Annotated in this window: 49 protein-coding genes and 1 tRNA gene (1 of these 50 running past the window's edge); 31 read left to right on the forward strand and 19 right to left on the reverse strand. The window is 66.6% G+C overall.

The window, feature by feature from the left end; all coding sequences use genetic code 11:
* Positions 1-51: 51 nt before the first annotated feature.
* From FHR04_RS12560 to FHR04_RS12580, 5 genes are all read left to right on the forward strand, one after another.
* Positions 52-127 (forward strand) — tRNA-Gly (locus FHR04_RS12560).
* Between the two features lie 136 nt (positions 128-263).
* Positions 264-1,445 (forward strand): tRNA guanosine(34) transglycosylase Tgt, encoded by a 1,182-nt coding sequence (gene tgt, locus FHR04_RS12565; RefSeq protein WP_170213948.1) that lies wholly within the window; start codon positions 264-266, stop codon positions 1,443-1,445.
* A 302-nt stretch (positions 1,446-1,747) separates the two neighbouring features.
* Positions 1,748-5,146: an S-layer homology domain-containing protein gene (locus FHR04_RS12570; RefSeq protein WP_139403758.1), complete on the forward strand. Its 3,399-nt coding sequence runs from the start codon at positions 1,748-1,750 to the stop codon at positions 5,144-5,146.
* Between the two features lie 127 nt (positions 5,147-5,273).
* Entirely contained in the window at positions 5,274-6,218 is a 945-nt protein-coding gene (locus tag FHR04_RS12575; protein ID WP_139403759.1) for a manganese-dependent inorganic pyrophosphatase, read from the forward strand.
* A gap of 6 nt (positions 6,219-6,224) precedes the next feature.
* The gene (locus FHR04_RS12580; RefSeq protein WP_139403760.1) at positions 6,225-7,481 is read left to right on the forward strand and encodes a bifunctional folylpolyglutamate synthase/dihydrofolate synthase; all 1,257 of its coding nucleotides are present in this window, start codon (positions 6,225-6,227) and stop codon (positions 7,479-7,481) included.
* A gap of 24 nt (positions 7,482-7,505) precedes the next feature.
* Here the strand turns inward: FHR04_RS12580 and FHR04_RS12585 are convergent, their stop codons facing one another.
* Entirely contained in the window at positions 7,506-7,895 is a 390-nt protein-coding gene (locus tag FHR04_RS12585) for an SCP2 sterol-binding domain-containing protein (protein WP_169745380.1), read from the reverse strand.
* Positions 7,896-8,059: 164 nt separating this feature from the next.
* On the opposite strand from FHR04_RS12585, the gene FHR04_RS12590 reads away from it, so the two are divergent.
* The 8 genes from FHR04_RS12590 (at position 8,060) to FHR04_RS12625 (ending at position 26,017) form a co-directional block, all read left to right on the forward strand.
* Positions 8,060-8,359, forward strand: coding sequence for a hypothetical protein (locus tag FHR04_RS12590; protein WP_039681558.1), 300 nt, complete (start codon positions 8,060-8,062; stop codon positions 8,357-8,359).
* A gap of 172 nt (positions 8,360-8,531) precedes the next feature.
* Positions 8,532-9,473, forward strand: coding sequence for a methyltransferase (locus FHR04_RS12595; protein ID WP_139403761.1), 942 nt, complete (start codon positions 8,532-8,534; stop codon positions 9,471-9,473).
* Between the two features lie 316 nt (positions 9,474-9,789).
* On the forward strand, positions 9,790-10,296 hold the full coding sequence (locus FHR04_RS12600; RefSeq protein WP_139403762.1) for a hypothetical protein: 507 nt from the start codon (positions 9,790-9,792) through the stop codon (positions 10,294-10,296).
* Positions 10,297-10,377: 81 nt separating this feature from the next.
* Complete coding sequence (locus FHR04_RS12605; protein WP_139403763.1) at positions 10,378-12,528, forward strand: hypothetical protein; 2,151 nt, start codon at positions 10,378-10,380, stop codon at positions 12,526-12,528.
* 164 nt (positions 12,529-12,692) lie between these two features.
* Positions 12,693-15,491 carry a DUF11 domain-containing protein gene (locus tag FHR04_RS12610; RefSeq protein ID WP_139403764.1) on the forward strand — a complete coding sequence of 933 codons (2,799 nt, stop codon included), beginning with the start codon at positions 12,693-12,695 and terminating at the stop codon, positions 15,489-15,491.
* 5 nt (positions 15,492-15,496) lie between these two features.
* Entirely contained in the window at positions 15,497-20,329 is a 4,833-nt protein-coding gene (locus FHR04_RS12615; protein WP_139403765.1) for a COG1470 family protein, read from the forward strand.
* Between the two features lie 50 nt (positions 20,330-20,379).
* Entirely contained in the window at positions 20,380-24,996 is a 4,617-nt protein-coding gene (locus FHR04_RS12620; protein ID WP_170213949.1) for a beta strand repeat-containing protein, read from the forward strand.
* A gap of 85 nt (positions 24,997-25,081) precedes the next feature.
* Positions 25,082-26,017, forward strand: a complete 936-nt coding sequence (locus FHR04_RS12625) for a DMT family transporter (protein ID WP_139403767.1) — start codon at positions 25,082-25,084, stop codon at positions 26,015-26,017.
* A gap of 43 nt (positions 26,018-26,060) precedes the next feature.
* On the opposite strand, the gene FHR04_RS12630 is transcribed toward FHR04_RS12625, so the two are convergent.
* Genes FHR04_RS12630 through FHR04_RS12640 form a run of 3 tightly spaced genes read right to left on the reverse strand, consistent with a single transcriptional unit; the run spans position 26,061 to position 28,989 of the window.
* Positions 26,061-27,407 (reverse strand): DUF2254 domain-containing protein, encoded by a 1,347-nt coding sequence (locus FHR04_RS12630; protein ID WP_139403768.1) that lies wholly within the window; start codon positions 27,405-27,407, stop codon positions 26,061-26,063.
* Positions 27,404-28,387: a mechanosensitive ion channel family protein gene (locus FHR04_RS12635; RefSeq protein WP_139403769.1), complete on the reverse strand. Its 984-nt coding sequence runs from the start codon at positions 28,385-28,387 to the stop codon at positions 27,404-27,406. The genes FHR04_RS12630 and FHR04_RS12635 overlap by 4 nt, the downstream gene beginning before the upstream one ends.
* A gap of 50 nt (positions 28,388-28,437) precedes the next feature.
* A complete protein-coding gene (locus FHR04_RS12640; protein WP_139403770.1) occupies positions 28,438-28,989 on the reverse strand; it encodes a DUF421 domain-containing protein in 552 nt (183 codons plus the stop codon).
* A gap of 111 nt (positions 28,990-29,100) precedes the next feature.
* On the opposite strand from FHR04_RS12640, the gene FHR04_RS12645 reads away from it, so the two are divergent.
* Positions 29,101-31,533 carry a glutamine--tRNA ligase/YqeY domain fusion protein gene (locus tag FHR04_RS12645; protein ID WP_139403771.1) on the forward strand — a complete coding sequence of 811 codons (2,433 nt, stop codon included), beginning with the start codon at positions 29,101-29,103 and terminating at the stop codon, positions 31,531-31,533.
* Positions 31,534-31,583: 50 nt separating this feature from the next.
* Here the strand turns inward: FHR04_RS12645 and FHR04_RS12650 are convergent, their stop codons facing one another.
* Entirely contained in the window at positions 31,584-33,041 is a 1,458-nt protein-coding gene (locus FHR04_RS12650) for a tetratricopeptide repeat protein (protein ID WP_139403772.1), read from the reverse strand.
* 68 nt (positions 33,042-33,109) lie between these two features.
* Between FHR04_RS12650 and FHR04_RS12655 the strand changes: the two genes are divergently transcribed.
* Positions 33,110-33,583: an ATP-dependent metallopeptidase FtsH/Yme1/Tma family protein gene (locus FHR04_RS12655; protein ID WP_139403773.1), complete on the forward strand. Its 474-nt coding sequence runs from the start codon at positions 33,110-33,112 to the stop codon at positions 33,581-33,583.
* Between the two features lie 122 nt (positions 33,584-33,705).
* The gene (ftsH, locus tag FHR04_RS12660) at positions 33,706-35,574 is read left to right on the forward strand and encodes an ATP-dependent zinc metalloprotease FtsH (protein ID WP_139403774.1); all 1,869 of its coding nucleotides are present in this window, start codon (positions 33,706-33,708) and stop codon (positions 35,572-35,574) included.
* Positions 35,575-35,641: 67 nt separating this feature from the next.
* Here ftsH and FHR04_RS12665 read toward each other — a convergent pair whose 3' ends face one another.
* Genes FHR04_RS12665 through FHR04_RS12695 form a run of 7 tightly spaced genes read right to left on the reverse strand, consistent with a single transcriptional unit; the run spans position 35,642 to position 38,631 of the window.
* Positions 35,642-36,157 (reverse strand): DinB family protein, encoded by a 516-nt coding sequence (locus FHR04_RS12665; protein WP_139403775.1) that lies wholly within the window; start codon positions 36,155-36,157, stop codon positions 35,642-35,644.
* The gene (locus FHR04_RS12670; protein ID WP_139403776.1) at positions 36,157-36,678 is read right to left on the reverse strand and encodes a DinB family protein; all 522 of its coding nucleotides are present in this window, start codon (positions 36,676-36,678) and stop codon (positions 36,157-36,159) included. The genes FHR04_RS12665 and FHR04_RS12670 overlap by 1 nt, the downstream gene beginning before the upstream one ends.
* 43 nt (positions 36,679-36,721) lie before the next feature.
* Entirely contained in the window at positions 36,722-37,231 is a 510-nt protein-coding gene (locus tag FHR04_RS12675; RefSeq protein ID WP_139403777.1) for a DinB family protein, read from the reverse strand.
* Between the two features lie 31 nt (positions 37,232-37,262).
* The gene (locus FHR04_RS12680; RefSeq protein ID WP_139403778.1) at positions 37,263-37,553 is read right to left on the reverse strand and encodes a DUF1905 domain-containing protein; all 291 of its coding nucleotides are present in this window, start codon (positions 37,551-37,553) and stop codon (positions 37,263-37,265) included.
* Between the two features lie 18 nt (positions 37,554-37,571).
* The gene (locus FHR04_RS12685; RefSeq protein ID WP_139403779.1) at positions 37,572-37,754 is read right to left on the reverse strand and encodes a hypothetical protein; all 183 of its coding nucleotides are present in this window, start codon (positions 37,752-37,754) and stop codon (positions 37,572-37,574) included.
* Positions 37,755-37,763: 9 nt separating this feature from the next.
* Positions 37,764-38,153: a DUF3224 domain-containing protein gene (locus tag FHR04_RS12690; protein ID WP_139403780.1), complete on the reverse strand. Its 390-nt coding sequence runs from the start codon at positions 38,151-38,153 to the stop codon at positions 37,764-37,766.
* A complete protein-coding gene (locus FHR04_RS12695; protein WP_139403781.1) occupies positions 38,143-38,631 on the reverse strand; it encodes a DinB family protein in 489 nt (162 codons plus the stop codon). Before FHR04_RS12695 ends, FHR04_RS12690 begins: the two co-directional genes overlap by 11 nt.
* A 71-nt stretch (positions 38,632-38,702) precedes the next feature.
* Here FHR04_RS12695 and FHR04_RS12700 point away from each other — a divergent pair, with 71 nt between their 5' ends.
* A complete protein-coding gene (locus tag FHR04_RS12700; protein WP_139403782.1) occupies positions 38,703-39,713 on the forward strand; it encodes a helix-turn-helix transcriptional regulator in 1,011 nt (336 codons plus the stop codon).
* Positions 39,714-39,721: 8 nt separating this feature from the next.
* Complete coding sequence (locus FHR04_RS12705; RefSeq protein WP_139403783.1) at positions 39,722-41,035, forward strand: thymidine phosphorylase; 1,314 nt, start codon at positions 39,722-39,724, stop codon at positions 41,033-41,035.
* Between the two features lie 43 nt (positions 41,036-41,078).
* Here FHR04_RS12705 and FHR04_RS12710 read toward each other — a convergent pair whose 3' ends face one another.
* Entirely contained in the window at positions 41,079-41,477 is a 399-nt protein-coding gene (locus tag FHR04_RS12710; RefSeq protein WP_249039109.1) for a cell division protein FtsB, read from the reverse strand.
* A 135-nt stretch (positions 41,478-41,612) separates the two neighbouring features.
* On the opposite strand from FHR04_RS12710, the gene FHR04_RS12715 reads away from it, so the two are divergent.
* The 4 genes from FHR04_RS12715 to FHR04_RS12730 all read left to right on the forward strand — a co-directional run bounded on the left by FHR04_RS12715 (position 41,613) and on the right by FHR04_RS12730 (position 43,900).
* Entirely contained in the window at positions 41,613-42,074 is a 462-nt protein-coding gene (locus tag FHR04_RS12715; RefSeq protein ID WP_039681579.1) for an acyl-CoA thioesterase, read from the forward strand.
* A complete protein-coding gene (locus FHR04_RS12720; RefSeq protein WP_039681580.1) occupies positions 42,071-42,367 on the forward strand; it encodes a hypothetical protein in 297 nt (98 codons plus the stop codon). Before FHR04_RS12715 ends, FHR04_RS12720 begins: the two co-directional genes overlap by 4 nt.
* A gap of 68 nt (positions 42,368-42,435) precedes the next feature.
* Positions 42,436-43,344, forward strand: a complete 909-nt coding sequence (locus tag FHR04_RS12725) for an ROK family protein (RefSeq protein ID WP_139403784.1) — start codon at positions 42,436-42,438, stop codon at positions 43,342-43,344.
* Positions 43,345-43,435: 91 nt separating this feature from the next.
* Entirely contained in the window at positions 43,436-43,900 is a 465-nt protein-coding gene (locus tag FHR04_RS12730; RefSeq protein ID WP_249039110.1) for an HD domain-containing protein, read from the forward strand.
* Positions 43,901-43,985: 85 nt separating this feature from the next.
* Here FHR04_RS12730 and groL read toward each other — a convergent pair whose 3' ends face one another.
* Positions 43,986-45,629 carry a chaperonin GroEL gene (gene groL, locus FHR04_RS12735; RefSeq protein WP_039681583.1) on the reverse strand — a complete coding sequence of 548 codons (1,644 nt, stop codon included), beginning with the start codon at positions 45,627-45,629 and terminating at the stop codon, positions 43,986-43,988.
* Between the two features lie 127 nt (positions 45,630-45,756).
* Complete coding sequence (gene groES, locus FHR04_RS12740; protein ID WP_039681584.1) at positions 45,757-46,044, reverse strand: co-chaperone GroES; 288 nt, start codon at positions 46,042-46,044, stop codon at positions 45,757-45,759.
* A 261-nt stretch (positions 46,045-46,305) separates the two neighbouring features.
* On the opposite strand from groES, the gene FHR04_RS12745 reads away from it, so the two are divergent.
* Genes FHR04_RS12745 through FHR04_RS21195 form a run of 3 tightly spaced genes read left to right on the forward strand, consistent with a single transcriptional unit; the run spans position 46,306 to position 48,049 of the window.
* Positions 46,306-46,911, forward strand: a complete 606-nt coding sequence (locus tag FHR04_RS12745) for a GGDEF domain-containing protein (protein ID WP_139403786.1) — start codon at positions 46,306-46,308, stop codon at positions 46,909-46,911.
* On the forward strand, positions 46,908-47,576 hold the full coding sequence (locus FHR04_RS21190) for a nucleoside deaminase (RefSeq protein ID WP_249039111.1): 669 nt from the start codon (positions 46,908-46,910) through the stop codon (positions 47,574-47,576). The genes FHR04_RS12745 and FHR04_RS21190 overlap by 4 nt, the downstream gene beginning before the upstream one ends.
* On the forward strand, positions 47,573-48,049 hold the full coding sequence (locus FHR04_RS21195) for an NUDIX hydrolase (RefSeq protein WP_183944800.1): 477 nt from the start codon (positions 47,573-47,575) through the stop codon (positions 48,047-48,049). Before FHR04_RS21190 ends, FHR04_RS21195 begins: the two co-directional genes overlap by 4 nt.
* A 46-nt stretch (positions 48,050-48,095) precedes the next feature.
* Here FHR04_RS21195 and FHR04_RS12755 read toward each other — a convergent pair whose 3' ends face one another.
* The gene (locus FHR04_RS12755; RefSeq protein ID WP_139403787.1) at positions 48,096-48,374 is read right to left on the reverse strand and encodes a hypothetical protein; all 279 of its coding nucleotides are present in this window, start codon (positions 48,372-48,374) and stop codon (positions 48,096-48,098) included.
* 39 nt (positions 48,375-48,413) lie between these two features.
* Between FHR04_RS12755 and FHR04_RS12760 the strand changes: the two genes are divergently transcribed.
* Positions 48,414-49,019 (forward strand): histidine phosphatase family protein, encoded by a 606-nt coding sequence (locus FHR04_RS12760; RefSeq protein ID WP_139403788.1) that lies wholly within the window; start codon positions 48,414-48,416, stop codon positions 49,017-49,019.
* Between the two features lie 8 nt (positions 49,020-49,027).
* Positions 49,028-49,576, forward strand: coding sequence for a GNAT family N-acetyltransferase (locus tag FHR04_RS12765; protein WP_139403789.1), 549 nt, complete (start codon positions 49,028-49,030; stop codon positions 49,574-49,576).
* Here the strand turns inward: FHR04_RS12765 and FHR04_RS12770 are convergent.
* Positions 49,566-50,078 carry a M23 family metallopeptidase gene (locus FHR04_RS12770; protein ID WP_039681588.1) on the reverse strand — a complete coding sequence of 171 codons (513 nt, stop codon included), beginning with the start codon at positions 50,076-50,078 and terminating at the stop codon, positions 49,566-49,568. The two genes, FHR04_RS12765 and FHR04_RS12770, sit on opposite strands and share 11 nt — an antisense overlap.
* Positions 50,079-50,214: 136 nt before the next feature.
* Here FHR04_RS12770 and FHR04_RS12775 point away from each other — a divergent pair, with 136 nt between their 5' ends.
* Positions 50,215-51,477 carry a M16 family metallopeptidase gene (locus tag FHR04_RS12775; RefSeq protein ID WP_139403790.1) on the forward strand — a complete coding sequence of 421 codons (1,263 nt, stop codon included), beginning with the start codon at positions 50,215-50,217 and terminating at the stop codon, positions 51,475-51,477.
* Positions 51,470-52,729: a M16 family metallopeptidase gene (locus FHR04_RS12780; RefSeq protein ID WP_139403791.1), complete on the forward strand. Its 1,260-nt coding sequence runs from the start codon at positions 51,470-51,472 to the stop codon at positions 52,727-52,729. Before FHR04_RS12775 ends, FHR04_RS12780 begins: the two co-directional genes overlap by 8 nt.
* 27 nt (positions 52,730-52,756) lie before the next feature.
* Here FHR04_RS12780 and FHR04_RS12785 read toward each other — a convergent pair whose 3' ends face one another.
* Positions 52,757-53,929 carry a CaiB/BaiF CoA transferase family protein gene (locus FHR04_RS12785; protein ID WP_249039112.1) on the reverse strand — a complete coding sequence of 391 codons (1,173 nt, stop codon included), beginning with the start codon at positions 53,927-53,929 and terminating at the stop codon, positions 52,757-52,759.
* Positions 53,930-54,108: 179 nt separating this feature from the next.
* Here FHR04_RS12785 and FHR04_RS12790 point away from each other — a divergent pair, with 179 nt between their 5' ends.
* Together FHR04_RS12790 and FHR04_RS12795 are read left to right on the forward strand one after the other, a co-directional pair.
* Positions 54,109-56,364 (forward strand): xanthine dehydrogenase family protein molybdopterin-binding subunit, encoded by a 2,256-nt coding sequence (locus tag FHR04_RS12790; RefSeq protein ID WP_139403792.1) that lies wholly within the window; start codon positions 54,109-54,111, stop codon positions 56,362-56,364.
* Between the two features lie 23 nt (positions 56,365-56,387).
* Positions 56,388-57,005 (forward strand): GNAT family N-acetyltransferase, encoded by a 618-nt coding sequence (locus FHR04_RS12795; protein WP_211344196.1) that lies wholly within the window; start codon positions 56,388-56,390, stop codon positions 57,003-57,005.
* A 44-nt stretch (positions 57,006-57,049) separates the two neighbouring features.
* On the opposite strand, the gene FHR04_RS12800 is transcribed toward FHR04_RS12795, so the two are convergent.
* Positions 57,050-57,671 carry the 3' portion of a V-type ATP synthase subunit D gene (locus tag FHR04_RS12800; RefSeq protein WP_039681591.1) on the reverse strand. It continues 53 nt past the right edge of the window, so only the last 622 of its 675 coding nucleotides appear in the window; its start codon lies beyond the right edge, outside the window; its stop codon occupies positions 57,050-57,052.

Below are 57,671 nucleotides of genomic sequence, written 5' to 3' on the forward strand. Positions count from 1 at the left end.
GTGCGGGGGTTTTTTCTTTTCCCTTCCCATGCGCCCCTCGGCGCATGTTTTGCGGGAGTAGCTCAGCTGGTAGAGCACTACCTTGCCAAGGTAGATGTCGCGAGTTCGAATCTCGTCTCCCGCTCCATCCCACCCCCTCCTCCTCGGAGGGGGCTTTTTTTGTGTGTTGTGAGCCTTGGCACACGCCTGAAATGAGGTCGAAAACCAGCTGGTTCCAGTCTCAGGCTGGGATTGCGGGTAGACGGATGCGCCACAATACATGTATGTTCGAGTTTCAAGTTCAGTACCAGGATGGACGTGCGCGGGTGGCAAGCTTTACAACTCCTCACGGTTCAGTGACGACCCCGATGTTCATGCCTGTAGGCACCCAGGGTACGGTCAAGGGCATTAGTCCGCAGGAACTGTTAGATATCGGCTCTCAGATGATTCTGGGCAATACCTACCATCTGATGTTGCGGCCGGGTGAGGCCCTGGTGGCGGCCCACGGTGGCCTGCCGGGCTTCACTGCATACCCTGGTCCCTTCCTGACCGATTCGGGGGGGTTTCAGGTGATGAGCCTGGGGCATCTGCGCAAGATCAGCGAACAGGGCGTGATCTTCAAGAGCCATCTGGACGGCAGTCTGGTGGAGTTGACCCCAGAACGCAGCATCGAGGTGCAGCAGGAACTGGGGGCGGACGTGATCATGGCCTTCGACGAATGCCCACCTTTCCCGGCCGAGCGGGAGTACATTACCCAAAGTTTGGAGCGCACTGTGCGCTGGCTGGAACGCTGCCTGGCCTTCAAATCGCGGGAGGATCAGGCACTGTTCGCCATCGTGCAGGGGGGCATTCATCCGGACTTGCGGCAGCAGAGCCTGGACCTGACCCTGCCCTTTCAGACCCCTGGCTTTGCCATTGGTGGACTGGCCGTGGGGGAGAGCAAGGCCGAGATGTACCCGGCAGTGGAGTTCACCACCGCCCGTTTGCCCGCTGACAAGCCCCGGTACCTGATGGGCGTGGGGCACCCTGAAGATCTGGTGGCCGGTATCGCGCTGGGGGTCGACATGTTCGACTGCGTGTATCCCACCCGCACTGGCCGCTTCGGCTATGCGCTGACCGATGACGGACGCCTGAACCTGAATTCCAGCGCGCCGCGCCGGGATCTGCGCCCAATTGATGACGATTGCGATTGCTATGCCTGCCGTCATTACACTCGCGCCTACCTGGCTCACCTGGTGCGGGCTGAGGAGTTGCTGGCCCCGCGCATGCTCTCGCTGCACAATCTGCGCTATCTGCATCGGCTGGTCGAGCGGGCCAGGGCCGCCATTGCCACGCAAACCTTCGATACCTGGGCCAGAGCCTGGGGCCGCCAGTACTTCGGCGGTGAGCTGCCCGCATGGTTTGCCGCCAGTCTAGATGCCTCAGGACGCGAGGCAACTGGGGTGCCGCAGCCGTCGCCAAAATGAGCCACATGAGTTGTTCATCTCTTCACACCTTGATCAGAAAGGAGGGGTGAGAGGCGGAATGTCGAATTTATCGGGTTCTCAGGGTTGACCCCCCTGTCTTCATGCTTGTATCATCCGTTCTGATCTGACACCTGCACACCCATCTCGGGGGAGGCGCTCAGATTGCACCACACAGTTGCGCATGCGGGAGAGAACGACGCGGTGAACTACTCCGGGAGAGGAAACTCGGTAACTCGCCCCATCGTCACCTTCAGAAGCCGTTTTTCGTTGCTTCCGACGCGCGACAACCTTTGGGGGTTCGTATGAAGAAAAGCTTGCTCGTTCTCACCGCCGCTCTGGCATTCGGCATGGCCGCTGCCCAGACGGAGGCACCCGCCAGCGCACCTCAGGTGCCTGCGCTGACCGACGTTCCTGCCGGTCACTGGGCCAAGGACGCTATTGACCGTCTGGTTGGTCAGGGCATCATCCTGGGCTACCCCGACGGCACCTACCGTGGCACGCAGAACCTGACGCGATACGAGGCCGCCGTGATCATCGCGCGCCTGCTCGACCAGGTCCGTACCGGTGAAGTGCCTGCTGGCAGCATCGACGCCGACACCCTGACCGCGCTGCAGAACGCGATTCAGGAACTGGCCGCCGATCTGGCTGCCCTGGGCGTGCGCGTCAGCGACCTGGAAGAAAACGCGGTCAGCCGCGACGACTTCACCCGTCTGGAAAGCCGCGTTGAGGAACTGGCGTCCGCCGGAACCGCGACCGCGCCCGCCGGCGACGCCGAAGCGATTGCCAACATCCAGGCCCAGATCGACGACCTGACGGCCCGCGCCGACGACTACGACACCCTGCGTGCCGATGTCGACGACAACGCCAGCAGCATCGCCGCGCTGAACGACCTGACCGTGCTGCTGAACCAGGACATCCTGAACCTGCAGGACCGCACCAGCGCCATCGAAGCCGCCCAGGCCGATCTGGTCCAGAAGGCCGACTTCGACACCCTGTCGGGCCGCGTGGGCACCGTCGAAGGCCGCGTTACCAAGGTGGAGACCTCGGTGGGCGACCTGGACAACCGCGTCAAGCAGCTGGAGAAGTACGCTTTCAGCCTGCGCCCCAGCCTGAGCGCTACCTACTACGTGGCCCGTGGCACGCGCGACATGGACTTTGACCGCCTGCTCCCCGGCACCGTCTTCAGCACCGGCGACGATGGCGACGGCGATACCGCCGATACCGCCGTGGACTGGGCGGACCTGAGCGGCAGCCGCTCCAAGGTAGTCAATTCGGAAGCGGGCTTCTACGGCTTCAGCAATGCGGGCGGCGCGGTCAGCAAGGAAGGCAATACCACCCTGTCTTTCGGCATCACCTTCGACAACGCTGGCAAGATCGACACCGCGACCAGCGCAACCACTGGCAAGTTCACCCCCAGTGCAGGCAAGCTGAACGTTAACAAGGTTGATGTGAATTTTGGTGTGCGTGCTGGTCTGCCCACCGCTGACAGCCGTTACCCCGATGTGGTTCAGGATGACGTGACCTATCGTCCCTTGTTCTTCTACTTCAAGCAGGGAACGGCAGCCTTTACCGTAGGCAATTCTCCTGTTACGGTGACTTTCGGCAAGGCGCTGAAGTTCAAGTTCGGGGATTATCTGTTCGACAATGACGCCACGGGTCGCGGTGACGGCTTCATCGTCAATGTGGACGGCAGCAACGTTCCTGTGATTGGGGCCTACAAGCCCAACATCACGGTGGTCTACGGCAGCCGTGGGGGTGCGGATGCCGCCTTCAACACTATTCCTCAGTACATTGTCAACCCGGCCGATCCGACTGGGAAGCTGATCGCCAACCCCGACGGCACCCGTGAGCTTGATTTCGTCAGCGCCGGCGCGTACAAGTATTACCGTGGCGTGCGTGCGGAAATCACGCCTATCGGCACCCTGAAGGCGGGCATCAACTATGCCCAGGAGTCGCTGGATGAAACTGGCGTCAATGCCGTCACGAACTTCGCCAAGGGTGTCGGCGCCACTGTGCCTTCCCCTGCAACTCCGGTTACGTTGCCCGGTGTTCTCAGTGGCCCCACCAATGTCGTGGCTTTCGGTGCAGACCTGCACGGCGCAGTGGCTGGCTGGCAGATCGACAGCGAATACGCCCAGAGCAGTGTGACGCGGACCACCTTCACTCCCAACACCGTTGCTACGGCCCCCGCTACCAGCGTGACTTTGAGCACCGCAACCACCACCGAGCGTGCGTTCTACGGTAAGGTGGCCGGCACCCTGGGACCAGTTAAGGTCTATGATCTGAACTATCGCAACATCACCGCCGGTTATGACGCGACGGCTGGCATCATGGAAGCCGATCCGACCGACGATGACAGCACCGCCCCTTACCACAACAACCAGAACGGCTTCGGCGTCAAGGTCGGCGGCGCGCTCGGCCCCGTGGCCCTGGGTGCGTACTACGACCGCGAAACCAACCACGCCGGTACGACCAGCTCGCTGATCACCGATCTGGGTGTGGCGGCCAAGGCCAACCTGTTCAATCTGGTGACGGTACGCGGCGGCTACTACCAGCTCAATAAGGGTGCGGACGCATACGAGAAGGTCAATGGACAGTCCGGTAACGGCACCCGCTACAGCGTGCGCGCCGATGTCACTCCTGGCTTCGGTCTGGCCATCGGTGGGTACTACAACTACTTCGCTCTGAACGGCAACCGTCAGCAGAGTGACAACTCCCTGTTCCGCAACAGCAAGTACAACAGCTACTTCGGTCTGGCGAACAACGAGTTCCTGGATTCGAACGGCTGCGGCGCCGATCACCCCGGCATCGCTGGCTCCGATACCGACGCTGTGGGCGGCGCGCTGAGCTTCTCGCTGGCCAACTTCACCGACAAGAACTGCTACACCGAGTACGGCGCGGAACTGACCCATAACGGCAAGGACGCCAGCGCGCTGGTCAAGGACCTGACCTTCCGCATCGGTTACGCTCAGCGTTACCGGAACTTCACCAACAGCTACAGCAACGCCTTCACCTACGGTGACGTGCTGTACGGCAAGAAGATTGGGATTGCTCAGGTGGACGTCAAGGCAGCCTTCGGGATTGACCGTTACACCGACGCCGAGCGCGATGCCAGCAACCTGACGGGTCTGTCTAACGTCAAGGACAACAGCAACGCTGCGGCCATTGGCGTCAAGGTGAGCACCGATCCGCTGAACGTGATCTTCAAGCCCAGCTTCGAGGGTCAGGTCGGCTACTACACCCGCAGCCACGATTACGGCAGCGGTCAGTACAACGTGGTCACCCCTGCTCAGGATGCTCAGCCTGCGACGCCGACCTCGGCGGCTACGCCTGCCACGCCTGAAGTCATTACCCCCACCAACAAGCCCGCGGACTACACCTCCAACGCGTTCAAGTACTCGGTGGGCGTGAAGCTCAATGAGTTCCTGCTGCCCAACACCAAACTGGCGGTGTACTACGCCGGCTACCAGGGCACCAACCGCGCCTACACCCCCTTCGTGAACGACACGGCTGGCAAGTACAGCGACGTCAACACCGGCGGCGCGACCGTCAAGCAGGACCTGCTGTACGTCGAAGGCAACTACTACGATCTGTCCTTCGGTTACGGCGTGGGCAACCTGCGTCTGCGCGGCGGAAGCAACGCTGCCCCTGCTGACGCACGCGGCCAGGTCTTCAAGATCAGCTACAAGGTCAACTTCTAAGCCCCAACGGGTTAGAGCTGCACCTTCCTCTTCCGTCCTGTTTCCTGAAAGCCCCCGCCAAGTGCGGGGGTTTTTCGTGTGTCGGGTCCAGGCATCTTCGGCCCAGCTCAGCCGCTAGACTGCCTGCATGCTTCCCGTGTTCGGACACCTCAATCCAGATACCGACGCCATCGCCTCCGCGCTGGTCTACGCCCGCCTGCTGTCGCGGCAGGGCCTTGCGGCTCAGGCCTACCGCCTGGGCGATCTCAATTTCGAGACGCCGTTCGTGCTGGAGCGGGCTGGGGTAGAAGCCCCGCCGCTGCTGCCCGCGCTGGAGGCCGGCATGGCGGTGGCCCTGGTGGACCACAACGAGAGTGCCCAGTCCGCGCCCAATCTGACGGACCTGAAGGTCACGCACGTCGTCGACCATCACAAGCTGGGCAACCTGACCACCATGCAGCCCGCCTTCCTGCGCTTCGAGCCGGTGGGCTGCACCGCCACGCTGCTGCTGAAGTTGCACCGCGAGGCCCGCCTGAGCGTGGAACAGCCCGATGCCATGCTGATGCTGAGCGCAGTCCTCAGCGACACCCTGCACTTTCGCAGCCCCACCACCACCCCCGATGACCGCGAGGCGGTGGCGTTCCTGGCCCCGATTGCCGGGGTGCGCGACGTGACGGCCTACGCGCTGGAGATGTTCGCGGCCAAGAGCGATCTGGGCGACACGCCCGCCGCCGAGCTGCTGAAGATGGACTACAAGGTCTTTCCCTTTGGCGATCCTCTTCAGCCGCAGCGCTGGGGCCTGGGCGTGATCGAGACCACCAATCCCGGGTACGTGTTCGGGCGTCAGGCCGAGCTGCTGGCGGCCATGCAGGCGGTGCGGGCGGCGGACGGTCTGGACGGGGTGTTGCTGGGCGTGGTGGACATCCTGAACGAGACCAACCGAATGCTGGTGGCGAGCGAGCGCGAGGCGGCGGTGGTGCAGGCGGCGTTCGGTGCGCCCACCGTGGCGAACGTGGCCGATCTGGGAGACCGCATCAGCCGCAAGAAGCAGATTGTGCCTGCGTTGGAAAAGCACTTCGAGCTGCCGTCCTGAATCCCGATGAGCGATAACCACCTGAGCTGGCTGTTCGCCCGCCAGCGCTTCGGCATCCATCCGGGGCTGGAGCGGGTACGGGCGCTGCTGGCCCGCCTTGGTGATCCACAGGAGGCCTTCCAGACCGTGCTGGTGGGTGGCACCAACGGCAAGGGCAGCACGGCGGCGGTGCTGGCCTCCATCCTGCAGGCAGACGGGCGGCGTACGGGCCTCTTTACCAGCCCACACCTGACCCGCTTCACCGAACGCTTTCAGGTAAACGGCCAGGAAGTGTCCTCAGAGATTGTCGAAGCCGCGCTGGACCACGTGCGGCCCCACGCCGAGGCCAGCAGCGCCACGTTCTTTGAGATCGTCACAGCCCTGGGGGCGCTGCTGTTCGCGCAGGCCGGAGTCGACCTGGCAGTGATGGAGGTGGGCCTGGGAGGCCGCCTGGATTCCACCAACGTGCTGGACCCGCTGCTGAGCGTACTGACCAATGTGGCACTGGACCACACCGAGATCCTGGGCCACACGCTGGAGGCCATCGCCGCCGAGAAGGCCGGGATTCTGCGGGCGGGTCGCCCCGCCGTGACGGGGGTGGCGGCGGCGCTGTTACCGCCCCTGCGGGACACTGGCGCGGACCTGTGGGCGCTGGGTCAGGAGATAGAGATGCGGACCCGTTCGCTGGGCTGGCAGGGTGCGGAGGTGGCCCTGACGCTGCCGAAGGCTGCCGTGGGCTTTCACACCCCGCTGCTGGGCGCGCACGGGGCACGGAATGCGGCGCTGGCGGCGGCGGCGGCGGTGCGACTGGGTGTGGGCCAGGAAACCATTCGGTCAGGCGCGGCGGCCGCACGCTGGCCCGGACGGCTGGAAAGGCTGCCGTGGCGCGGCGGGAGCATCCTGCTGGACGGCGCGCACAATCCCGACGGTGCGCGGGCGCTGGCCGCCACACTGCGTGAGCTGGCTCTGCCCCCGCTGCCCCTCATCTTCGGTGCAGCGGGCGATAAGGATGTGGACGGGGTGGTCGAGGCGCTGCGTCCGCACGTTTTGCATTCGGTCCTGACTCAGGCGGCCCTCAGCCCAAGAGCGGCGGCGGCGGCTGACCTTGCTCCGCTGTTCACGGGCCTGCCCGTCACCCTGACCCGCTCCCCACAGGAGGCGCTGAACGCGCTGAGTGCCCTGGGTGGCCCGCTGGCACTGGCCTGCGGCAGCCTGTACCTGATCGGCGAGTTGCGCCCGTTGCTGCTGGGCGAGGCGGGTGAGGAGCGAGAACGCTGGCAGTAGTGCGGTCTCACGGGTAGGGTGGTTTTACTCGCCCCCCGTCTCGGCGCGGTAGGCCGCCTGCACCTTCGCCAGTCCCGGCGCGAGGGCCAGGGCACGCAGCAGCGGCCCACTGAGCTTCAGCTTTCCGGCGGTGATGGCCGCCACCGGATTCAGCTCGCCGCGCCAGAAGGCGTGGGCCGTCTCGCCGCTCATGGCGAAGGTCAGATCGCTGCTGGCGTCGCGGGCGCTCTGGCCCCGGCTGAGGCTGGCCGCGTGACCGTCACGCCCGTCCACCCGCAGCCAGGCATCTGGGGCATGGATGGCGAAGGTCAGCGCCAGCCGTCCCTGCACGGGGCCAGGATCGGCGGCTTTCTGGAACACCCGCGTCAGCAGGTCCTCAAGTTCTTCGCCATTCTGGAAAGGGAGGGGACTCACACCAGCAGCCCAGCCCAGATGTGATTCGGCCACCGTACGATTTGTGGCAATGCTGTGTCTGGCACAGCCTTGAACTGACTTTCACAGGGCGGGCTGGCGTACACACCGCGCCGCCCAACGGGCGTTAGATAGGTGGGCAGGATCAATTCAAGGAGGTATGACGCATGAATCAGCAACTTCAGCAGACCATTCAGGCCCTTTCGGGCGGCGTTCAGGGCGTGGACGCCCAGACGGCAGTGAGTAACGTCACGAGCTGGCACAGCACCCTCGACGGCGTTCCCGGCGCGGAAAGCGTGACCAGCATGCTGGCGAAGCTCAAGAGCGCGCTGGAGAGCGGTGACCTGTCCGGCGCAGCTGCGATGCTGCCTGACCTGGGCAGCGAAACCAGCCGGCTGGCGTCTGCCGCCCCCGCAGAGGACCAGGAAGGTCTGCGTCAACTCGGCTCCGCGCTGGGCGGCCAGTAAGCCCGCGCAAGCATCACACCCTTGAGGAGGAACGCCGTTGCTGGTGTTCCTCCTTTTTTTGGTCTGAGGTTCTCCCCGGTAAGATGCAGGGGAGGACTTTTACCGGTCCCACAGCGCTGCACCACCCACCGTCCCGATCAACCGACAGCCCGGTCCAATATGCTGACGGGCGATGCCGTCGTCTCTCTCCTTCACGTTGGAACCGCTGTCACTGATTGTTCCCGCCGTACGCGAGGCGCTGGAGACCAGCAGACTGAAGGAAGGCGCAGAGGTCACGCTGGAAGTTCCGGACCCCGACGCGGGCCTGGGCCTGTATGCCGGTGAGCTGGGAGCGGCGGGGCGTCATCGCCCCTGGAGTGTCTGGGTAGATCTGGCGGACGCGCTGGGCGCACACCTGCGGACGCCGGAGCGGGCGGGGCCGGGCCGGGTGCGCTTTGGCCTGGGCCTGCGCCCCTACGCTGCTGCCCCTGCCCCGGACGCGGAGGGTTATGGCGCAGACAGTGACTGGGCGCGGGTGGACAAGCTGGAAGACCCGGTGCTGCTGCTGACACTGGTGGAGGCGCTGCGGCGAATCGGTCCCCCGGCAGGCGGGCGCGTGCTGGCCCTGGGCGTGAACACCGGGCGTGAGTTGGACGCCCTGGCCCTGGCCTTTCCAGACCGGTCCTTTAAGGTGGTGGGGGTGGACAGCGACGCCTCGGCGCTGGGGCAGGCTCGGCGCAGGCACCCAGCGGGCAGGTTTGTGGAACTGGACGTGGCCTGCCTCCCCTCCGCTGAACTGGACCGTTTCGACGTGATTCTGGCCCTCAGCCTGTTGCAAAGTCCGGGGGTGCGCCGGGACGTGCTGCTTAAAGCGCTGTGCCGCCACCACCTGACCGAAACAGGCGGGCTGGTGCTGGGCTTTCCCAACGCCCGCTACCGCGACGGCACCCTGAGCTACGGCGCCCGCATGAAAAACTTCGCTCGCCCGGATCTGAGTCTGCTGTGCGCCGACGTGACCGACACCCGCCGCGATCTGCAAAAGCGCGGCTTTCAGGTTTTCGTGACGGGCAAATACGAGGTGCTGCTGACGGCCCTGCCGGTGGGGCAGAGGGTAGGGCAGAGGCTGGAACTGTAGCCGTTCGTACCAGGCAATTCAGTCTGCCGAATACCTCAGTCTCACTCTCCTATCACCCCGTCGGGGGGGTTTTTTTGGTCAGCACTACGGCCCTTTATTTCTGATCCTGTGAAGAACCCGTCTGGAACGGATTCCAGCGTCATCTTTAGATACTCATTATTCTCACGTCTTCTCGTATGGCCGTTTGCCTTCCAAATGATAGGCGGCCGTGTAAGCAACGTGTAAGAAACAGATTTTTACCCTCAGTACAGGAAAAGAAGCCCTGCTGATCCGCCGCTCATCTCTTCACTGTGCCTTTAACTTCTTAGGAGTCCGCATGAAATGTCACCCGCCCACCCTGCTTATCACGCTGCTGCTCAGCGGCGCGGTCAGCGCACTCGCTCAGGGCAGCGAACCCATCAGCCTGAAACTGAGCATGCTGGCCGTGAAGACCATCAAGGTCGACGGCAAACCCACGGAGCAGCTCGTGCCCAACCCCGGCAGCGTCAACCCCGGCGACGTCATCAGACAGATGGTCAGCGTGAAGAACGCCACCGCCAAGACGGTTCGCGATCTGCCGGTGCAGCTGCCCGTACCCAAGAACACCGAGTATCTGGCGCCCGAGAAAGGTCTGGACAGCACGAAAATCATGTACTCCATCGATGGTGGCAAGACCTTCGCCGCCGCGCCCCTGAAAAAGACCATCACCGTGACCGAGAACGGCAAGTCCGTTCAGAAGGAGGTGGAGGTCAAGCCGGGCGAGTACAACGCCGTGCGCTGGATCGTGGCCGAACTGGCCCCCGGCAAATCGCTGGAGCTGGGCTACCGCATTCAGGTCAAGTAAATCGCACGCCCCACCATTTCCACATTCTCGATTCAAACATCTACTGGCCGCCAATGGCCAAAGCAAATAAGGAGAAGTCCTGTGAAAGTCAACCCCAAATTTCTGACCCTGATGGTGGCCCTGGCCGCCGGAACCGCTGCCGCTGCCGGAACGCCCTCGGGCACGGTGATCACCAACACTGCGACCGCCACCTTCACCGATCCCACCACCAACGCGCCGGCCACGCCGGTCAATTCCAACACGGTCAGCACCACCGTACTGCCCAAACCCGATTTTGACATCGTGTACGTGAACGGCACTGACGGCACCACGGCCACGACGGACCCGCTGCCGACCGGTTACCAGGGCAATGTCCTGCCGGGTGCAGTGCTCGAAACGGCATACAAGGTGGTCAACCAGGGCAACGTCGATGACTACGTCGTTCAGCTGGCGGCCAACACCAATGGCAGTCCCAGTGCACCGACCAGCGTCAAGTACTACCTTGATGCCAACAACGACGGCCTGCTGGGGGCCGTCGAGCGCGCTGCGGGCCCGGTGACGCAGGTGACCGTGCGTGTCGATAAGCTTGAAACCCAGCAGGACGAGGGCGTCGTCAGCATTATCCAGGTCATTGAAGTGCCTGCAAACGCTGCAGCCGGTGGCAGGTACGCGGCCAGCCCCCAGGGCACCGCCGACGTCTACACCGCGGGTGTGATTGCGCCGAAGACGGAAGCGGCCTCTGACCTCCAGTACAGCCGCGCCGTGATTTACACTCCCTCGATCTTCAACGGCGTGATCGACGGTGATCCGACGACGCCGGGCCAGCAGCCGCCCGCCACCACCGTGACGCCTCCCGGTAGCCCCACCACCGTTCCTGGTTACGTGGATCCCACTCGGCCCGGCACGAATATCGTGGCCGTCAACTTGGACAATCAGATTGCCTATCCCAAGGCCGATGCCAACAGCACCGCCGACACTGTGGTCTTTATCAACAGCCTGACCAACGGCGGCTCACTGACGGATATCGTTCGCCTGTTCCCCACGGATACGACCGGACCAGGGGGCATTTCTCTGGCCACGCCCAGCGCCGGGGGGATCTTCACGCTGCCCAACGGCGTGATCGTGAGCTTTACTGACACCAACGGCAAGGCCTTGCCGGTCGACGCCAATGGTTATCCCCTGCTGACGGTCGCCCCTGGGCAAACGCTGGGTTACCGCACGGTGGTGACCTACCCTGATTTCGACAGTGACCCGGCCAACAACCCCGGTCCTGTGGTCATCATCGTGGGCGCAGACTCGGGCAACGACGGCGACGCGCTCAGCGATGATGCCTCGACCAATACGGTTTTCCCTCCTCAGCTGCAGTTCGGCGACGCGACCTCCGCGCTGGGCACCACGCCCACCCCCAACCCTGTTCAGAGCGTTGTGCCAGGGGCGGCCGCCGGCACCGCGCCCGGCACGAGTACCGACAGCAGCGCGGTGTTCCCCATGGACCTGGCGAACCTGGGTGCGTACAGCGACAGCTACACCCTGAAAGGAACCGTGGTGGTGCCCGTCATCGCCGCCGACAGCACCGTTTCCAACACGACGGTTAACGTTCGCTACTTCAGCGACAACAACGGCCAGCCGGGCACGGAGCTGCCCTTCACGACCAACCCTGACGGCACCCGCAGCTACACCACCGGCACGGCTATCGCCGATACGGAACTCAAGGTTTTCGCGGTTGTGGACATCCCGACCAACGCTCAGGCCACCACGGTCAACGGCGTGACCACCAACTTGGTTGTCCAGCAGACGGCCAAGGCGGTGTACAGCACCATCGTGCGTGAGGACAACAACGACGAGATCGCCGTGGGCCAGCCCAACGACAAGGGGGTTGTGCTGAGCAAGTCCGAACCTGCCTCGGCCCTGCCCGGTGCGCCCCTGAGCTACACCATCACGGCGAAGAACAACTACAACGCGGTGCTCAAGAACTTCTACGTGACCGAGTCCAACACCAACCCCAGCACCAACGTGTTCACCTGGACGACCTTCAGCTCCGTCACGGCCACCAAGACCTTCACGGCCGGCGCGGTGCTGTACCGCTTCAACGGCGGCACTTGGCAGACCAGCGCCGTACCAACGGTGGCCGCGAGCGCGGTGACTAGCGTGGACGTCGGTGTGGACACCAACGGCAACGGCACGGTGGATGCCAACGACGCCTTCCCCGCGCAGGGCGGCCTGACCCTCATCTTCCAGGTCATCGTCAAGTAAACCTCACCCATGCGCGCCCTGCCTTCTGTGTGGGGCGCGCTTTCTCGCAATGCTCCCGCCAAAACCTATCCACAACACCAGAACTTTTTTTGCTCCAGCGCCTGTTTTGACTCCACGCACATTTTCGTGCGCAGCGCCCCTCCCGCCCACTCAAGGAGAACTCTGTGACCCGCTCCCGTTTCGTCCTTCCCGCGTTGCTGCTGGGTCTGCTGCTGCCCGGCGCACACGCTGGCGCCCAGACACTCACGCCCGCCGGCACGGTGATCACCAACCAGGCGCAGGCCGAGTTCCTGTCTCCCCCCACCGGCCAGCCCACCGTGGTGCGGTCCAACGTCGTGCAGACCACCGTTGCCGCTGTGTGTGCGGTCAGTGTGACCCCCGACGGCACGGTGGCCCAGCCCGGCCAGAGCGCGGCCCTGCTGCCCGGCGAAGCGGCGACGTTCGTCTACAAGATCGTCAACGCGGGCAACGCCACCTCTACCTTCGGCGTCTCCGCCCGGACGGAGGCAGGCGGCATCTCCACCCCTGGATTGAAGCTGGTGCGTGACCTGAACGGCAATGGCAAGGCCGACACAAACGAGCCGGAGATCAGCAGCGTCACGCTGGACGCCGACAGGACGGCGGATGTGCTGCTGCTGGTGGAAGCGATCAGCGCTGGAGACGCCTTCGTGAATCTGGTGGCCGGATGCGCGGGCGGCCAGAGCGACAGCAACAACGTGAGCGTGGTGCGAATCAGCCCGCCCCCCGCCCTCTCCGTGAGCAAGAGCTTTAGCCCCGCGCTGCTGCGCCCCGGCGCGGAAACCACCGTGACGGTCAAGACCACCAACGGCGGCCAGGGCCAGAGCCGCGAGGTCATCCTGACTGACCTCCTGACCGCGCAACTCGCGCAGGGTCTGAGCTTCGTGGCGGGCAGCGCCAGCAGCAACGCGGGCACGCTGGAATACACCGAGGACGGCACGGTCTGGACCGCCATCCCCGGAACTGTGGTGCGCGGCGTGCGCGTGCGCGTGCCCAGTCTGGCCCCCGGCGCGGACCTGACCCTGACCTTCAGGATGCGCGCGGGCGCCAGCGCCGAGAACAAGGTCATCCCCAACACCGCCACCGTCCTGACCGGCAAGCAGACCGTGAGTGATACGGCGAGAGTTGATGTGCGTTACCAGCCCGCCGTGGCGATTGGCCCACAAGGCAACCCTGAAGCCCCCGAAGGCACCGCCGCAGACCGCCAGAGCCGGGTGCTGGCCGTGCTGGGGCAACCCGTCTGCTTTGACCACACCGCAAAAAATACGGGTGACGTGAAGGATGCCTTTACCCTGAGCGTGGGCTATCCCACGGGCAGGGCCACCGCTGTTTTTTACGGCGAAGGCGGCCAGCCCCTCGCGCAGCCCCTGCTGCTGGACGCGGGCCAGAGCGCCCCCGTGCGGGTGTGCTACAGCGCCAACCAGACCGGGCCGCTGGATGCCCTGATCACCATCAGGGGGGAGCGGGGGACCAGCAACGCCACCAGCGACGCGGTGGACAGTGTGGAAGGCGGCCTGCCCGAACTGGTCAAGTCCTCCGTGGCAACGGCTCAGGACGGCCAGACCGCGGTGACCCTGCCCGCCGGGGCGACGGTGGCGACAGGCGACACCATCACCTACCGCCTCATGGTCCGCAATCCCTACACCCGCCCGCTGACCGGCGTGGTGGTGTCCGACAAGCTGACCGCCCACCTGGACTTCGTGAGCGCCACGGACGGCGGCCTCAGCACCGGCGCGGAAGGCGCGCAGACCGTGCAGTGGACCCTGGAAACGCTGGCCCCCAATGAAACGCGCGTGCTGACCGTGGTTACGAGGGTCAGCCCCCGTGCGGTGGACGGCGAGGCCCTCAAGAACATCTTCCAGATGGTCAGCACCCAGACGCCTGATTCCCTGAGCAGCAACGAGGTCATGACCCCGGTGTGGACTGCTAAGCTGGCCGTGAACAAGGACGTGAACGCCACCGAGGTGACCGTCGGTGACCGTCTGAGCTACACCCTGACCGTCACCAACAAATCGGCCACCACCTCGATCATCGACGCGCGCATCAAGGACACGCCCGCAAAGGGCCTGAGCTACATCCCCGGCAGCAGCCGGCTGGGCGGCCAACCCCTAGCCGATCCGCAGATCAAGGACGGTGTGCTGACCTGGAGCGTGGCGGAACTGCCCGCCGGGGTGCCGGTCACGCTGACCTACGACACCCGCGTCACGGCTGATGCTGCCGGGGAACTGGTGAATACCGTGGAGGTCAGTGGCGTCGGGGCCGGCGGCGTGGCCCGCGCCATCGCCAGCAACCAGGCCGTGGCCACTGTCAAGCTGAGGCTGGGCCTGTTCGCGCCGCTGTCGGACATCCTGGGCGTGGTGTACGTGGACCGCAACCGTGACGGGCGCTATCAGGAAGGGCTGGACACCCCGCTGCCGCGCGCCCGCGTGCTGCTGGCCGGGGGGCGCCAGACCCTGACCGATCCACAGGGCCGCTACAGCTTCGCCAACGTCGTCAATGGAACGCAGGCGCTGCGACTGGACCCCCTGACCACACCCTACCCGCCGCTGCCGGTGCCGCGCGACGGCGGCCTGAGCGGCACCCAGACGGTGTTCGTCAATGGCCTGACAGGCGTGGACTTCCCGCTGGCCCCGCTGGGCGGCGAGATTGCGGCGCTGCGCCGCACCACGCTTACGGTCACGCAGGGCGACACCGTCGTGACGCTGGAAAAGGCCGTCTATGCGGTGGAGGACGGCTACGTGGTCACACTGGACATCCAGTCGCCGCGCGTGCTGGAAGGCGTGGAGCTGCTGGACCCGCTGCCCGCCGGGGCCACCTTGAAAGACGGACGCAAGACGCTGCCCGCTAGCCTGCCTGCGGGTGAAACGAACCTCACCTACCGCTTTGCCTGGAACGGCGAGCCGCGCGCGGCCACCACCGATCCCACGCTGAGCTGGAGGAACTGACTACCGTGAAGAGCCACCGACACAATCTGCACCGCCTCGCCCTGTCCCTGACGGCCCTGCTGGCTGTGGGCGCGGGCGCGAACGCGCGGGCCACTGGCACCGGGATCGACACCAGCCTGCCCCTGACCAGCGTGGGTGATGCGCTGGCCTGGACCGTGGGCGACCAGACCCTGACCCTGGACGTGCCGGTGACGGGGGCGGTGCGCCTGGAGCTGTACAGCCCCCGGGTGGACCCGTCCGACTACCGCAACAGCGACGCCTATTACGGCGACGAGCAGTACGATCAGGGCGCGGCGCCGGTGTCCACCACCTTCAGCGTGCTGGACAGCGCGGGCCGGACGATGGTCAGCCGCACCTTCACGCCCGGCCAACACGGCTGGGAAACGCTGCTGGACCAGACGCTGCCCGCCGGGAAATACACCCTGCGCGCCGTCACGCAGGGCAACGGCAAGAACACCTTCGCCATTCGGCTGGCCGGGGTCAGCGCCGCTGTCAGTGCGGACCGCCTGACCGTCAATGTGCATTCGCAGGCGTGGGTGCCGGCCATCAACATCAGCACCGACGGCGGACCGTACAGCCTGAAGATGTACGACGGCGACGGCCCGGACGAGCTGGAAGCCCGCGTGATCGACGCGGCCACCGGGTACTCCGTACCGCTGCCGATCAGCCGCAACCTGGGCGAGGTGGAACTGCCGTTGCCCATGCGCGCCGGGAAATACGTGATCGAACTGCGCCAGCCTGCAACCGCGAAGCAGTACAGCAACGCGGTGGGCTTCAGCCTGGTGCGTGCGGGCAAACCGGCACCCATTGCGGTGGGCGCGGTGGACCAGACCGGCCTGCTGCGCGTGAGCGCCACGCTGGTGCTGCCCGGTCTGCGCCAGCGTGGCACCGCCGACGTGACCGTAGGCGAGCAGCCCCTGAGTGTGGACGGACAGGCCGAGACCCGCGTGGCTGCCGGAACCTACCCCATCCGCGTCGGCGCAGTCGCTGGCGCACAGGTGGAGGTCACCCCCAGCGTGAGCGTGCCGCGCGGCGGCGTGGCGGAGGCCACGGTGGAAGTTCGCCCGCAGGTGGCCCTGACCCTGGAGAGCGACAAGCCCGAAGTCTGCGTGGGCGACACGGTGACCTTTACTGCCCGCGCAACGACCGACTTTGCCGGCGCACTTCCCATGACCCTGGCACTGGCAGGAGACCCCGATGAGGAGTCTGCGGGCGAACTGGACTTCGGAGGCGGCGGACGCACGCTGGAAGGAACCTTCAGTCGCAGGAGCAATGGGATCCAGCAGCTTGGCGGGGTCGCGACACGCGCCGGACCTCTGACGGTCATCGCCACGTTGGGTCCGTGGGGTCTGCAGCGGCGTATGACGGTCAGCGTCAGGGCTGACTCTACCCCGTTGCAACTGACCCGTTCGCCGCTGGCCGACACGCCCGTCGGCCAGGAAGCAACGGTCACGCTGACCCTGAAAAATACGGCCGATGTGACGGTCCCCTACACCCTCAGTGACACTCCCGGCGTGGGTCTGGAGGCGCTGGACCCCACCGCGTTCAGCGGAGAACTCCAGAGCGGCGAAACGAGAACCCTGAGCTACCGCGTGCGCGTGACGGCTGCGGGCATGGCGACCCTGAATGCCACGCTGGACACGCCCGCCTGTTCGCGCCCGCAGGCCGTGATGGGACGGCTGATGGCCGCTGAACCCGCTCCGGCGCCCGTACCCGAAGCCGTGCCTGCCCCGGCGGTGACCAGATCGGTCACGCGCACGAGCGTCGTCAGCCTGCCCTTCGACGCCCCGGCCCAGGCCCGCGAGGTGATCATCGCGCACGCCGTCCCTGCGGGCGCCACCTTTGTTCCAGGCAGCAGCCGCCTGAACGGGCAGGCCACTGCCGATCCGCGCCGTGGGGCCAGCGGTGCGCTGTACTGGACGCTGCCGGGCCACGCCGCTGGCACGGTCCTGCGCGGCAGCCTCACCTACACCCTGACCCATGAGGGCGCGTTGCCCGAACTGCCGGCGCCCGCGTTGCTCGCCCGTTATGCCGGAGACCGGAGCGAGGTCCTCCAGGGGCAGATCAACGATGCCGACCTGAAGGGCGCCATTGCCCTGAGTGCCGCCGGGCAGCTCAGCGAGAACGAGGGGGCCATCAAGCTCCCGCTCCAGGGCAGCGACGTGCGCATCCGGGACCGCATCAGCGTGGTGGTGGAAGTGGCGGTGGGCGAGGTGGGCGAACTGCGGGTCAACGGCAAGCCCATCGGCAGTGACCGCATCGGCCAGACCACCGACGACGGCCCGCGCGGCGTGACCCGTCTGGTGTACGTGGGCGTGCCGCTGACGCCCGGCCCCAACATTCTGACCTTCGCCGGGCAGAGCATCACGGTCAACCGCGTGGGACCCACGGCGAAGGTGGAGGTCCTGCCCGAAACCCTGGTGGCCGACGGCAGCACGCCGCTGCGCCTGAAGGTTCGCGCGCTGGATGCTTTTGGCCGCCTATCCTCGCAGTCGTCGGTGACGCTGCGCTCCAACCTGGAGCCGCGCACCCCCGACGCCAACCCCACGGAAGCCGACTATCAGTTGCGGCTGGTAGACGGTGAGGGCGTGCTGGAACTGCAGCCGCAGGCGTCGCCTGGCACCCTGAAACTGGACGTCCTGCAAGGCGCGGACGTGATCCGCCAGAGTTTCGCCGTCACGCCCGGCGGGGGCCGCGTGGGCGTGGGCATGGTCAGTGCCACGCTGGGTCTGGACGGCAGCCTCAACCTGAGTGACGATCTGAAAGTGCAGGCCCGCGCCAGCTACGAGGGACCGCTGGCCGGAGGCAAACTCTACGTGGCCGCCGACAAGGACGGCCTGCCCAGCGAGCGCGACACCCTGCGGCGCTACAGCCTGTTCGGCGACAGCAGCGTGGAAAGCGTGCCGCTCCAGGGCAGTGACCCGGTGGCCGTGGAATACGATCACCCGGCCTTCCACGCGCAGTATCGCCGCGCGCCGCTGCCCATCGACGTGCTGCCGGTAGGCGAGCAGTTCACGGCCCTGAGTGCGAATGGTAAAAGCAACCCCTCAGTGTCCGGCTTCGTGGCCCTGGTGCCCGAGGCCCGGGTCACCGATGAGCGCGTCCTGCCCGAGGGCACCCGCATCCTGCGCCTGAAGAATGGGGAGATCAGTCTGGGCAGCGAGACGCTGGACGTGGTCACGCTGGAACAGGACACCGGCAAGGAACTGGGCCGCGTTCGGCTGGTCCGCAACGTGGATTATCAACTGGACCGCGCCACCGGAATCGTCACCCTGACCCGTGCGCTGGACCGGGTGGACCCCACATTGAATGACGTGGTGGTGCTGGCCTCCTACCGCCTGGAAAACGAGAACTCCCAGCGCAAACTGGCCTACGGCGTGCAGGCCGGATACGCTGGCAAGACCTACAGCGTGGGCGTGGCCGCCGTCAGCCTGGACAGCCGCTTCACCTTTGGCGCGCGTGCCCGCTACGCCAATGGAGAGACCCGCGCCGACGGTCTGCTGGCGTATTCGGGCGGGATGCAGGCCAGTCTGGATGCCAGCACCAAATTCGGCGGCCGTGGCCTGACCGGGGGAAACCTGGGTTTCAAGGTGCGCTACCAGAGTGCGGGCTACGCCGGACTGGCCCCCTTCGCGCCGGGCCTGAACGTCAGCGGCAGCTACGACGCCAAAGTCGCCCAGAATGTCCGCGTGCTGGTAGACGGCGAGTACCACCGCACACCCACGGCCACGGAACCTACGCAGGGTGGCAGCGTGTCGGCCCGCGCGGATGTCGCGCTGTCGCCCTTCAGCGTGGGCGGCGGCCTCAAGGTGGGCTTCGGCGATCAGCGGGGCCTGAGCGGCATTGCCAGCGCCGGCTACCACCGCGCCCCGCTGGACGTGGACGTGGTGCACACCCAGCCCTTCAGCGGGGCGCAGAAAGCGGAAACCAACTTAGGCGTGCGCTACCGCCTCGGCAAGGTCACGCTGGGCGTCACCGACAAGGTGACCTGGGGCGTGGGCCAGACCGCTGGCCTGACGCTGGACAGCATGCTGGGCCGCACCAACTACGCGGTGGCCTATGACCTGCCCACGGCGGGCGGTCAGGGCAACCGCGCCCGCTTCGGCGTGACCACCACCCTGCCCCTGAACGCGCGCACCTCGCTGGGGCTGCGGGGCAGCGCCGTGTACGACATCGCAGCCAGCAAGACCGAACTCGGCGCAGGCGCGGACCTGAACTACAAGACCGAGACGGTCAGCGCCACCGCCGGAACCGATCTGGTCCTAAACGACAAGGGCTTCGGCGTGGTCATCCGTGCGGGCGTCGCTGGACAACTCACGCCGAGGCTGACCCTCAGCGCCGACAGTCTGGCCGAATTCGGTGCGGGCAAGGGTGGCCTGCGCGCTGCCGTGGGCTACGCTTACCGCAACAGCGCCTTCAACAGCCTGGGGACCCTGCGTTACGTCAACGGCAGCCTGGCCGGAAACAAGCCCGAACTGAGCGGCAACCTGAGCGCCGAGTACCGTCAGCCCCGCTGGGCCGTGCGTGGCGGCGTGGATACCCGCACATTGCTGAACGATCCGGGCAGCTTCACCGCGCAGGCGGCGCTGGGCGGCACAGCGTACCTGGGCGAGCGCTTCGGCGTGGGCGCGTGGGGCCGCGTGCTGACGCAGCCCAGCACCGGCACAACGCAGGCGGGCTATGGCCTGGAAGCCAGCGTGCGCGCCCTGCCTGGCACCTGGCTGACCGCCGGGTACAACCTGGCCGGCTTCGAGGGCATCGGCAATCAATACTCCAAAAAGGGAGCTTACGTGCGGCTTGATTTGACTGTGGATGAAACGATTGGAGATAGACGATGAATCGGTTGAAGTTGAAGCGACTCAGAGGCTGGATGGGTATAGCCCTTGGAATGGCTGCCAGCGTATTCGGCACTGCTTTTGCGGAAGGATCTGTGCAAACCAGTCTTGGCAGTACTGCGTCAGGAGAGCCTTTTAACCAATATCTATATGCTTATGACGTTACCAGTCAATACATCAAAACGAATAATCGTCCTGTCTATGCCGATATTCTGTCTTCAGGAGAGGTTATTAATATCTCTTTGTGTGGTGCGGTAGATGCCGACCCTCTCCGCATTGAGATTTATAATCCATCAGGTACATTAGTTCAGACTTTCGTACCTATCGCAGGTAAGGGTAAAATTGCCTGCAATTCCACGCTGTCAGGCCCGATTACCACGGCATACAAATACACCACCACCACGACAGGCGCATACCAAATCCGGTTATACAACACTAACGGTGGAACAGCTGACGAAAGATATTTCAAGCGCTTTGATATTACTGTCACACCTAATAACAGTATAAATCCTGATCCTAGGCTGAATAGCGGGCGTATCTGGGGCAGGGCATGGGCCTTCAACGGATACGAGACATACACCGCCACAGGCTCTACGGACTCAAATTATTTTGTGCGCGTCCCTGGAGGACGGACGGGGTCAGAATATATTTGGAAACTCGATCTGAACAAATTTGCAGGGTTCCGTTACGATATCATCGCCAATTCTATCGGCTTGGATGCCCCCAATTCGGGATACAGCGCTGAGGGGACTGCTTCGGCAGCACCTCTGCACCCAATTTATCTGAGCTATCCCGCCCAGGCTTCATCACCTCCCACACTTCCTCCAGTCATTTCCAATTTCCGCTTTGAGGGGGATGGTGGCCGTACTTTCATTTCGCCAGGGAATACGGTGGGGATGAACGACACTGGCAGATTTAAATTTACTGGCGATGTCGATGGGACGTACACCATCACCATTGACACTAACAAAGATGGTGTTTACGGCACAGGTGACCGCTTGTTGCTCGGAACCAGTTTGGCTTCGACCGAGACGTCCGTGGTCTGGGACGGAAAAAATGCAGCGGGAACTGTATTGCCTATCGGTAACTACAATGCAGAGTTGAAGGTGCGCTTAGGCGAATATCATTTTGTGGCTTACGATGTGGAGACAAGCGGCGGTGGAGACAACAATGGATTGACTGTCTACCGGGCCACTTCTCAGACAGGAACATCGAATACACAGGTTTACTGGGACGACGTGACCAAGCTGCCAGGTAAAGGGGGGACATCTAACTTACCTAGCGGAGGAGCCTCTGGGACGGCGGCGGGCACTCATACCTGGGGCAACTTTGCGGCGGGTGGTTTGGGTGACACTCGCTACCTCGACACCTATGTCTATGGTTTGGTCAGTAGCGTCTTATCCTCTGCTGTTATTACCAACGGCGATGCAACCATCACGGGGAAGGTCTATAACGACACGAATAGGAATGGTGTTGCGGATGGAGGAGAAACGGGCATTCCGTCTGCCACTTTGCAGCTTCTGAATTCAAGTCAGGCTGTTGTTGCGACTGTTCAGGCAGATACCAGTGGCAACTATACCTTCTTAGGTATTGCTGCGGGCACTTATACTGTCAGAGTTATCTCTGATAGTGCTGTAAATGGGAAGACGCCGACTATCCCTGCTCCGGCTCAGCTGACTGTGGCAGTTACCGACACTGCTGCGAATGGTAATAATTTCGGTTTTGTGCCATCCGCTGATCTTGCTATAACCAAAACCGATGGTGTGGGCAGCGTAAATTCAGGAAATAACACCACATATACCATCCGTGTGACCAATAACGGCCCCAGCAGCGTTACGGGCGCGGTGGTCAAAGATCCCACCGCGACAGGTCTAAATCAGACGGCAGCGGCCTGCACCGCGGTCAGCGGTAATACCTGCACTACTGCCCCGACTACCGCTGCATTGCAGAGTGCAGGTGGCGTGACCTTACCTGCCTTGGCCACCGGCGCGTTCTACGAATTCACGGTCACGGCCAACGTGACGGCGGCCAGCGGCAGCGTCAGCAACACTGTCACAGTGGCAGTTCCGGTGGGTGCTACTGATCCTACGGCAGGCAACAATAGTGCTACAGATACGGACATCGTCACTTCTCTTTTTTTCATTTCCGGCAACGTTTACGAGGACTACAACTACGGCGGAGGCGCGGGCCGGATCTACAACGCTGCTGAGGGCATGAGCCTGCGCCCTAGCGTGCGGGTCGAGCTGTACAACAATGCGGGAGCGTTCATTGACGCCAAGCTGACTGACGCTAGCGGTGGATATACCTTTGCTAACCAGCTGCCCGGCGATTACAAGGTGCGGGTGGTCAATAGCTTCGTGACCAGCAGCCGTGCCGGTGCCTGCGCCCCAGCTGCTAACGTCTCGACGCCTCCAGCGGGGTGTATGCAACTTCCTGTACAGACCTATGTCAGCGGCAACACAGCGCAGGTGGGCGGCGCGTTCCCCAAGAGCACCGATCCGGCGCTCAGCACGGGAACCTTGCCTGTGGGCGCACAGTCGGTGGCGAGTGTGACCGTGGGTAGCTCCAACGTGGCGAATGTCGATTTCGGCTACAACTTCAGCACTGTAGTCAATACAGGCGACGCGGCGACGCCCGGACAGGGCAGTTTGAGGCAGTTCATCGTGAACGCCAATGCGCTGGCAAATAACACGCTGGCCCAGAGCGGCAACCGGGGCGCAGTGGTCACGGGCGCAAGTCAGACCTTGCCCAGCGCCCGCGATACCAGCATCTTCATGATTCCGTCGGGTGCCCTGACAGGTGGAGTTGCAATCATCACGTCTACAGGCAGCGTAATGCCCGCCATCACGCGCAGTAACGTCAGCGTTGACGGCACTACCCAGTCCGTGAACGTCGGCAATACCAATACGGGCGTGCTGGGCACGGGCGGCACGGTGGGTTACCTCAACACGGCCACGCTGGATATGGTCCAGAAGCCTGAAGTGCAGCTTGTCGGTACCAGTGCCCTCCTGGTGGGTCTGGATCTTCAGGCCAATGACCTCCAGGTGCGGGGCATGTCCGTCTACGGCTTCGGCAACCAGGCAAACCAGAACAATCACGCCAACATCCGGATCGGCAACAACTTTACCGGCAGCCTGATCGAGGCCAACATCCTCGGCTCGCCTGCCAGCAGCTTTGGCTGCGGGGCTTCGACCACCGCCGCCCTGAGCAACGCCGACAACATCCGCTCGGTGGGCGGCGACGGCGGCACGGTGCGGAACAACCTGATCGGCTGCGCGGCGGGCAAGGGCTTCGGCGTGGAGGGTGGCTCCGAGAACTGGACAATCACCAACAACGAGATTCGCGGCAACGGAATCGGCAACACGAATCTGGACGGTATAGATCTCGAAAACTCTGGAAGCAAGAACCACACGGTCAGCGGCAACCTGATCACTGAGAACAGCGGCGTGGGGGTCGACGGCTATCAGGGCAGCGGCGGCAACACGATCGAGCGAAACACGATCACCGGGAACGGCATCGGACAGGGCGGTGCGCCGGGCGAAACGTCGGGCATCCGAATTTACAGCTCCAACAACGCCGTCCGGAACAACGTGATCGCTCAGAACTACGGTGCGGGCATCCTGGTGGTCAGCGGTCATACTGGCAACCTGATCTCCCAGAACAGCATGTACGACAATGGGACGATCGCAGCGGCCAACGGCGCGGCGGCCAGCAACCAGATCGGGATTGATCTGCTTGCGGCGGGCGATTCAGCCAGCGCCGGCACAGCGCCCTACGTCACCAGGAACGATAGCGGTGATGGGGATACTGGAGGCAACGACCTGTTGAATTTCCCAGTCTTCGAGATGGCGCAGATCGTGAGCGGCAAACTGCAGCTGAGCGGCTTTGCCCGCCCGGGCAGCGCCATCGAGCTGTTCATCGCGGCGGCTGATGCCAGCGGCTTCGGCGAGGGCAGGACCTACCTGGTGACCCTGATCGAGGGCAGCGCGGCGGACACCGATGGCGGCACGGGCACCTACACCGATACCCTCACCGGCACCGACACCACCAATCGCTTCCGCTTCAGCGTTCCGCTGCCGAATGGCGTCACTGTAGGCACGCGGTTGACGGCGACCGCCACCTGCTCGGCCGCCAGTTGCCCCGGCACCACGGTTTCGGTCAGCAGCGAGACCAGCGAGTTCAGCTACAACGTCGTGGTGACCGCGCAGCCTCCCAGCATCTCGCTGCTCAAGCTGGGCCGCAATACGGCGGGCGGTCCATTCACAGATAGCAGCACCCTGATTGGCGTGCGCCCCGGTGAGTCGGTGGAATACTGTGTGATATACAGCAATGCTGGCGGGGAAGCCACCAACTTCGTGTTGCGGGATTACGTGCCCTCTGGCCTGGTGCCGCAGCTCTCGGCCTACGGTACCAGAGGCGGCGGTCAGGCGCTGGGCCTGAAGTACGCGCCGGGCGTGGCGCTGACCGCAGGGGCCGCCGACAGCGCGGCCGTGATGCCGCCCCTTACCAGCGTCAGCGATGGCGATGAGGGTGCCCTGAGCAACGTGCCCGTGACCAATCCTGGTGACCCGGTCGGCAGTCCGCAGCGGCCGGGGCTGATGACCCTCACCCTGCCGAGCGTGCCGGCGGGGGGTCAGGGAACCGTCTGTTTCCAGGCGAAAGTGCCGTAACACTTCATCTCACTACTGATCGCGCCGCCCACCTTCTTATGGTGGGCGGCGCCTTTCGCCCTTCATCCCCTCTACAATCCTTACCGTGTCTCCCCGGTTGCGCGGCGTTCTTCTCCTCATTCTGGTCACGGCGGTGTGGGGCAGCACCTTCGCGGTGGTCAAAACGCTGGGCGAGCTGCTGCCCCCGGCCCAGCTGATTGCGTGGCGGTTTCTGATCGGTTTCCTGGCGCTGCTGCCCGCCCTGCTGATCCGGGGCTGGGGCCTGCGGCGACGGCGGGCGGATCAACCCGCGCCTGCCGCCCGTCCCCGCTTCTCGTGGCGCGACGGTCTGTGGCGCGACGGCCTGTTGCTGGGCGCATGGCTGATTGCGGGCTACGGCACCCAGACCATTGCCTTGCAAACCACCACCGCCAACCGCGCCGCCTTCTTCACGGCCCTGAGCGTGGTGCTGGTGCCGCTGTGGCTGGTCTTCGCGCAGCGGCGGCGGATGCCCCTGCCCTTGCTGGCCGCGCTGCCCCTAGCGGTGCTGGGCCTGGGCCTGCTGTCCTGGGAGGGCGGCGCGTGGGTGGTGGGCGACGCCTGGGCGCTGGCCTGCGCCGTGACCTACGCGGGCTTCATCATCACGCTGGAGCGGCTGTCGAACCGGCACGCGGCGCTGCCGTTCACGCTGGCGCAGCTTGCGGCGGTCACGGTGCTGGCGTGGCTGTGGGCCGGGGTGTCTGGCGGCACCGCCTGGCCGCCCGCCGCCGCCTGGGGGCCGCTGCTGTATCTGGGGGTGGTGGCCACCGCCCTGACCACGCTGCTGCAAACGGTGGGCCAGCGCACCGTCAGTGCTGCCGAGGCCAGCCTGATCTACGCGCTGGAACCGGTGACGGCCACCCTGTTCAGCTTCTTTCTCATCGGCGAGCGGGTGGGCCTGCGCGGCGCGCTGGGGGGCCTGCTCGTGGTGGGCGGCACGGTCCTCAGCCAGCGCAGCGGGGGTGAGGCCCGGCCGGAAACCCCCGCGCCGCTGGCCGAGTAGGCACTGGTCAGGCGGCGTTTCACCCTCACCACGTCTCCATCTCTCAGTTGGCCCGCCCCCCCTGTGCCTGCCGCACCGCATGCCGGGCGGCCTCGTGCACCTCGGCGTCCTGGCCGTTCGCCAGGGTGTCGAGCAGGGCCTGGTAACGGCGCTCGATGTCGGTGCGGTCGCCGGAGTTCTCAATGTTCGCCAGGGCGTCCTCGCGCACCAGTTCGGCGTGGTGACGGATCACGGCGCGGCGCTCGGTGTCGTTCAGGCACGAGGCGGTCGTCCGGAAGACCTCCAGCAGCCGCAGCATCACGCTGGGGCTGCCCTTGCCGTACTGGCGGATCATGTTGAACATGCTGCCGGTCAGGCCCGTGAAATCGGTCACCGGCACCACCAGCCGCAACACCTGATCCTGGTAAGACACGCCGTCGGGCCAGCGGCGATCCTGCAGGCTGCACAGCGCGTCGCCAAAGCGGTCGATCACGTCGATGGCCGTCACCGGGTCGTTCACGCCGGGGCTCAGGGCGCGGGCAGCCACCTCGGCCAGCTGGCGCACGCTGTATTCCAGATCCTGTCCCACGGTGCGGCGGTCACCCAGTGTCAGGGCGTCCATCACACCGTCCGGCAGCCGGGGCACGCCCACCGCGATCACCGAGTTGGGAAACACGTAGTCGCCGGGCCGGACGTGCAGCAGCAGGGCCACATCTGCCGCCCGCGCGCGCTCCAGCAGCAGGTCGTTGTCCATCAGTTGCAGGTAGCCGCCCCTGGGGGCGTGCAGCACCTCGCCGTTCGTCCAGAATTCCGGCGGCGGGGCCACGGCCGTGTCCTGATCCGGATCGTCTTTCAGGGTGGCGTTCATCAGCGAGTCGCGCATGTCGTCGCGCAGCAAGTTGGCGACGTGGGTCATGTTGATCGAGCCGGTGACGTGCGCCAGGTAGTACACCAGCATGGCGACGCTCGCCAGCGCCAGCACCAGCGCGAAGGTCACGTTGAAATGCGGCACGAACGGCTGATCCTCGCTGCCGGTCACCGCGCGCAGGGTATACAGCGTGAAGGCGAAGGTGGCGATGAACGTGCCCAGCGTGAGCTGGTTGCCCCGGTCGCGCGTGAAGTTGTCCAGCAGGCGCGGCCCCATCGAGCCCGCCGCGTAGGAGAGCGCGGCGATGGTGATGGAAAAGACCGTGCCCGCCACCCCGATGCTGCTGCCCGCGATGGCCGACAGCAGGCTGCGCGAGCCGGTCTCGCCGCCGCCGTACACGAAGGTCAGGCCGTCCGGCACGCCGTAGGTTTCCTCGGCGCTGATGCCCGCCTCGGCCAGCAGCAGGGCCAGCACGGTCATGACCGCCGGAATGAACCAGAATTCCTGGCTGATCTGGCGCAGGCGCAGCCAGGTGCGTTTCATGACGCGGTGGCGTCCGGCTGCGGCTGTTCCTGCGCCGTCTCTTGCGCCTCACGCTGAAGCTGCTGCCGGGACTGGGGGTTGTTCCGGCGGGCGGGCCAGCCCTCGCGCTGCCGGGTGCGGTCACCGTCCGTCGCCTCGGTCTGATCGTGCAGCAACAGTTGCTGGGTGGGAAAGGGCAGGTCAAAGCCGGCGGCGGGCAGCGCGTTCCGGATGGCCTCCAGCACGCCGTCCTGCGCTTCCACCGCCTCCTTGCGGATGGGCGGATCGATCCAGAAGCGCACGTCCAGATTCACCGAGAAATCGCCCAGTTCCTTAACCAGCACGCTGGGGGCCGGATCGGTCAGCAGGCCGTCCAGCCCGCCCAGCGTTTTCAGGATCAGGGCGCGGGCCGCCGCGATGTCGTCGCCGTAGCCGATGCCCACCGTGACCGACAGGCGGCGCTGCGGGTAGGCGGTGTTCACGGTCACGCGGTTGGTGTACAGCTCGGAATTGGGAATCACCACCCGGCGGTTGTCATAGGTGCGCAGCAGCGTGGCGCGCACCTGAATGTCCTCCACGACGCCCTCGTGATCGCCGGAGACGATCTGATCGCCGATGCGGAAGGGGCGTGTCACCAGAATCAGCAGGCCCGCCAGCAGGTTCTGGAAGATGTCCTTGAACGCAAAGCCGATGGCCACCCCGCTGACCCCCAGCGCCCCGAACAGCGAGGCGGCCGTCAGGGTGGGGAAGATCACCGTCAGCGCCACCAGCACGCCCACCGCCAGCACCAGCCACGACACGATGCGCGAGAACACCAGCGCGATGCCCCGGGGCTGCCCGGCCCGCCCGGCCACGCTGGACACGGCGTTGCTGGCCAGCCGGGCGATCCCCAGGAAGATCACGAAGACCAGCAGGCCGATCAGGATGTTGGGAATGGTGACGAGAAAGCTCTGGAGCAGGTTCTGCATCCGCATCCAGACGGCGCTCAGTTCGAGATTCATGCGGCTCCCAGCGTACTGTGCGGGCGGTCAGCCCCGTGTTCGGGGGGCGTTCATGTCCCTTTGGGCGTTGGCTGGATGGCCGCGCTGATGCGGCCCCCCTCCGCCTCCTGCAACACGCTGATGCGCCCGCCGGACTCCAGCACCGCGAAGGCCACGCCCTCCACGTTGTTCACGCCCGCCTGCCGCAGTTCCTCGTACAGGATCGCCTCCGAGACGCGGGCCTGCCGCATGGCCCCGTGGCGAATCTGCCCGCGCTCCACCAGCACCACCGGGCCGTTGTCGAAGACCCGCTGGGCACGCTGCGAGCGGGCGCTGAGGCCCGAGATCAGCCCCTGGAGCAGCACCAGCACCAGCAGGCTCAGGCTGCTTTCCACGATGCTCTTGCCCAGAATGGCGCTGGCGACCAGCGACCCGGAGGCCACGTTGGTCAGAAAGTCGTAGGAGGTGAAGGTGGCGAAGGTGCGCGCCCCGAAGGTGCGGGCCAGGATCACGATGTAACTGAACAGCAGCAGCGTGCTCAGGATGATCCGCACCACCAGCCGCACCGACCAGCCGTTTTCCGGGGTCAGCAGATCGATCAGGACGTTCCACAGCAGTTCCATACGGCAGTCTGCGGGCTGGGCCGGGCGGGGCCGTGTGAGGGGCGCAGAGCCGGGACTCACGAATGGGGGCGGGGCGGTCATCCCGCATTCCTGCGCGGGTATGCTGGCACGATGACCGTGCCCGACGCCGACAAACCCAGTTCCGCCACCCCTGAAGCGTCCCCTGCGGCGCGGGTGGCCTCTGCCCAGCTCGACAACTACATCACCGAGATCGTCGAACGCGACCTGCAAAATGGCAAGTACGCGGGCATCGTGACCCGCTTTCCCCCCGAGCCCAACGGCTACCTGCACCTGGGCCACACCTTCGCGTCGTTTCTGGACTTCCAGACCGCCGTACAGTACGGGGGCCGCTACCACCTGCGGCTGGACGACACCAACCCGGAAGGCGAGTCGCAGGAATTCGCCGACGGCATCATGGCCGACCTGCGCTGGCTGGGCTGGGACTGGGGCGAGAACGTGTTCTACGCCTCCGACAATTTCGAGCGGTACTACGCCTACGCCGAGCAACTGATTCGGCAGGGCGACGCCTACGTGGACAGCGTGAGCGGCGAGGAGATGGCCCGCCTGCGCGGCGACGCCCACACCCCCGGCACGCCCAGCCCGTACCGCGAGCGGGACGTGGAGGAAAATCTCGACCTGTTCCGCCGCATGCGTGCTGGGGAGTTCGCGGACGGAGCACACGTGCTGCGCGGCAAGATCGACCTGTCCAGCCCCAACATGAAGCTGCGCGATCCGGTGTTGTACCGCATCAAGCGGGCGTGGCACTACCGCGCCGGGGACGCGTGGTGCATCTACCCCATGTACGACTTCCAGCACCCCCTGCAGGACGCCATCGAGGGCGTGACCCACAGCATGTGCAGCCTGGAGTTCGTGGACAACCGCGCCATCTACGACTGGCTGATGGAGCGCCTCTCGTTCGCCCCGCGCCCGCACCAGTACGAGTTCGGGCGGCGCAGCCTGGAATACACCATTGTCAGCAAGCGCAAGCTGCGGCAGCTGGTGGAGGGCGGCCACGTCAGCGGCTGGGACGATCCGCGCATGCCCACCCTGCGCGCCCAGCAGCGGCTGGGGGTCACGCCGCAGGCGGTGCTGGCCTTTGCCCGCCAGATCGGCGTGAGCCGCACCAACCGCACCGTGGACATTGCCGTCTACGAGAACGCGGTGCGCGACGACCTGAACCACAAGGCCCCGCGCGTGATGGCGGTGCTCGAGCCGCTGCGTGTGACGCTGGAGAATCTGGAGGAGACGCGAACGCTGCAGCTGCCGTACTGGCCGCATGACGTCGTGGCGGCCTCTGCCGACGGTCTGGTGGCCCTGCCAGACGGCGACCGGATGGCCCCCGCACAGGCGGTGCGCGAGGTCAGGCTGACCCGCGACATTTTCATCGAGCGTGAGGATTTCAGCGCCGATCCGCCCAAGGGCTACAAGCGGCTGACCCCCGGCGGCACGGTGCGCCTGCGCGGGGCGGGCATCATCCGCGCAGACCGCTTCGACACCGACGATGACGGCAACGTGACGCACCTCCACGCCACGCTGCTGGACGAGGGGGCGAAGGCGGGCGGTGTGATCCACTGGGTGGGCGCCCAAGACGCCATCCCCGCCGAGTTCCGGCTGTATGACCGCCTGTTCCGCGTGCCCAACCCCGAAGGCGAGCACCCCGACGACATGGTTCCCGACTTCGATCCCGAACAGCCCGGCCACGAGAGCGGGCCGCTGGACACCGGCTTCCTGCGTCACCTGAACCCCGACAGCCTGCGCGTCACGCGCGGGTACGTGGAGGCCAGCGTGGCCGCCGATCCCCACGACACCCGTTACCAGTTCGAGCGGCAGGGGTACTTCTGGCGCGATCCGGTGGACAGCCGGGGGGACGCCCTGGTGTTCGGGCGCATCATGACCCTCAAGGACGCCTGGGGGCAGACGCAAAAGGCCGAAAGTGGCAAGCCGAAGCCGGCGGGCAAGAAGCCCAGGGCCGACGCCGCCCCCGCTGCCTCAGGCGGCGTGCAACCCGCCCTGACCCCCCAGCAGGAGGCCGAAGTCACGCGCCTGACCCGGCTGGGCGCCGCCGAAGGGGACGCCAGGACGCTGGCGCGGGACGAGACCCTGCTGGCTTTCCTGGCCGACGCCACGCCGGGCGAAACGTTCGCGCAGGTGGCGTCGTGGACAGTCAACGATCTGGCGACGCCGCTGCGGGCCGGCACGGTGCGGGTGCGGGCCGCCGATCTCGCGCCGCTGGCCGGGCTGCTGGCCGCCGGCAAGGTGACCTCGCGGGTGGCCCGCGACGTGCTGGCCCGCGCCGCCGAATCCGGCGAGGCCCCCGCCGCCATCGTCGAGCGCGAGGGCCTGAGCGCCGGCCTGGACGACGCCGAACTGGAGCGCATCGTGGCCGGGGTGCTGGCGAACCACCCCGCCGAGACCGAGGCCTACCGGGGCGGCAAGACCGCGCTGCTGGGCTTTTTCACCGGTCAGGTGATGCGGGCCAGCCGGGGCAAGGCCGAGCCGGGCCGGGTGGCAGGAGTGTTGAAGGCGGCGCTGGACGCGGGCTGAGCGCAGGAAAACGCAGGGGGCCGGGTGATCTATCCCGGCCCCTGCTCCGGCTAGTTCAGCATCCGGCCGTCCTGCTGGCCCAGCAACGTCTGCGCCCGCGTCAACAGGTCTTGCAGGGTGCCGTGCCAGTCGTCGCTTTCGTGGGTGTGGGCCAGGGCCTGCTGGGCGTGGGCGACGGCGGCGGCGGGGTTGGGAAAGCCCTGCTGCGCCATCACGTCGGCGGCCATCTGGTGCCCGATGATCCAGTCGCGGCTGTCGGGGGCAGCCTCGCGCACCACCCGCTCGTAGTGCTCCAGCGCCTCGTCCAGCTGGAAGTAGTCCAGGGCCACGCTGCCCAGCACCAGACTGGCGGGGATCACCGCGCCCTGCGCCAGCGCCTGTTCGGCGGCCAGCTGCGCCTCGGGCATGCGGCCCAGGCGGTAGTCGCACTCGGCGATGTCGGCCAGCACCTCGGGCTGATACGGATAGTTGGGTTCGTTCAGGGCGATTTCCAGCCGGTCACGGGCCTCCACCGGGCGGTCCATGTCCAGCAGGGCCACGCCCAGCTCGTGGTTGGCGTAGGGACGGTCTCCTTCCTCGGCCAGTTGCAGCGCGGCCTCGAAGGCGGCGATGGCCTTTTCCTGCTGGCCCAGGTGGCTCAGAATCTGCCCGCGCAGCAGCGCCACCACGTAGCCCGGCGTGCCGTGCAGGCGCTCTAGCCGGTCGGCCTCACCGATCATCTCGAAGGCAGCTTCCGGCAGGTCCATCTGCAGCAGCGCCTGTGCCCGCAGGTAGTGCCAGGTGGCCAGGTTCAGGCCCTCATCCTCGGCTTGTGCGGGGTTGGCCCGCGCCGCCTGTTTGTTGCCGTACAGCAGCCGCGCGCTGTCCAGCACGGTCTTGGCCACCTCCGGCTGACCGTCCTGGATCAGCAGGGCGGCCTGCTCCTGCAGCATTACCGCGCGGTCCAGTCCGCCCGCCAGATGCGCGGCCTCGGCGTACAGGTGAATGGCGTCTTCGGTGTGGCCCAGCTGTTCCTGGCAGTCGGCCTGCCACGAGCGCAGCCGCCAGCGCAGATGCGGCGGCAGATCGCCCGTCGCCAGATGGATGTCCAGCGCGGCCTGCGGCTGCTCGGCCAGGGCCAGGGCGCACAGCGCGTGAAAGCGGGCCACTGGATCGGCGGCCTCGCGCGCGGCCTCTGTCGGCGGGGCCGCTTCCGGGCCGCGTGTGCGGGCCTCCAGCTCAGCGTTCAGGGCCAGGTACAGCGGATCATGCGTCGCCGCCGGATTCAGCGTGCGTGCCTCGGACAGCGCCGTGCCGAGCTGTTCGGTGGCCGCGTCGCCGTACAGCGCGTGCAGGCTGCCCAGGTACAGGCACAGGCGCGCCGCCGTGGGCTGCGCCGGTTGGCGCGGGCGCGCTTTCGCTGGCATGGCCTCCTCCAGCGCCGAATCCAGCACGCCAAACGCCGTCTCAAAGTCGCCCCCAGCCAGGGCCGTGCAAGCCTGTTGCCAGGTGGTGTCCGCGTCAATCATTCCCTGCCAGGATAGTCCATCCTTTAGGGGGTTGACCGTCAGTGGGGGGAGGCGCTCTTCTGCGGTCCATGACCCAGCCTCCGCCGTCCTCCCGCCCGCCCCCGTGGTTCAGCGCGCTGCTGCTGCCCGGCGTCGCGGCGTTGCTGCTTGTGGCCGCTGGCGCGTGGTTGTTCTGGACCCAGCTGCGCTCACCGCCCAGCGTGACCTACGCGCAATTTCAGACGCTGCTGGACGGCGGACAGGTCAGCCGCGTGGTGGTGAGGGAGATTACAGCCACCGTCGACCTGCGTGAACCGGCCCGTCCTGCCACCGTGCGTGTGCGTCTGCCCAGCAGCCTCGCCGTGCCGGACAGCAGTCTGATCACCGAACTGGAAACCCAGAACGTCGATTACCGCTTCGAGGCTCCCAGCCAGTGGCTCGGCATTCTGCTGAATGTCCTGCCCGTCATCCTGCTGATTGGCGTTCCAGTCTTTTTCCTGACCATTCTGCTGCTGTGGCTTCTGCGTCGCCGCAGCCCCCCAGGAAACCTTTCGGAACGCTAAAGACTGCCCCGGAATCACAGTTGTAATGCGGGACAATTTCATACACCTTGAGTCTGGTACACTCAAGTCTAGAAGGGGCGAAGTGCGCCCCAATTCCCCCCTTTCCCCCTGGAGGAACGTTCTTGAGGCGGCTCAACCCCTGGCTGATCGTATTATTCGTCCTGGCGCTGTTTTTAATGTTTTCGCAGACGCCCAACGGACGGGTCAATGTTAACTATAACGAATTCAAGACCCTGCTGGATCAGGGGAGCGTCTCGCAGGTCGTGGTGCGCGAGAACAACGCCAGTGTGGTCCTTAAGGCCCCCACCGACGTCAAGCTGGCCACCAACCCCGGCCAGCAGCCGCGTACCACCAACACCAGCAGCTTTTCCGTGCGCTTGCCCAGCAGCCTCGCGGTGCCGGACAGCAGCCTGATCACCGAACTGGAAACCCAGAACGTGGATTACCGCTTCGAGGCCCCCAGCCAGTGGCTCGGCATTCTGCTGAACTTCCTGCCCATCATTTTGCTGATCGGCCTGATGTACTTCTTCTTCATGCGTGCCCAGGGCGGCCAGAACGGCGTCATGCAGTTCGGGCAGAGCAAGGCCAAGAAGTACGGCAAGGAAAACCGCGTGCAGACCAAGTTCACCGACGTGGCTGGGCACGAGGAAGCCAAGAAGGAACTGATCGAAGTCGTGGACTTTCTCAAGAATCCCGGCAAGTACCACCAGATCGGTGCGGAGATTCCCAAGGGCGTGCTGCTCGTCGGCCCTCCCGGCACCGGGAAGACGCTGCTGGCCCGCGCGATTGCCGGGGAGGCGGACGTGCCGTTCTTCAGTGTCAGCGCGTCTGAATTCATGGAGATGTTCGTCGGCGTCGGCGCCAGCCGCGTGCGCACGCTGTTCGAGGACGCCCGGAAAAGTGCGCCCGCGATCATGTTCATCGACGAGATCGACTCGATTGGTCGCAAGCGTGGGGCGGGCATCGGCGGCGGTCACGATGAGCGCGAGCAGACCCTCAACCAGATCCTCTCGGAGATGGACGGCTTCGACAAGTCCAGCAACGTGATCGTGCTGGGCGCCACCAACCGGCCCGACGTGCTGGACCCGGCGCTGCTGCGCCCCGGCCGCTTTGACCGTCAGGTGACCATCGACCTGCCCACCATGAAGGAACGCGAGGCGATCCTCAAAGTTCACCTGCGCAACAAGCCGCTGGCCGACGGCGTGGACGTGAACGAGGTGGCCCGCAGCACACCGTACTTCTCGGGGGCGGATCTCAAGAACATCACCAACGAGGCCGCGCTGGAAGCCGCTCGCCTGAGCAAGACCCAGATCGACATGAGCGACTTCTACCGCGCGCTGGACAAGATCACGCTGGGGCTGGAAAACAGCTCGCTGAGCGTCAGCCCTGAGGAAAAGAAGGCCATCGCCTACCACGAGGCCGGACATGCCGTGACCGCCGCCGTGATTCCGGGCAGCGACAAGCTGCAGAAGGTCAGCATCATTCCACGTGGGCGGGCGCTGGGTGCGGCGTTCTACCTGCCGGAAGAGCAGGTGCTGATGAGCAAGGAGCGGCTGGAAAACCAGCTGGTCGTGGCGCTTGGGGGCCGAGCCGCCGAAGAAGTCTTCATGGGCAGCGTGACCTCGGGCGCAGCCGACGACTTCCGCAAGGCCACCAACATCGCCCGCAAGATGGTGCTGGAATGGGGCATGGGCGAGAACTTCAAGAACATGGCCCTGAGCAGCGATTCCGGCCCGGTGTTCCTGGGCGAGGACATGGCCCGCCCCAAAGCCTTCAGCGAGCACACCAGTCAGCTGGTGGACGAGGACGTCAAGCGCATCCTGAACCACGCCTTTGACCGCGCCCGTGCTCTGGTGGTCGAGTACAAGGCCGCCATGCACGAGGTGGCCGAGGCGCTGCTGACCCAGGAGCTGATTACCGGAGACGTGGTGCGCGACGCGGTGGCGAAGATTTCGCTGACCAAACCGCAGATGCCGCAGACGACGGCTTAAGCCTTCCTTCCAGAACAAAGCCCCCGCGTCTCGGCGGGGGCTTTTCGTGTTGGCCTGTGGCTGTGGTTTACGCCTTCAGGTTCGGCAGGTAGAACAGCAGGTCCAGCGACGGCGGCTTGATGCCCTGCGTCCGCAACAGCGCGGCGATCTGCGCGGTGTGCCTGACCTCGTGCAACATGACATGCCACAGCAGACCGTCCAGCTTGAAGTGTTCTTCCGGCGTGTCCTCCACCACGCGCTGCAACTCAGCGTCGGTCAGGGTGGACAGGTAGGTCAGGGTGCTCTGCTCCACCGCCCGCCAGTAGTCCAGCAGCTCTGAAAGCGGGAATCCGGCATATACAGGCCCGCTTCCGGCTGCTTTCAGGGCGGGAAATCCTTCCTCGACGGGCTTATCTTGCAGGATGGTGTAATGCAGCCAGCCGTCTTCCACGCCTGCGGTGTGGGCGATCAGATCCTTGATGCTCTGCATTCGGTCCCCGTCCAGCATGGGGCGGGACAGCACCTCATCCGGCACGCTTTCCAGCGTGGCCCACAGGTCGCGTCGGGCGCGGACGAGGTAGTCGTACAGTTCGGGAATCTTCATCATTCTCTCCAGATCGCCCAGTGCTCGTCCAGCGCGTCCATCTCTTCGGGCGTGCGCCCGCCTCGACGCAGCAGCGCCATGATCTGGCCCCGGTGGTGGCTGTCGTGAACGATGGTGTGTTGCAGGAAGTGTGCGGGGTTGGCCGCGTAGGCCCCCTCTTTCCAGGGATCGTCGAAGGCGCGGCCCTCGGCCAGCGCGGCCTGGACAGCTTGCAGGGCGGCCTCGTCTCCGGCGGTGAAGGCGGCGCCCAGCTCGTTCGGCGGGCTGTCCTGCCAGCGCCACAGGGGGTCACCGTCCGCGTCCTGGCGGGTGGGGTCAAGCAGCGGCCCCGTATGGGCGCGCGACAGATTCCACAGCCAGCCGACGCGAAAGCCCGCCATGTGCCGCAGAATCTGCGCGACGGTCTGCCCACCCTGACCGTCCGAGAGATCGTATTCCTCCGGTTTCAGGGCGTCCAGCAGAGCGGTGTTCACGCGGGCGTTGCGGCGGAAGGAGTCGTGAAGCAGGGTCAGATCGGACATGGAGTCTCCTGTGCGTCGCTGTGGTGGGGTTGGCGGGGGTGGGTCACTTGCGCCAGAGATCCCACTGCTGCTCCAGCCTGTCCAGCCGCTCCGGTGAGGCGCCGCTCTGGCGGAGCAGGGCGACGATCTGGCCCCGGTGGTTGGCGTCGTGGACGATCATATACAGCAGGAAGTGAGCCGGGTGGGACGCGAAGGTGTCCACGCCCCTTGGATCGGCGAACGGTTCTCCGCTGTCCAGATGGGCCTGCACGGCCTGGAGAGCGGCCTCGTCACCGGCGCTCAGCATGGCCCCGAGGGTGGCCCGGTCAGCCGTGTGCCAGCCCCAGATGGATTCCCCGCCCGTGAGGGCGAGGGCGGAGGCCGCGAAGGCCGGTGACATCTCCTGCAACCAGCCGCCGCGCGACGCGCCCATGTGACTGAGCAGCTGCGCGACGGTCATGCCGCCCTGGCCGTCGGAGCGGGCCAGATCGGCGTCGGTCAGTTCGTCCAGCAGGAAAGCATTCACGCGGGCATTGCGGCGGAACGCTTCAAACAGCAGGGTGGGATCGCTCATGGATTCTCCTCCGGGCAGACCATCAACCCACTCAACCCACTTCCAGCTGCACCGTCACCTCATCGCCTTCCTCGATCTGCTCGGCCGTCCTGACCGCCAGCTTGACGGGCAGGAGGTACAGCCCGTCTTTGGGAAACAGCGAGGTCTTCCAGACGGTCTCGCCCACCCTGACCGTGACCGGGATCATGCCCCAGCCGTAGGTGACGAAGCGGGCGGCGGCCCGTATGTCCTGGGCCTGCTCGGCCGGCACGGTCACGAAATGGTGCGGGGCGGGGCCTTTCCAGTACCAGACCGGGCCGCTGAACTCAAGGGTGAGGGACATGGTGTTCCAGACCGTGTGTCATGGCAGGCGCAGCAGCCAGGCTTGCGTCCTGTCGTCGGGATCAGGCCGCGCCTTGAACGTGTCCAGCGCCGGAAGGTGCGGGGGATTCAGGCGCTGGACGGGGACTGGTCTGACCTCGCCCGGCGCGCGGAGTGCTTCATCGCCGGTCTGGATGGGAGGACGCAAGGACGATCTGGGCATGTCCACCTCTCAGGTTTCGGGCAGCGTGTAGTCGAGGGTGTAGTGGTGTACGCCCTCCACGACGTTCAGCGTGAGCTCACCGCTCAGGCCAGCCAGCCCACCGCTCCCCGAATCGGGCACCACCCGGTAGGTCAGGCGCTGGCGCCCACGTTCGCTGACGCCCGTGTGAAAGAAGGCGAAACTTCCCTGGCGGCCGTTCAGCACGGCCTGCACGGTCTCGATGGCGACGTACACCGCCGAGCCGGCCACCGGCGTCATGCAGGTCAGCATTTCCACCACGCTGTGCCCGTCCAGCTCACCGCTCCACCGTTTGTCCAGCACCATCCGCCCGATGTCGGGAACGGTCTGGGCGGGGGCGTCAGCGCGCGGCTGGACGGTGAAGGTGCCGCTAGCGTTCATAGAAGGCGGGCGGCTCGGTGCCCAGTGCCCGCAGGAACACGTAGCCCTGGCCCCGGTGATGAATCTCGTTGTCGATGGTATAGATCGCCGCGTCCCAGCCGCTCATCTCGCCCCACGGCAGCGGGTGCACCTGCGAGAAGAAGTTGAGGTCTACGGTGGGCAGCTCGGCCTGAATGCGGGCCGTCAGTTCGTCCCAGACGCGCAGCAGTTCAACCCGGTCAGCGGAAGTGCCGTCGCGCCACTGGGGCATCGTCCACTCGCCCGTCCGCATGCCGTTCAGCGTGAGTTCGCTCACCTGATGGATTTCCCACGCCAGCACGCCGAAGGGACGCATGCCGCCTATGCTGAAGCTGAACAGCTGGTCTTCGGGAAACGCCTCGATCACGCGGCGGGACAGGCGGCGGTGGCCCTGCCAGTGGCCCAGAAACTGGGCGGGGGAGAGGATGGACGGGGAATCTACCGTGGGCGTATTTGTCATCTTGACCTCCGCCCACAGCGTAACTCCGATTCCCGTCAGCCTGTGTCTTCTTTGTGTGGCAGCATACAGGAATGTATGACCCCTCCATGCGGGTGCTGACCGTGCTGGAACTGCTGCAGGCCCGCGAAAGCGTGACCGGCGCGGAGCTGGCCCGCGTGCTGGAGGTCAGCCCGCGCACGGTGCAGCGCTACATTGCCCGGCTGCAAGACCTGGGCATTCCGGTGGAGGGGCGGCGCGGCGTGGGCGGGGCGTACCGCCTGAAACCCGGCTTCCGGCTGCCCCCGCTGATGTTTACGGGCGAGGAGGCGTTGAGTCTGGCGCTGGGCCTGCGGGCGCTGCATCTGCTGGGGCTGGGGGCGCTGGCCCCGGCGGCCCACGCGGCGGGCGCCAAGCTGGCCCGCACCCTGCCTCACGCCATCCGCGAGACGGTGGAGGCCCTGGAGGACGCGGTGCAACTGGACGCCTCGCCGTGGGTGGTGTCCACCGACGCGGCGCTGCTGTCCGGGCTGCTGGGGGCCGTTCACGGGGCGCGGACGGTGGAGTTCGCGTACGCCTCGCCGCACTCCTCCCGCCAGACCCGCCGGGTGGACGTGTACCGCGCGCTGCATCTGGACGGGCGCTGGTACGCGGTGGGCCGTTGCCACCTGCGGGACGCCCTGCGCTCGTTCCGCGTAGACCGCATGGCCGATCTGCGCGTGCTGGACGTGACGTTTACCGCGCCGCCCGGTTTCGACGCGCTGGCCTACCTGCGCTCCACCCTGCCGTTGCCCGCGCCCGCCGCGCAGATCAGCGTGTGGCTCGACGCCCCACCCGAGGAATTGCGGGGCCGCGTCTCGGTGTGGTTCACCCACCTCGGCGCGGAGGCCGGGGGCACCCGCCTGCGGGCCGAACGCAACGATCTGGGGGGATTCGCCGCCTTTCTGCTGGGCCTGGACTGCGACTTCCGGGTGGATGGCCCGCCCGAACTGCGGGCCGTGTTCGCACGGCTGGGGGCGCGCTGCGCGGTGCTGGGCAGTGGCTCGCCTGCCAGCCCTGGAGCCGCAGGGCACGCGAACGGCAAAGCGGCGTCTCACAGCCGCTAGACTGGCCCATGCCTTCCTCCCCTGCCTTCAACGTGCCCGACCTGATCCGCAAGAAACGCGATGGTGAGGAGCATTCGCGCGCCGAACTGGAGGCGCTGGTGCTGGGCTACACGCGCGGCGAGGTGCCCGACTACCAGATCAGCGCGTGGCTGATGGCCGTGTACCTGAAGGGCATGACCCCCCAGGAAACCGCAGACCTGACGGCGGTGATGGCCGCCAGCGGCGATGGACTGGATCTGGAGGGCTTGCCGCGCACCGTGGACAAGCACAGTACCGGCGGCGTGGGCGACAAGACCAGCCTGATCCTGACTCCCATGCTGGCGGCGCTGGGCCTGACGGTGGCCAAGATGAGCGGGCGCGGGCTGGCGCACACCGGCGGCACCATCGACAAGCTGGAGAGTTTTCCCGGCTGGACGTCGGAACTCTCGGAGGAGCGCTTCTTGGCCCAGGCCCGCGACATCGGCCTCGCGCTGGTGGGACAGTCCAAAGACCTGGCCCCCGCCGACGGCCAGCTGTACGCCCTGCGTGACGTGACGGCCACGGTGGACTGCCTGCCGCTGATCGCCTCCTCCATCATGAGCAAGAAGCTGGCGTCCGGGGCGCATACGGTGGTGCTGGACGTGAAGGTGGGCGCGGGTGCGTTCATGAAAACCCTCGACGATGGCCGAGGGCTGGCCCGCGCGATGGTGGACATCGGCACCCGCGCCGGGCGGCAGGTGCGCGCCGTGCTGACCGACATGGACACCCCGCTGGGTCATCTGGCGGGCAACAGCCTGGAGGTGCAGGAGGCGCTGGCCACCCTGCGCGGCGAGGGGCCAGAGGACCTGACCGAGTTGTGCGTGGCCCTGGCAGTGGAGGCCCTGGCCGCCTACGGCGAGGACGAGACCCAGGCCGAGGCCCGCGCCCACGTGACGCTGCACGACGGCTCGGCGCTGGCGAAATTCCGCGCCTTCGTGGCGGCGCAGGGCGGCGATCCGGCGCTGGTGGACGATCCGGCGCTGCTGGACGTGGCCCCCGGACGCGCCGAGATCACGGCCCCCCGTGCCGGGTTCGTGGAGCGCATCGACGCCCTGAGCGTGGGCCGCGCCGTGCTGGCGCTGGGCGGCGGCCGCGAACGCAAGGGCGAGGCCATCGATCATGGCGTCGGCGTGGAACTGGTCAGAAAGCCGGGCGAGGCGGTGGCGGTGGGCGATGTGGTCCTGCGGCTGTATCACCGCGACGGGCGCGGTCTGGACACGGCCCAGCGCCTGCTGGCGGACGGCCTGAGCCTGGCCGATACGGCGCCAGCGCCAGAACAGCTGATTCTGGACCGGGTCTTCTAGCCGCCGGGAGCGCTGAACTCCCCCCAAGATGGGCCTTGAGTGGTCAGGGCAGCCGCAGCGCCCGGCAGTTCTCACCGGGGCTTTCGGGCGCGTCCGGGCTGACAACCACGCGCTCGTTCTGGCCCACGAAGCCCTGACAGCGGGCCAGTTCGCGCAGGTAGCCGGGGGTATTGGCGTTGGTCTCGGCGTCCTGCAATACCTGCACGTCGCGCTCCAGGCCCTGAATGCGACCCTGGGCCTCCTGGGTCTGGCGGGTCCAGGTGACGCTGCGGTAGCCGGTATTGATGAGCTGGAAGCTGAGCTGCACGATGCCCAGGCCCGCCAGCAGACTCGTCAGCATCATGGTCAGGGGCAGTCGGGTCAGGCGCCGCAGGTTCACCCGGCCCCCCTCCGTCTGACGGGAGGAGGCGGGCGGGGGCGGGGGCGCGGGCGCGTCGGTCATGCGGGTTCCAGCATAGCGCCCGGTTATATGGGCCGGGATGAGGCAGACGCCACGTCGTGGGCGTGGCGCCACGCCACACAGGCGCGCCGCGCACGGGCTGCTGGCTGCTGGCCGGGGACCGCTACACTACGGGGTATGACCGCTCAGCCTTCTGCTGCCCCCTCTGGCGGGCGCATTCCCGCCCTGAACTGGGACGACGCCCACCGCACCAGCATCCAGCTGCGTTTTGCCGATGTGGACGCCATGGGGCACGTGAACAACGCCCGCTACGCCGAATTCCTGGAGGTAGCGCGCATGGACATGTCGGCGGCACTGGGCATCCAGGGCGACGATGACCGTTCCATGCTGGCCCGTCTGGAGCTGGACTACGTGCGCGAGATCCGGCTGGGTCAGACTGTGTTCATCGAGTCGCTGGTGGAGCGGGTGGGCCGCAGCAGCTGGACCGTGGCGGCCCGCTTCGTGGCCGACAACGTGCCGTGCGCCTTCGCCCGCTCGGTGCAGGTGCGCGTGAATGCCGATCACGTGCCCGAAGCGCTGCCCCCGCGTTTCCGCGAACTGGTGGCGCCGCTGCTGGCGCACGGCGCACCGGAATCATGAGCGGTCCCTCGCGCAACAACCAGTACGACGACCGCGTGCTGTACCAGGGCGATCCCTGGGTGCGCCTGGACACCCTGCCGCGCCTGCTGGCCGAGGGCTGGCGGCGCACCCTGTGGGACGGCGGCGTGGTCAGCGTGGTCCGCACGCCGTTTCAGTGGGCGATGGGGTCCCCGGTGATCGAGATCGAGACCGGCGGCTACATGGGCGACGTGGGCCTGTACGTGCCGCAGGTGCAGCTGGCCGAGGCGCTGGAACTGCTGGGCTTCGATCCAGAAGAGCCGGCGGACGGCTAGAGTCGGCGGGATACAGTGAGCCGTTGACCGTTGCGCCTTCCCATCTCATTTCCGTACCAGGAGTCTCCATGACCATTTTGCCCCTGTCCGAACAGCTCAGCATCGGCGTGGATGTCGGCGGCACCAAGATCGCCACCGGCGTGCTGCGCGGCGACGAGTTGCAGGACCGCCACGTCCAGCCCACCCCCGAGACCGGCTGGGAAGCGGTGCTGGACGCCGTGGCCGCCCAGATTCTTGACCTCCAGGCCAAGCACCCCGACGCCCGCCTGATCGGCGTGGGCATTCCGGGGCCGCTGAACAGCGACCGCACCCGCGTCAAATTCGCCCCCAACATCTACGGCTTTACCGACGTGCCGATGGTGGACGGCCTGCTGGAGCGGCTGTCGCAGCGCATCGTGCTGGAAAACGACGCCAAGGCCGCCGCGCTGGCCGAGGCGCACCTGGGCGCGGCGCGCGGCACCGAGAGCAGCATCTACGTGACGGTCAGCACCGGCATCGGCGCGGGCATCGTCCTCAACGGGCGTATCTGGCGCGGGCGGCACGGCGTGGCCGGGGAGCTGGGACACATCACGGTGATGCCCGGCGGCCCGGTCAGCGGCGCGGGGCTGGACGGCGCGCTGGAGGCGGTGGCCAGCGGCACGGCGATTGCCCGCGACGCCAGCTACGCCCTGAACCGCGACGTGACCACCGCCGAGGCGTTCACGCTGGCGCAGCAGGGCCATCCCGGCGCGCGGCGCGTGATCGCGCAGGCCCTGAAGCATGTGGGGGTGGCACTGGCGGACCTACAAAAGGTGATCGACCCCGAAGTGTTCGTGATCGGCGGCGGCGTGGCGAGCGTGGGCGATTACTTTTTCCACGGGGTGCAGGCCGCCGCCGACGAGTACGCCAAGGGCTTCGCGCCGGTGACCATCCGCCGCGCTCAGCTGGGGCCGGATGCGGGCGTGATCGGCGCGGCGCTGGCGGCCCGCTACGGCTGAGATCACGCTGCTGGACGCTGCGGAGGCCTTCGCCCTCCCGCATTACGAGGCAGCGGGGCGGTTTTACCACAATGCCGCCCACGTCCGCGCCATGCTGGATGCACTGGACTCGCGCGGCGTGCTGACCCCGGCGCTGGCCCTGGCGGTGTGGGGCCACGATCTGATCTACGACGCCAGAGCGGTCGACAACGAGGAACGCAGCGCTTCAGCGTTTGACCATTGGCTGGCCGCGCAGGGGGGCTGCGCCGAGCTTCGACAGGAGGTTCGGGCGCTGATTCTGGCGACAAAACACAGCGCGCCGCCCGTGGGCCGTGCCGAAGCCCTGCTGGTGGACGCCGATCTGGCGATCCTGGGCGCATCTGCCGCTGAGTTTGCTGCCTATGACGCCGCCATCCAGCAGGAATACGCGCATGTTCCGGCGTTGCTGTACCGCCCCGGCCGCAAGAAAGTCCTGCGCGGCTTTCTGGATCGTCCGCGGATTTACACGACGCCGGAGTTCGCGGATCTGGAGGCCCAGGCGCGGGCAAATCTGGCGAGGGCAGTGGCGCAGCTGTAGATCCGGCTGACCACATCGCCACATCACTTTGGGGCATCAAAAAAGCCGGAGCATCACGCCCCGGCTTCTCTTCTTCCCTACGTGCTTAGAAGTCCATCCCGCCCATGTCGCCGCCGCCCATGCCGCCTGCAGGCTGGGCCTGCTGCTTCTCGGGCTTGTCGGAGACGATGGCCTCGGTGGTCAGGATCAGCGCGCCGATGCTGGCGGCGTTCTGCAGCGCGGTGCGCGTCACCTTGGCGGGGTCGACGATGCCGGCGGCCACCATGTCGTCCACGTACTCGCCGGTCGCGGCGTTGAAGCCGTAGCGGGGCTTGTCGCTGTTGATCACGGCGTTCACGATGACGCTGCCTTCCTCGCCGGCGTTCACGGCGATCTGGCGGGCGGGCTCTTCCAGGGCGCGGATCAGGATACGTGCGCCGGTGGCCTCGTCGCCGGTCAGGCTCTCGGCGGCCTTGCGGACGGCGGGAATGATGCGCAGCAGCGTGGTGCCGCCGCCCGCGACGATGCCTTCCTCAACCGCCGAGCGGGCGGTGGACAGGGCGTCCTCGTAGCGGTGCTTCTTTTCCTTCAGTTCGGTTTCGGTGGCGGCGCCGACGCGGATCACGGCCACGCCGCCGGCCAGCTTCGCCAGACGCTCCTGGAGCTTTTCCTTGGCGTAGTCGCTGTCGGTGGTGTCCAGTTCGCCCTTGATGGCGTTGACGCGGGCGTCGATCTCGCTCTGCTCACCCTTGCCGTCCACGATGGTGGTTTCGTCCTTGGTGATGCGGATGCGCGCGGCGCTGCCCAGCATGTCCAGGCCGGTGTTTTCCAGCTTGTGGCCCAGATCCTCGCTGACCACCTGACCGCCGGTGACGGCGGCGATGTCGCGCAGCATTTCCTTGCGGCGGTCGCCGAAGCCCGGAGCCTTGACGGCGGCGATGTTCAGCGTGCCGCGCAGCTTGTTGACCACCAGAGTCGCCAGCGCTTCGCCTTCCACGTCTTCGGCGATGATCAGCAGCGGACGGCCGGTCTGCGCCGCCTTCTCCAGCACGGGCAGCAGGTCCTTGAGGTTGCTGATCTTCTTTTCCACGATCAGGATGTAGGCGTCTTCGAGGACGGCTTCCATCTTCTCGGGGTTGGTCACGAAGTAGGGGTTGATGAAACCCTTGTCGAACTGCATGCCTTCCACGACGTCCACTTCGGTGTCGAAGCCCTTGGACTCCTCGATGGTGATGACGCCTTCCTTGCCCACCTTGTCCATCGCGCTGGCGATTTCCTGGCCGACCTGCTCGTCGTTGGCGCTGATGCCCGCAACCTTCTTGATGGCGTCGCTGTCCTCAACGGGCACGGCCAGCTTCTGGATTTCCTCGACGGCGGCGATCACGGCCTTGTCGATGCCGCGCTTCAGGGCCAGCGGGTTGGCGCCGGCGGCGACGTTCCGCAGGCCTTCCTTGACGATGGCCTGGCCCAGCACGGTGGCGGTGGTGGTGCCGTCCCCGGTGATGTCGTTGGTCTTGCTGGCGACTTCCTTCAGCAGCTGCGCGCCGATGTTCTCCAGCTTGTCTTCCAGCTCGATTTCCTTGGCGACGGTGACGCCGTCCTTGGTGATCGTGGGGCTGCCGAACTTCTTCTCGATGACCACGTTGCGGCCACGGGGTCCCAGGGTCACTTTGACGGCGTTGGCGACGGCGTTGACGCCACGTTCCAGGCTGCGGCGGGCGGATTCATCAAATACGAGTTGTTTAGCCATGTTGGGATACTCCTTCGGAGTGTCTAAGGGTCAAACCGTCTAAAGGTCTAACCGCTTAAAGATGGGGGGTTCCATTGACCTTCTCCGTAGGGGAGAGGGCCTGGCGAAGCCAGGGGTGAGGGGTCTCTTACTCGACGATGGCGAGAATGTCGCGCTCGGCCAGGATCGAGTAGTTCTTGCCTTCCAGGTTGACTTCGGTGCCGCCGTACTTGGCGAAGTACACGGTGTCGCCTTCCTTGACGTCCAGGGCGACGCGGGTGCCGTTGTCCAGCATCTTGCCGCTGCCGACGGCAATGACCTTGCCGCGCTGGCTCTTTTCCTTGGCCGAATCGGGGACGTACAGGCCGCCCGCCGTCTTCTGCTCGGTTTCCTCGACGATTTCCACCAGGACACGATCACCTAAAGGTTTAAGCATGGATATTCCTCCTGCGAATGAAGTTTGGGGCCGTAACCGTGCCTCCAGCTTTGATGCGCTGGCTCGGCAGGTTTTCGCCGTTCCGCACGCGAGAATAGTCTTGTCAGGCTAAAAATGTCAAGCGGCGCAGTCCAAGAAGTTGAGTCTGATGCGCTCAAGGTGCGCCAGCACGTCTAAACAGCGTATACCCGCTTCACCTACTCTGCACGACATATATATGTCAGACCGATATAGCTAGAATTCAGAGCAGGAGGAACCCCTATGGCCCGCCCGGATATCCTGTCGCGCAATCCCTTTGAAGACGCCTTCGCCCGCCTGGGTTCGGCCCCGCTGACGCTGGCGGTGCTGGATCTGGATCATTTCAAGACCCTCAACGACAGCCTGGGCCACACCGAAGGAGACCGGGTGCTGCGCGCCGTAGAACGCCTGCTGTCGGGCAGCCTGCCGTCAGGCAGCATCATCGGACGAATCGGGGGCGACGAGTACGCCGTGATTCTGCCAGAGAGTGCCGCCGAAACCGCGCTGATCCTGTTCGACGAGGTGATCCGGCACTTTCACATCCACCGCGATCCGCACTGGCCGCGCAGCCTGGGCCTGAGCGTGGGGCTGGCTTCACGCCCCGCCCACGCCAGCGAGTACGCCGAGTTGTACCGCGCCGCCGACGAGGCGCTGCTGCGGGCCAAGCGCGAGGGCCGGGGCCGGGCGTGCATCTTCGTGGAATCCAAGATGGTGCTGAAGTCCAACTACTACCCCAAAAGCCAGCTGGAACGCCTGAGCAAGCTGAGCGGCGCGCTGGGGCGAACGGAAGCCAGCCTTTTGCGCGAGGCGCTGGACGATCTGGTGGAGCGGTACCGGGAAGAGCTGTGAATGGGGTGCGGGAGGCGGGAGGCGGGGCGCGGGGAAAAGATGAAGGGCTGTCTCCCGGCTGGCAGGCCGCCCTGGCCGAAGCGTGGGAGGCGTATCTGCACGACTCGTATCCGATTGGCGCGTGCGTGGTGGACGCGGATGGCGTGGTGTTGGCGCGGGGGCGGAACCGACTGGGCGAGCCTCGCCGTGTGGAGGGCGGCTTTATCGCCGGACATGATCTGGCGCACGCGGAGATCAATGCGCTGCTGAACCTGGCGGCCACGCCGTACCCCGAATGTCATACCTGGACGGTGCTGACCACCGTGGAACCCTGCCCGCAGTGTGCCGGGGCCATCGCCATGAGCGGCATCCGTGGCATGGCCTACGCCGCCCCCGATCCCTGGGGAGGCTGCACACGTCTGCTGACGGACGATCCATATGTATCGGGCAAGCGCATTCGCGTGGGCCGCGCGCCGGAGGACGTGCAACGGGTGGCCTTGCGGCTCAAGGCCCATGCGCTGTGGGAAGAGGAACGTCCCCTGGGGGAACGAAACGTTCTGGACAGTTTTGCCGCTCAATACCCTGAGGACGTGGCTTTTGCAGGGCAGCTCTACCGCTCTGGTCAACTTCTGGCCCTGCGTGAACGTGGCGCAGGTCTGGAAGAAGCATTGGCGGTGCTGGCATGACCGCCCCGCCATTCCTCAACCTCTCGCCGGGTGAAGACCGAATAGGCCGCGCCTGTGCGTGGATCGAACACGAGGGCCGGGTGCTGATGTCGGCGCGGGATGCCTGGGGCTGGACGCTGCCGGGCGGCGGGATCCACCCCGGCGAAACACCACAGCAGGCGGCAGTACGGGAAGCCTGGGAGGAATGTCGCGCCCATTGCGAGGTGATAGGCGAAGCTGTGCGTCTTTCCGAGGGCGCCGACTGTTATCCCATGCGTCTGCTGGGGCTGGAAAGCAGCCCGGAAGGGCGTCCGGTGCTGTGGGTCAGACCGGAGTCGGTGTGGTGGGCCTGTGATCCGCAGCTGTGTCAGGTTCTGGCGGCGCAGGGCCGTTCTATTCCGTCCCCCGCTTTCCGGGCCGGGCTGCAAACCGTCAGGCGGATAACGTTTCAGACTCAGGCCGCATTCAGGCGTTCGTCAAGGATGACGGCATGACCCGCCCGCCTGTTCCTGATGAGGATGGCGTCAGGCCAGTGATGACTCAGCCACTGCTAACGAAGACCGCCAGGAACACCAGATACGCCAGCAGGGCGGCAAATGCCAGTGGACGAACCAGCGCGCCGCCAGCGACACGCAGCGCGGCGGAGAACGCGGCCAGGGCCAGCAGCAGCCACGTCAGCGCGTGGAACCAGCGCAAGACGATGAACCGCCACCCCTCGCCGGGGCTGACGCGGTCTGCGGGCCAGATCCAGAGCCACACCAGGGCCATCAGAACGCACAGCAGGCCCCAGACCATCACCGGGACGCCCCAGAATTTCACCCGGCTGCTGCTCTATACGCTCGTTGCAGAGGCGCATCCATGAACGAAGTTTACCTGACCCTCCTGCGCCACGGGCGCAGCCGTGCCGACGACGAGAACGTTCACGAGGGCCGTTACGATTCGCCACTGACCGAGGTGGGGCGTGCCCAGGCTGGGGCGCTGGCCGCGTACTGGGTCAACCATCCGCCAGCGTTTGACCAGGCCTACTGCTCCACGCTGACCCGCGCGTTTGAAACGGCCCGCATCGTCACCGACGCACTCGCTGTGCCGCTTACGCCATCCGACTTGCTGCGCGAGTGGGACAACGGCCCGCTGGCCGGGCTGGGCCGCGAGGAGGCCGCGCGGCGTTACCCGATTCCCGCCTTCCGGCACGAGCTGGACGCCTTCACGGCAGAAGGTGGCGAGTCCCAGGCCGCGATCCGGGCGCGTGCCCTGCTGGCCCTGGAAGACATCTGGCAGGGCGGGGGAGGGCGGGTGCTCGTCGTCTCGCACGGCGGTTTCCTCAATTCCATGCTGCGCGAGCTGCTGCGGATGGAACACGGCTGGTTCGAGTTTGGCGACACCTCGTTCGCCACGCTGCGCCTCAGCCGGAGAAGTCATACGGCGCTGGTGACGGGCGTCAACCTCTGCCCGCACCTGCCCTAAACTGCGCCATGCACCATGCCACCACCCTGACCGACGGTGAACTGACCGTGCGTGCCCTGACTGCGGCGGACATTCCCGGCCTGTGCGCCCTGGCTGCCACCTGCGAGGCCGAGCTGAGCCTGATGGGCACCTCGCCTTCAGAGGCGGCCTACTACCGCAGCGCACTGGACGCCCCCGATCAGCAGCCCTTCGCCGTCGTGGTGGACGGCGAGCTGGCGGGCAGCACGCGCTACGGCGACATCCGGGCGGCGCACGCGGGATTGGAAATCGGCTGGACGTGGCTGCACCCGCATTACATGGGCAGCGGCATCAACCGCCGCATGAAGCTGCTCCTGCTCTCGCACGCCTTTGAAACGCTGGAGATGCAGCGCGTGCAGCTCAAGACCGACCACCTGAACACCAGGTCTCAGCGGGCCATCGAGAAACTCGGCGCGGTGCGCGAGGGCGTGTTAAGAAAGCACCAGCGCCGCCAGGACGGAAGTCTGCGCGACACCGTGATGTACTCCATTACGGCGGACGAGTGGCCGGAAATCAGGGAGCGGCTGGCTACTTCTTGAGGAGCGGGTACGGATTGATCGCCCCACCGCCCGCGTAAATCCCGTAATGCAGGTGCGGCGGCGTGCCCTTCGCGTTGCCGCTGTCGCCCACAAAGCCCACCACAGTTCCCGCCTCAATCCATTCGCCGCGCTTCAACTCCGGGTATTTCTCCATGTGCGCGTAGTAGTGCCGCTGCCCGCCAGGGCCGAGGATCATCACCGTGCGTCCGCCCAGCCCGTTGGGGCCGACATTCAGCACGACGCCGCGCGTGGTGGCGCGAATGGGCGTGTTTCGGGCGGCAAAAATATCGATGCCCTCGTGCCGGCGCCCCTGGCTGCGGGCCGCGCCCCAGGTGTCGGTCAGGGGGCGGCCCGGCAGTGGGTTGGGCAGGCTATTCGCTGCCGGTGTGGGGGCCGAGAGCAGCGCCGAATACCGCCGGGCATTTTTAATCTGCGGCCACAGCAGGTACAGCGCCCCCGCCAGCAGCGCGAGAAAAAAGACCAGCCCGAGAAAACGCCTCACGGCCCCAGCATGCCGCTACGGCAGCCAGAAAGAATCAGGGAAAAGTTGCAGAGGGGCTGGTTTCGCCGGTGGACTCCCCCCGACGAATCCCCCCATTCCCCACATCTCAGCACGCCGCAACGCCTACAATCGCCGGATGCCTGCCGTTTTCCCAGCCCCTTCCGCCTCTGAATTGTGGACGCTGCCCGGCGGCCTGCGCGTGGCCTTCGAGCGGCGGGCCGGGCCGGGCTTTGCCTTTGACCTGCGTCTGCCGGTGGGCAGCGCCCACGATCCGCACGGTCTGGAGGGTTCCTCGGGCGTGCTGGAGGAGTGGCTGTTCAAGGGTGCGGCGGGCCGCGACGCCCGCGCGTTGCAGGACGCCTTCGACGATCTGGGCGTGCGCCGGGGCGGCGGCGTGGGGCCGGAGGCCACCCGGTTTGGCGTCTCTGGCCTGCGCGACGATCTGCGGGCCTCGCTGGCGCTGGTGGCCGACGTGCTGCTGCGTCCCGACTTGCCCGAAACCGAATTGCCTGTCCTGACCGATCTGGCCCGGCAGGATCTGGACGGCTTGCAGGACAGCCCGCCCGACCTGCTGGCGCTGGAGGCGCGGCGCGTGACCTTTCCGCGCCCTGCCGCCTCCCCGCTGGCCGGTTTCGCCCATCCGCCGAGCGGCACCCCTGAAGGATTGGAGGCGCTGACGGCAGACACTTTGCGGGCGCACTTGGAGGCTTACGGGCAGGCGGGCGCGGTGCTGGGGCTGGTGGCCGATCTGGAGCCGGAGGCGGCGCGGGCATTGGTGGCGGGGACGCTGGACGGGCTGCGCCCCGGCGAGCAGCCACACGCTCCGGCGGACTTTCAACCCCGGCAGCGCATTCACGTCACAGACGAGGACGCCGAGCAGACCCACCTCAGCCTGACCGCCCCCGGCATTGCGCCGCGCGATCCGCGCTGGCTGGCGTGGCAGGTGGCCCTGACGGCGCTGTCGGGGGGGAGTGCCAGCCGGTTGTTCCACGCCGTGCGCGAGGAACGCGGGCTGGCCTACGCGGTCAGCGCCTCGCCGGTGCTGCTGGGCGGCCAGGGCTTCCTGACGGCCTACGCGGGCAGCACTCCGGCCCGCGCGCCCGAGACGCTGGAGGTGATGCTGGCCGAACTCGCGCGCTTGCCGCAGGGGTTGAGCGCCGACGAGTTCCGCCGCGCCCGCAGCGGATTGAAGGCCAGCGTGGTCTTCGGCGCGGAATCCATGCGCGCCCGCGCCGGGGCGCTCACGCGGGACGTGGCCGTGTTCGGCCGGGTGCGCCCGCTGGCCGAGCTGCGCGAGGGGCTGGACGCGCTGACGCTGGAGGGCGTGAACGACTTTCTGGCCGGCTACGATCCGGTTTCGGACATCACGGTGGTCACGCTGGGGCCTTCAAATGTCTAAGGGTCAAGGGGCTGAGGGTCTAAGGGAGCCGGCGATTCACGTTCTGCCCAATGGGCTGACGCTGCTGCTGGAGGCCGATCCTGACGCGCAGACCGTCGCCGCCGGGTACTTCGTGAATACCGGGGCGCGCGATGAGGTGCCGTCCGAGATGGGCGCGAGTCATTTCCTCGAACACCTGATGTTCAAGGGTTCCGAGCGGCTTTCGGCGGTGGTGCTGAACGAGCGGCTGGACGATCTGGGCGGCCAGTCCAACGCCTTTACCGGCGAGGAGGCCACCGTCTACCACGCCGCCTGCCTCCCTGAGCAGACCGCCCCCCTGCTGGACACCCTGACCGAGCTGATGCGCCCGGCGCTGCGCGAGGCTGACTTGGAAGCCGAACGTGGCGTGATCCTGGAAGAGATCGCCATGTACGCCGATCAGCCGGGCGTGCGCGTGATTGACGAACTGCGCGCCGACTACTGGGGCACGCACCCGCTGGGGCATCTGGTGTTGGGCACGGCGCAGACGGTGGGCGCCCTGAGCCGGGACGCCCTGGCCCACGATCATGCGCGGCGCTACGGCGCGGGCCGCGTGACGCTGGCGCTGACGGGCACCTTCGAGCCAGCGGAGGTGTTGGAATGGGCCACCGTTCATCTGGCCGACTGGCCTGCCGCCACCCCGCCAGCCGCCGAGCTGCCCCCCATTCCGGTGCATCCGGGCCGCGTGCATGTGATCGCAGACCCCGAACTGAGCCGCGTGCAGGTGGCCGCCGCCGCCCCTGGCCTGCCGGTGACCCACCCGCTGCGCGAGGCGGCGGGCGTGCTGGCCGACTTGATCGGCGGCGAGAACGGCGCGCTGTACTGGGCGCTGCTGGACACCGGACTGGCCGACAGCGCCGACTTGGCCCACCTGGAATACCGCGACGCCGGAGCGTTCGAGGGCGGCTTTTCGTGTGACCCCGAACGCGCCCAGGACGTGCTGAACATCTTCCGCGCCGTGCTGCGGGATGCCGATAAGCTCATCACCGAACCTGCCGTGCGCCGAGCCGCCCGCAAGCTGGCTGTGTCCACGCTGCTGCGCGCCGAGACGCCGCAGGGCCGCCTGTTCGCGCTGGGCATGGACTACCTGGCAACCGGGCGGGCCGAGACGACGGCGGAGCTGGTGAACCGTTACGCCAATGTCCGTGTCGAGGACGTGCGCGAGGTGCTGCGGCTGTGCCCGCTGGATCGCCTGACGGTGGTGGCGCTGGGGCCGCTGAGGGCGCTGGAGTAAGTGCCCTCTCGTTCTCGTCACTGCGGGTCAGCCTTCCAGCTCTCCAAGAATCTCCGCCGTGTGCTGCCCCAGCGTCGGCGGCGCGCGGCGCACGGGCGGCGTCCTTCCCCCGATGGCCCACGGCGGCGAGGTGACGGTGGTGTGGCCCAGCGAGGCATGCTCGACTTCCACCGCCACCCCCCGCGCCTGCACATGCGGATCGGCAAAAACCTCGGCCATGTTGTTGACCGGGCCGCACGGCACGCCCGCCACTTCCAGCCGCGCCATGATGTCCTGACGGGTGAAGCGGGCCAGCCCAGCCAGCATCAGCGTGTCCAGCTCGGCGCGGTGCCCCACTCGGCCCTCGTTGGTGGCAAAGCGAGGGTCTGCGCCCAGTTCGCCCAGTTCCAGCGCCGCGCAGAAGCGCCGCCACAATGCGTCGTTGCCCACGGCGATGTTTACGAAGCCGTCGCCGCAGGCCACCGTTCCGTACGGCACGATGCTGCGGTGATCGTTGCCCACAGGCACGGGAATTTCCCCCGTCGCCAGGTAGCGCCCCACCTGCGAGGATCCCAGCGCGATCACGCTTTCTAAGAGGTTCACGTCCACCCGTTCGCCCTGGCCCGTGCGCTCCCGCCCAAACAGCGCGGCCAGAATCGCCTGCGTGATCAGCGAGCCGGCGAACACGTCGGCCACCGCCACGCCCACCCGCAGCGGCGGCCCGCCGATCTCTCCGTTGTAGCTCATCATGCCGCCCATGCCCTGCGCGATCACGTCGTAGCCGGCGCGTTCTTTGTACGGCCCGGTCTGCCCGAAGCCGGAAATGCTGGCGTAGATCAGCCGGGGGTGCGCGGCGTGCAGGGCCTCCCAGCCCAGGCCCAGGCGCTCCAGCGTGCCAGGGCGGAAGTTCTCCACCAGCACGTCACTGCCGGCAATCAGCCGGCGGGCGCTGTCCATTCCCTCCGGCGTCTTGAGATCCAATTCCACACTGCGCTTGTTGCGGTTGACGCTCAGGAAGTAGCTGGACTCGCGGCCCCCCTCCGACTCCTGAAACGGCGGCCCCCAGCCGCGCGTGTCGTCCCCGCCGGGCGGCTCGATCTTGATCACGTCCGCGCCCAGATCGCCCAGCAGCATGGTGCAAAAGGGGCCGGTCAGCACGCGGGTGAAGTCGGCCACCCGGATGCCGGAGAGGGGGAGGCCAGCGGTATCGGTGGAAGACACGGTCACAGGTGTGGGGCCAGGCAGGGCATGGTGGGACAACCTCCAGGGAGAACGATGGGGGTGAACTGGATTCCGCCGGAGTCTAGCCCAGTGGACTGCCCCCCGACTGCTGTGGAGGCGCTGATGGCCGGCGCAGTCACGCCGTAGAATCCCGGTCACACACCCCCCTGGAGGTTCGCGTGAAGGACACGGTTCATCTTGGCAAACGGCGCAGGATTATCGACGGCCTCGAAAAGGTCAGCGGCAAGGCCCGCTTCACGGCGGACGTGGCCCTGGCCGGCATGCTGCACGCCCGCCCCGTTCTCTCGCCCTATCCCCACGCCCGCATCCGGGCCATCGATACTGCTGCCGCCCTGGCCGTGCCCGGCGTGATCGCCGTGCTGACCGGCGCCGAGCTGAATGGGGGCCGCGTCGCCCACTCGCGGCCCAGCATGCTGCTCGCGCAGGACGAGGTGAGGTTCGCCGGTCAGCCGGTGGCGGTGGTGGTGGCGGCCAGCGCGGCCCAGGCCGCCGACGCCGCCGCCCTGCTCGATGTTGACTATGAGGTGCTGGACAGCGTGGACGACGCCGAACAGGCCATGACCGACGAGCGGCTGGTGTGGCCCCAGGGGGTGCCGCAAGCGGACAGCAGCCTGGCCAGCCTGCACGGCGGCGAGGCGAGCGTGCAGGGCGATGAGACGAGATCGAACGTCGACGAGCGCCGGGTCTTCGAGCGCGGCGACGCCGGGGCCGCGCTGGCCGCCGCCCACGTCGTGATCGAGAACACGTATACGAACGCCCGCGTTCATCAGTCCTACCTGGAGCCGCATGCCGTGGTGGCCGAGCCGGGCCGGCGCCCCGGTCAGGTCACGGTCTACACCAGCACGCAGGGCCAGTACGCGGTGCGGGGCGAGGTGGCCGGCGCCCTGGGCCTGCGCGAGGGCGACGTGCGCGTCGAACCCATGACCGTCGGCGGCGGCTTCGGCGCGAAGTACGGCATCGTGGACGCCCTGGTAACGGCGGTGGCCCTGCAGGTAGACCGTCCGGTGCGGATGATCCTCTCGCGCAGCGAGGACATGCTGACCACCATGCCTGCCCCCAGCACCTCGATCCGCGTGCGTCTGGGAGCCGATGAGAGCGGGCGGATCGTCGGCCTGGACGTGAAGGCCGTGATCGAGAACGGCGTGTTCCGCTTCGGGCACGCGGGCATCCTGGCCACCGTGATGGGGGGGATGTACCGCTGCGACAACGTGCGCATCGAGACGCTGGAAGTCCTGACCCACCGCGCTCCGGTCGGGGCGTACCGCGCTCCCGGCGTGCCGCAGGCCCTGTTCGCCCTGGAATCGAGCGTGGACGAACTGGCCCGCGCCCTCGGTCTTGATCCTCTGGAACTGCGACTGCAAAACGCCGTCGAGGGCGGTGACCCCACCGGTACCGGGCGCCCCTGGCCCGATATCGGCCTCAAAGCCTGCCTGGAGCGGGCGCGCGAGCATCCGCTGTGGCGCTCGCGGGGCACGCAGCCGCACGAGGGCGTGGGGCTGGCGGTGGGCGGCTGGCCGGGGGGCTTCTCGCCGGCCGGGGCGGTGTGCCGGGTGGACACCGACGGCACCGTGCGCCTGCACGTGGGCAGCGTGGACATCAGTGGGGTTCACAGCTCGATGGTGCTGATCGTTGCCGAAACGCTGGGCATTGACCCTGAAACCGTCGAGATCGTCCAGGGCACCACCGACAGCGGCCCCTTTGCCCCGGCCTCGGGCGGTTCGCAGGTCACCATCAGCCTGTCGGGTGCGGTGCTGGGGGCCAGCCAGCAGGTCCGTGAGCAACTGCTGGACCTTGCGGCCTCGCATTTCGAGGCCCACCGCGACGACATCGAGTTGGCTGAGGGCCAGGCCCGTGTGCGCGGCGTGGCCGGACAGGGCGTGACCCTGGGGCAACTTGCCCAGCGCGGGCAGCGGCTGGCCGGCGGCCCTGGTCCGGTCGTCGCCGAGGGCCGCGCCGCCATCAAGGGGGGCGCGCCCGGCTTCACCGCCCAGCTCGTGCGCGTGCGGGTCGATCCCGACACCGGACACGTCACGCCGCTGGAGGCTGTGTGCATTCAGGATGTGGGCTACGCCCTGAACCCCCTGCTGGTGGAGGGCCAGATGCACGGCGGCGCGGCGCAGGGCCTGAGCATGGGCCTGTACGAGGGCCAGCACTTCGAGAGCGGCACCCTGACCAACCCGAACTTCCTGGAATACGTTTTTCCCAGCGCCAGTGACCTGCCGCCCCTGGACGCGGTGATCGTCGAGCGGCCCTCCGAGAACGGCCCGTTCGGGGCGCGCATCGTGGGCGAGCCGCCCATCACGGCGGGGGCGGCCGCCATCGCCAACGCGATCCGGGACGCGGCGGGCGTGCGCGTTACGAGTCTGCCCGCCACCCCCGAGCAGGTCTGGCGGCTGATGCAGGAGCGCGGCTGAACGGGCACTGGCCCCTGTTCGCGTTGCGTCTCGAGACGCCGCGCCTGGAACTGCGCCCGCCGCATGACGGGGAACTCGCGGCCCTGGCAGATGTGGCGGCTGGGGGCATCCACCTTCCCGGCGAGCGCCCCTTTCTGACTCCCTGGACCCATCTGCCGCCGCAGGAACGCGCCCTGTACGTCATGCAGCAGCACTGGCTGTCGCGTGGACAGTGGCTGCCAGAGGCGTGGAGTCTGGGGCTGGGCGTGTTCCGCGAGGGTCAGCCCATCGGCATGGTCTCGCTGCGGGGCCGTGACTTTCCTGTTCTGCGCGAGGTGAAAACGGGTTCCTGGCTCGGCCTGGCCTTTCACGGCCAGGGCTACGGCACCGAGGCCCGCGCCGCGCTGCTGCATCTGGCGTTTGCCGAGCTGGGCGCGGTGGCCGCCCTCAGCGAGGTGTTTCAGGACAACGCGGCGTCCCAGGGGGTCTCGCGCACGCTGGGGTATCGCCCCGACGGCATCTCGCGTGACGTACTGGACGGCCAGCCCGTCGTCTCGGATCGCCTGCGCCTGACGCGGGAGGACTGGGAGCGGCATCAGAGAACGCCTGTGACGGTCACGGGGTTGGAGGCCTGCCGCCGGTTCTTCTTTCCTGAGCCATAAAAAACCGCCCCCACTCGGAGGGCGGCCTTCTCTGCGCTCGGAACTCAGTCGGCTGCGGAGCCGTGGTTCCCGGCCTGCATGTTTTCCTTGTCCTTCTTGGCGTCGGCTTCCAGCTTGGCCTTGATCTTCTTCAGGGTAAAGCTGGCCTCGCGCTCGCGCTGATCCAGGACGCTGCGGATAAAGCGGATGTCGTCCTGAATGCCGGGGATGAGCACCTGCTCCAGCGCGTTCACGCGGCGCGAGGTCTTCTTGATCTCCTCGCCAATCCGGCGCAGCTTGGTCTCGGTGGCGGCCACCTTGACGATGCCGTCCATTACGCCGCCGAAATCGGTGGCGGCCTGGATGGTGCGGGCGCCCACATTGATCGGGCTGAACGTGGTGGCCGTGTCGCGCTGGGGCACAGCGATACGCGGCACCTTCACGCCGTACAGGTTGTCGATCTGCATGTCGATGGCGTAGTCGCCGCTGCCCGCCAGGCTCAGGCTCTCGACGGCTTCCGGCGTGTCCCACGCTTTCGCGCCGAACAGGCTGGTGTACGCGCCGGTGCTGACGCTGGCGAGTTCCTCACGGGCGGCCAGCGCGTCCTTGACCAGCGCGAAGAACTCGCCGATCAGGGCGTCGCGCTTGCGCTTGAGGAGGTCGGCGCCGCTCTGCGCGGTCTTGAGG

The organism is Deinococcus radiopugnans ATCC 19172, from assembly GCF_006335125.1.
Taxonomy (GTDB): Bacteria; Deinococcota; Deinococci; order Deinococcales; family Deinococcaceae; genus Deinococcus; species Deinococcus radiopugnans.

What these genes read in the sequence shown, in the direction of transcription:
- FHR04_RS12710 (WP_249039109.1), bottom strand. Translation starts at nt 41,477, where the DNA reads ATGACCGACGCGCCCGCGCCCCCGCCCCCGCCCGCCTCCTCCCGTCAG.
- FHR04_RS12580 (WP_139403760.1), top strand. Translation starts at nt 6,225, where the DNA reads ATGAGCGATAACCACCTGAGCTGGCTGTTCGCCCGCCAGCGCTTCGGC.
- groES (WP_039681584.1), bottom strand. Translation starts at nt 46,044, where the DNA reads ATGCTTAAACCTTTAGGTGATCGTGTCCTGGTGGAAATCGTCGAGGAA.
- FHR04_RS12690 (WP_139403780.1), bottom strand. Translation starts at nt 38,153, where the DNA reads ATGAACGCTAGCGGCACCTTCACCGTCCAGCCGCGCGCTGACGCCCCC.
- FHR04_RS12680 (WP_139403778.1), bottom strand. Translation starts at nt 37,553, where the DNA reads ATGTCCCTCACCCTTGAGTTCAGCGGCCCGGTCTGGTACTGGAAAGGC.
- FHR04_RS12765 (WP_139403789.1), top strand. Translation starts at nt 49,028, where the DNA reads ATGCACCATGCCACCACCCTGACCGACGGTGAACTGACCGTGCGTGCC.
- FHR04_RS12780 (WP_139403791.1), top strand. Translation starts at nt 51,470, where the DNA reads ATGTCTAAGGGTCAAGGGGCTGAGGGTCTAAGGGAGCCGGCGATTCAC.
- FHR04_RS12705 (WP_139403783.1), top strand. Translation starts at nt 39,722, where the DNA reads ATGCCTTCCTCCCCTGCCTTCAACGTGCCCGACCTGATCCGCAAGAAA.
- FHR04_RS12685 (WP_139403779.1), bottom strand. Translation starts at nt 37,754, where the DNA reads ATGCCCAGATCGTCCTTGCGTCCTCCCATCCAGACCGGCGATGAAGCA.
- tgt (WP_170213948.1), top strand. Translation starts at nt 264, where the DNA reads ATGTTCGAGTTTCAAGTTCAGTACCAGGATGGACGTGCGCGGGTGGCA.
- FHR04_RS12730 (WP_249039110.1), top strand. Translation starts at nt 43,436, where the DNA reads ATGCTGGATGCACTGGACTCGCGCGGCGTGCTGACCCCGGCGCTGGCC.
- FHR04_RS12650 (WP_139403772.1), bottom strand. Translation starts at nt 33,041, where the DNA reads ATGATTGACGCGGACACCACCTGGCAACAGGCTTGCACGGCCCTGGCT.
- FHR04_RS12775 (WP_139403790.1), top strand. Translation starts at nt 50,215, where the DNA reads ATGCCTGCCGTTTTCCCAGCCCCTTCCGCCTCTGAATTGTGGACGCTG.
- FHR04_RS12725 (WP_139403784.1), top strand. Translation starts at nt 42,436, where the DNA reads ATGACCATTTTGCCCCTGTCCGAACAGCTCAGCATCGGCGTGGATGTC.
- FHR04_RS12700 (WP_139403782.1), top strand. Translation starts at nt 38,703, where the DNA reads ATGTATGACCCCTCCATGCGGGTGCTGACCGTGCTGGAACTGCTGCAG.
- FHR04_RS12620 (WP_170213949.1), top strand. Translation starts at nt 20,380, where the DNA reads ATGGCTGCCAGCGTATTCGGCACTGCTTTTGCGGAAGGATCTGTGCAA.
- FHR04_RS12590 (WP_039681558.1), top strand. Translation starts at nt 8,060, where the DNA reads ATGAATCAGCAACTTCAGCAGACCATTCAGGCCCTTTCGGGCGGCGTT.
- groL (WP_039681583.1), bottom strand. Translation starts at nt 45,629, where the DNA reads ATGGCTAAACAACTCGTATTTGATGAATCCGCCCGCCGCAGCCTGGAA.
- FHR04_RS12630 (WP_139403768.1), bottom strand. Translation starts at nt 27,407, where the DNA reads ATGAAACGCACCTGGCTGCGCCTGCGCCAGATCAGCCAGGAATTCTGG.
- FHR04_RS12595 (WP_139403761.1), top strand. Translation starts at nt 8,532, where the DNA reads ATGCCGTCGTCTCTCTCCTTCACGTTGGAACCGCTGTCACTGATTGTT.
- FHR04_RS12695 (WP_139403781.1), bottom strand. Translation starts at nt 38,631, where the DNA reads ATGACAAATACGCCCACGGTAGATTCCCCGTCCATCCTCTCCCCCGCC.
- FHR04_RS12675 (WP_139403777.1), bottom strand. Translation starts at nt 37,231, where the DNA reads ATGAGCGATCCCACCCTGCTGTTTGAAGCGTTCCGCCGCAATGCCCGC.
- FHR04_RS21195 (WP_183944800.1), top strand. Translation starts at nt 47,573, where the DNA reads ATGACCGCCCCGCCATTCCTCAACCTCTCGCCGGGTGAAGACCGAATA.
- FHR04_RS12760 (WP_139403788.1), top strand. Translation starts at nt 48,414, where the DNA reads ATGAACGAAGTTTACCTGACCCTCCTGCGCCACGGGCGCAGCCGTGCC.
- FHR04_RS12645 (WP_139403771.1), top strand. Translation starts at nt 29,101, where the DNA reads ATGACCGTGCCCGACGCCGACAAACCCAGTTCCGCCACCCCTGAAGCG.
- FHR04_RS12640 (WP_139403770.1), bottom strand. Translation starts at nt 28,989, where the DNA reads ATGGAACTGCTGTGGAACGTCCTGATCGATCTGCTGACCCCGGAAAAC.
- FHR04_RS12665 (WP_139403775.1), bottom strand. Translation starts at nt 36,157, where the DNA reads ATGAAGATTCCCGAACTGTACGACTACCTCGTCCGCGCCCGACGCGAC.
- FHR04_RS12670 (WP_139403776.1), bottom strand. Translation starts at nt 36,678, where the DNA reads ATGTCCGATCTGACCCTGCTTCACGACTCCTTCCGCCGCAACGCCCGC.
- FHR04_RS12635 (WP_139403769.1), bottom strand. Translation starts at nt 28,387, where the DNA reads ATGAATCTCGAACTGAGCGCCGTCTGGATGCGGATGCAGAACCTGCTC.
- FHR04_RS12745 (WP_139403786.1), top strand. Translation starts at nt 46,306, where the DNA reads ATGGCCCGCCCGGATATCCTGTCGCGCAATCCCTTTGAAGACGCCTTC.
- FHR04_RS12720 (WP_039681580.1), top strand. Translation starts at nt 42,071, where the DNA reads ATGAGCGGTCCCTCGCGCAACAACCAGTACGACGACCGCGTGCTGTAC.
- FHR04_RS12715 (WP_039681579.1), top strand. Translation starts at nt 41,613, where the DNA reads ATGACCGCTCAGCCTTCTGCTGCCCCCTCTGGCGGGCGCATTCCCGCC.
- FHR04_RS12575 (WP_139403759.1), top strand. Translation starts at nt 5,274, where the DNA reads ATGCTTCCCGTGTTCGGACACCTCAATCCAGATACCGACGCCATCGCC.
- FHR04_RS12570 (WP_139403758.1), top strand. Translation starts at nt 1,748, where the DNA reads ATGAAGAAAAGCTTGCTCGTTCTCACCGCCGCTCTGGCATTCGGCATG.
- FHR04_RS12600 (WP_139403762.1), top strand. Translation starts at nt 9,790, where the DNA reads ATGAAATGTCACCCGCCCACCCTGCTTATCACGCTGCTGCTCAGCGGC.
- FHR04_RS12655 (WP_139403773.1), top strand. Translation starts at nt 33,110, where the DNA reads ATGACCCAGCCTCCGCCGTCCTCCCGCCCGCCCCCGTGGTTCAGCGCG.